At 71.2% G+C, this 47,965-nt stretch carries 47 protein-coding genes and 1 tRNA gene (1 of these 48 running past the window's edge); 23 read left to right on the top strand and 25 right to left on the bottom strand.

The genetic code is table 11. From position 1 onward, the window contains the following. Positions 1–994 precede the first annotated feature (994 nt). Positions 995–1,870 carry an NUDIX hydrolase gene (locus FLX08_RS13665; RefSeq protein ID WP_142619196.1) on the top strand — a complete coding sequence of 292 codons (876 nt, stop codon included), beginning with the start codon at positions 995–997 and terminating at the stop codon, positions 1,868–1,870. 46 nt (positions 1,871–1,916) lie between these two features. Then, positions 1,917–3,017 carry a calcium:cation antiporter gene (locus FLX08_RS13660; RefSeq protein WP_142619195.1) on the top strand — a complete coding sequence of 367 codons (1,101 nt, stop codon included), beginning with the start codon at positions 1,917–1,919 and terminating at the stop codon, positions 3,015–3,017. A gap of 117 nt (positions 3,018–3,134) precedes the next feature. On the opposite strand, the gene FLX08_RS13655 is transcribed toward FLX08_RS13660, so the two are convergent. The 4 genes from FLX08_RS13655 to FLX08_RS13640 form a co-directional block, all read right to left on the bottom strand. Beyond that, positions 3,135–4,361 carry a glycoside hydrolase family 16 protein gene (locus FLX08_RS13655; protein ID WP_142619194.1) on the bottom strand — a complete coding sequence of 409 codons (1,227 nt, stop codon included), beginning with the start codon at positions 4,359–4,361 and terminating at the stop codon, positions 3,135–3,137. Between the two features lie 170 nt (positions 4,362–4,531). Continuing rightward, positions 4,532–5,377: an MBL fold metallo-hydrolase gene (locus FLX08_RS13650; protein ID WP_142619193.1), complete on the bottom strand. Its 846-nt coding sequence runs from the start codon at positions 5,375–5,377 to the stop codon at positions 4,532–4,534. A gap of 72 nt (positions 5,378–5,449) precedes the next feature. Continuing rightward, positions 5,450–5,872: an ester cyclase gene (locus tag FLX08_RS13645; protein WP_142619192.1), complete on the bottom strand. Its 423-nt coding sequence runs from the start codon at positions 5,870–5,872 to the stop codon at positions 5,450–5,452. Between the two features lie 178 nt (positions 5,873–6,050). Next, positions 6,051–7,469 (bottom strand): MFS transporter, encoded by a 1,419-nt coding sequence (locus FLX08_RS13640; protein WP_208761428.1) that lies wholly within the window; start codon positions 7,467–7,469, stop codon positions 6,051–6,053. Between the two features lie 127 nt (positions 7,470–7,596). Here FLX08_RS13640 and FLX08_RS13635 point away from each other — a divergent pair, with 127 nt between their 5' ends. After that, complete coding sequence (locus FLX08_RS13635; protein ID WP_142619191.1) at positions 7,597–8,547, top strand: sigma-70 family RNA polymerase sigma factor; 951 nt, start codon at positions 7,597–7,599, stop codon at positions 8,545–8,547. Positions 8,548–8,622: 75 nt separating this feature from the next. On the opposite strand, the gene FLX08_RS13630 is transcribed toward FLX08_RS13635, so the two are convergent. Next, a complete protein-coding gene (locus FLX08_RS13630) occupies positions 8,623–9,303 on the bottom strand; it encodes an alpha/beta fold hydrolase (RefSeq protein WP_208761427.1) in 681 nt (226 codons plus the stop codon). A 143-nt stretch (positions 9,304–9,446) separates the two neighbouring features. Here FLX08_RS13630 and FLX08_RS13625 point away from each other — a divergent pair, with 143 nt between their 5' ends. Continuing rightward, positions 9,447–10,652 carry an MFS transporter gene (locus tag FLX08_RS13625; RefSeq protein ID WP_208761426.1) on the top strand — a complete coding sequence of 402 codons (1,206 nt, stop codon included), beginning with the start codon at positions 9,447–9,449 and terminating at the stop codon, positions 10,650–10,652. On the opposite strand, the gene FLX08_RS13620 is transcribed toward FLX08_RS13625, so the two are convergent. Beyond that, positions 10,653–11,132, bottom strand: coding sequence for a hypothetical protein (locus FLX08_RS13620; RefSeq protein WP_142619190.1), 480 nt, complete (start codon positions 11,130–11,132; stop codon positions 10,653–10,655). An 81-nt stretch (positions 11,133–11,213) separates the two neighbouring features. Here FLX08_RS13620 and FLX08_RS13615 point away from each other — a divergent pair, with 81 nt between their 5' ends. Then, complete coding sequence (locus FLX08_RS13615; protein ID WP_244312616.1) at positions 11,214–12,059, top strand: PIG-L family deacetylase; 846 nt, start codon at positions 11,214–11,216, stop codon at positions 12,057–12,059. 33 nt (positions 12,060–12,092) lie between these two features. Here FLX08_RS13615 and FLX08_RS13610 read toward each other — a convergent pair whose 3' ends face one another. Next, positions 12,093–12,803: a helix-turn-helix domain-containing protein gene (locus tag FLX08_RS13610; protein WP_142619189.1), complete on the bottom strand. Its 711-nt coding sequence runs from the start codon at positions 12,801–12,803 to the stop codon at positions 12,093–12,095. 237 nt (positions 12,804–13,040) lie between these two features. On the opposite strand from FLX08_RS13610, the gene FLX08_RS13605 reads away from it, so the two are divergent. Further along, positions 13,041–13,859: an oxidoreductase gene (locus tag FLX08_RS13605; RefSeq protein WP_142619188.1), complete on the top strand. Its 819-nt coding sequence runs from the start codon at positions 13,041–13,043 to the stop codon at positions 13,857–13,859. A gap of 19 nt (positions 13,860–13,878) precedes the next feature. Here FLX08_RS13605 and FLX08_RS13600 read toward each other — a convergent pair whose 3' ends face one another. Continuing rightward, positions 13,879–14,649, bottom strand: a complete 771-nt coding sequence (locus FLX08_RS13600; RefSeq protein ID WP_167530397.1) for a helix-turn-helix transcriptional regulator — start codon at positions 14,647–14,649, stop codon at positions 13,879–13,881. Between the two features lie 60 nt (positions 14,650–14,709). On the opposite strand from FLX08_RS13600, the gene FLX08_RS13595 reads away from it, so the two are divergent. Then, complete coding sequence (locus FLX08_RS13595; protein ID WP_142619187.1) at positions 14,710–15,246, top strand: DinB family protein; 537 nt, start codon at positions 14,710–14,712, stop codon at positions 15,244–15,246. Next, a complete protein-coding gene (locus tag FLX08_RS13590) occupies positions 15,243–15,857 on the top strand; it encodes a GNAT family N-acetyltransferase (RefSeq protein ID WP_142619186.1) in 615 nt (204 codons plus the stop codon). Before FLX08_RS13595 ends, FLX08_RS13590 begins: the two co-directional genes overlap by 4 nt. A 65-nt stretch (positions 15,858–15,922) precedes the next feature. Here the strand turns inward: FLX08_RS13590 and FLX08_RS13585 are convergent, their stop codons facing one another. Then, positions 15,923–16,657: an alanyl-tRNA editing protein gene (locus tag FLX08_RS13585; protein ID WP_142619185.1), complete on the bottom strand. Its 735-nt coding sequence runs from the start codon at positions 16,655–16,657 to the stop codon at positions 15,923–15,925. 397 nt (positions 16,658–17,054) lie between these two features. Between FLX08_RS13585 and FLX08_RS13580 the strand changes: the two genes are divergently transcribed. Continuing rightward, complete coding sequence (locus FLX08_RS13580; protein WP_142619184.1) at positions 17,055–17,684, top strand: polysaccharide deacetylase family protein; 630 nt, start codon at positions 17,055–17,057, stop codon at positions 17,682–17,684. 51 nt (positions 17,685–17,735) lie between these two features. Continuing rightward, the gene (locus FLX08_RS13575; protein ID WP_142619183.1) at positions 17,736–18,914 is read left to right on the top strand and encodes an endo-1,4-beta-xylanase; all 1,179 of its coding nucleotides are present in this window, start codon (positions 17,736–17,738) and stop codon (positions 18,912–18,914) included. 229 nt (positions 18,915–19,143) lie between these two features. Here FLX08_RS13575 and FLX08_RS13570 read toward each other — a convergent pair whose 3' ends face one another. Then, complete coding sequence (locus tag FLX08_RS13570) at positions 19,144–20,601, bottom strand: MDR family MFS transporter (protein ID WP_142619182.1); 1,458 nt, start codon at positions 20,599–20,601, stop codon at positions 19,144–19,146. A 424-nt stretch (positions 20,602–21,025) separates the two neighbouring features. On the opposite strand from FLX08_RS13570, the gene FLX08_RS13565 reads away from it, so the two are divergent. Together FLX08_RS13565 and FLX08_RS13560 are read left to right on the top strand one after the other, a co-directional pair. Continuing rightward, positions 21,026–22,117 carry a molybdopterin-dependent oxidoreductase gene (locus FLX08_RS13565; RefSeq protein WP_244312615.1) on the top strand — a complete coding sequence of 364 codons (1,092 nt, stop codon included), beginning with the start codon at positions 21,026–21,028 and terminating at the stop codon, positions 22,115–22,117. 77 nt (positions 22,118–22,194) lie between these two features. Next, positions 22,195–22,599, top strand: a complete 405-nt coding sequence (locus tag FLX08_RS13560; RefSeq protein WP_142619180.1) for a hypothetical protein — start codon at positions 22,195–22,197, stop codon at positions 22,597–22,599. Here FLX08_RS13560 and FLX08_RS13555 read toward each other — a convergent pair. Beyond that, on the bottom strand, positions 22,489–23,667 hold the full coding sequence (locus tag FLX08_RS13555; RefSeq protein WP_208761425.1) for a hypothetical protein: 1,179 nt from the start codon (positions 23,665–23,667) through the stop codon (positions 22,489–22,491). The two genes, FLX08_RS13560 and FLX08_RS13555, sit on opposite strands and share 111 nt — an antisense overlap. A gap of 101 nt (positions 23,668–23,768) precedes the next feature. Between FLX08_RS13555 and FLX08_RS13550 the strand changes: the two genes are divergently transcribed. After that, positions 23,769–24,374, top strand: a complete 606-nt coding sequence (locus FLX08_RS13550) for a TetR/AcrR family transcriptional regulator (RefSeq protein ID WP_167530396.1) — start codon at positions 23,769–23,771, stop codon at positions 24,372–24,374. Here the strand turns inward: FLX08_RS13550 and FLX08_RS13545 are convergent. Then, complete coding sequence (locus FLX08_RS13545; protein ID WP_142619178.1) at positions 24,371–24,592, bottom strand: hypothetical protein; 222 nt, start codon at positions 24,590–24,592, stop codon at positions 24,371–24,373. The genes FLX08_RS13550 and FLX08_RS13545 overlap by 4 nt on opposite strands. Next, positions 24,589–25,257 carry an RNA polymerase sigma factor gene (locus tag FLX08_RS13540; protein ID WP_142619177.1) on the bottom strand — a complete coding sequence of 223 codons (669 nt, stop codon included), beginning with the start codon at positions 25,255–25,257 and terminating at the stop codon, positions 24,589–24,591. Before FLX08_RS13540 ends, FLX08_RS13545 begins: the two co-directional genes overlap by 4 nt. A 99-nt stretch (positions 25,258–25,356) precedes the next feature. On the opposite strand from FLX08_RS13540, the gene FLX08_RS13535 reads away from it, so the two are divergent. Further along, entirely contained in the window at positions 25,357–25,842 is a 486-nt protein-coding gene (locus tag FLX08_RS13535) for a peroxiredoxin family protein (RefSeq protein ID WP_142619176.1), read from the top strand. A gap of 88 nt (positions 25,843–25,930) precedes the next feature. Here the strand turns inward: FLX08_RS13535 and FLX08_RS13530 are convergent, their stop codons facing one another. Continuing rightward, a complete protein-coding gene (locus tag FLX08_RS13530) occupies positions 25,931–26,653 on the bottom strand; it encodes a hypothetical protein (RefSeq protein WP_142619175.1) in 723 nt (240 codons plus the stop codon). Positions 26,654–26,722: 69 nt separating this feature from the next. Between FLX08_RS13530 and FLX08_RS13525 the strand changes: the two genes are divergently transcribed. The 5 genes from FLX08_RS13525 (at position 26,723) to FLX08_RS13505 (ending at position 31,153) form a co-directional block, all read left to right on the top strand. Further along, the gene (locus tag FLX08_RS13525) at positions 26,723–27,367 is read left to right on the top strand and encodes a winged helix-turn-helix transcriptional regulator (protein ID WP_142619174.1); all 645 of its coding nucleotides are present in this window, start codon (positions 26,723–26,725) and stop codon (positions 27,365–27,367) included. 181 nt (positions 27,368–27,548) lie between these two features. Further along, entirely contained in the window at positions 27,549–29,261 is a 1,713-nt protein-coding gene (locus tag FLX08_RS13520; protein ID WP_142619173.1) for a hypothetical protein, read from the top strand. 90 nt (positions 29,262–29,351) lie between these two features. Beyond that, on the top strand, positions 29,352–29,972 hold the full coding sequence (locus FLX08_RS13515) for a hypothetical protein (protein WP_142619172.1): 621 nt from the start codon (positions 29,352–29,354) through the stop codon (positions 29,970–29,972). A gap of 571 nt (positions 29,973–30,543) precedes the next feature. Next, positions 30,544–30,897 (top strand): hypothetical protein, encoded by a 354-nt coding sequence (locus tag FLX08_RS13510; protein ID WP_142619171.1) that lies wholly within the window; start codon positions 30,544–30,546, stop codon positions 30,895–30,897. Then, positions 30,890–31,153, top strand: coding sequence for a hypothetical protein (locus FLX08_RS13505; protein WP_142619170.1), 264 nt, complete (start codon positions 30,890–30,892; stop codon positions 31,151–31,153). Before FLX08_RS13510 ends, FLX08_RS13505 begins: the two co-directional genes overlap by 8 nt. A gap of 433 nt (positions 31,154–31,586) precedes the next feature. On the opposite strand, the gene FLX08_RS13495 is transcribed toward FLX08_RS13505, so the two are convergent. Further along, positions 31,587–31,675: transfer RNA gene (locus tag FLX08_RS13495), tRNA-Ser, on the bottom strand. Between the two features lie 91 nt (positions 31,676–31,766). After that, positions 31,767–34,259: a MinD/ParA family ATP-binding protein gene (locus FLX08_RS43380; RefSeq protein ID WP_142619169.1), complete on the bottom strand. Its 2,493-nt coding sequence runs from the start codon at positions 34,257–34,259 to the stop codon at positions 31,767–31,769. A 186-nt stretch (positions 34,260–34,445) separates the two neighbouring features. Here FLX08_RS43380 and FLX08_RS13485 point away from each other — a divergent pair, with 186 nt between their 5' ends. Next, entirely contained in the window at positions 34,446–35,408 is a 963-nt protein-coding gene (locus FLX08_RS13485) for an NAD(P)H-quinone oxidoreductase (protein WP_142619168.1), read from the top strand. Between the two features lie 58 nt (positions 35,409–35,466). Further along, entirely contained in the window at positions 35,467–35,994 is a 528-nt protein-coding gene (locus FLX08_RS13480) for a bacterial proteasome activator family protein (protein ID WP_142619167.1), read from the top strand. A 97-nt stretch (positions 35,995–36,091) separates the two neighbouring features. Here FLX08_RS13480 and FLX08_RS13475 read toward each other — a convergent pair whose 3' ends face one another. Then, positions 36,092–36,889, bottom strand: coding sequence for an HAD family hydrolase (locus FLX08_RS13475; protein WP_142619166.1), 798 nt, complete (start codon positions 36,887–36,889; stop codon positions 36,092–36,094). Between the two features lie 240 nt (positions 36,890–37,129). Here FLX08_RS13475 and FLX08_RS13470 point away from each other — a divergent pair, with 240 nt between their 5' ends. Further along, on the top strand, positions 37,130–37,333 hold the full coding sequence (locus FLX08_RS13470; RefSeq protein WP_030511000.1) for a cold-shock protein: 204 nt from the start codon (positions 37,130–37,132) through the stop codon (positions 37,331–37,333). A 322-nt stretch (positions 37,334–37,655) separates the two neighbouring features. Here FLX08_RS13470 and serS read toward each other — a convergent pair whose 3' ends face one another. The 7 genes from serS to FLX08_RS13435 form a co-directional block, all read right to left on the bottom strand. Continuing rightward, on the bottom strand, positions 37,656–38,921 hold the full coding sequence (gene serS / locus FLX08_RS13465; RefSeq protein ID WP_142619165.1) for a serine--tRNA ligase: 1,266 nt from the start codon (positions 38,919–38,921) through the stop codon (positions 37,656–37,658). Between the two features lie 38 nt (positions 38,922–38,959). Then, complete coding sequence (gene pheA, locus FLX08_RS13460) at positions 38,960–39,880, bottom strand: prephenate dehydratase (protein ID WP_142619164.1); 921 nt, start codon at positions 39,878–39,880, stop codon at positions 38,960–38,962. Positions 39,881–40,118: 238 nt separating this feature from the next. After that, positions 40,119–40,535 (bottom strand): DUF4446 family protein, encoded by a 417-nt coding sequence (locus FLX08_RS13455; protein ID WP_142619163.1) that lies wholly within the window; start codon positions 40,533–40,535, stop codon positions 40,119–40,121. Positions 40,536–40,557: 22 nt separating this feature from the next. Then, positions 40,558–41,871 (bottom strand): glycosyltransferase 87 family protein, encoded by a 1,314-nt coding sequence (locus tag FLX08_RS13450; protein WP_142619162.1) that lies wholly within the window; start codon positions 41,869–41,871, stop codon positions 40,558–40,560. A gap of 2,046 nt (positions 41,872–43,917) precedes the next feature. Continuing rightward, complete coding sequence (gene mptB, locus FLX08_RS13445) at positions 43,918–45,378, bottom strand: polyprenol phosphomannose-dependent alpha 1,6 mannosyltransferase MptB (RefSeq protein ID WP_244312614.1); 1,461 nt, start codon at positions 45,376–45,378, stop codon at positions 43,918–43,920. A 155-nt stretch (positions 45,379–45,533) separates the two neighbouring features. Then, entirely contained in the window at positions 45,534–46,280 is a 747-nt protein-coding gene (locus tag FLX08_RS13440; RefSeq protein WP_142619161.1) for a glycosyltransferase, read from the bottom strand. Positions 46,281–46,284: 4 nt separating this feature from the next. After that, complete coding sequence (locus tag FLX08_RS13435) at positions 46,285–46,635, bottom strand: STAS domain-containing protein (protein WP_030511009.1); 351 nt, start codon at positions 46,633–46,635, stop codon at positions 46,285–46,287. Between the two features lie 224 nt (positions 46,636–46,859). On the opposite strand from FLX08_RS13435, the gene FLX08_RS13430 reads away from it, so the two are divergent. Then, positions 46,860–47,297: a hypothetical protein gene (locus FLX08_RS13430; RefSeq protein WP_244312613.1), complete on the top strand. Its 438-nt coding sequence runs from the start codon at positions 46,860–46,862 to the stop codon at positions 47,295–47,297. 190 nt (positions 47,298–47,487) lie between these two features. On the opposite strand, the gene FLX08_RS13425 is transcribed toward FLX08_RS13430, so the two are convergent. After that, a protein-coding gene (locus tag FLX08_RS13425) for a sensor histidine kinase (protein ID WP_142619160.1) crosses the window boundary here: on the bottom strand, positions 47,488–47,965 show its 3' end. The gene runs 638 nt beyond the window's last position; 478 of the gene's 1,116 nt are visible here — the last part of the coding sequence; its start codon lies off the right edge, out of view — the gene reads right to left on this strand; it ends in the stop codon at positions 47,488–47,490.

Here is a 47,965-nt window from a genome sequence, read left to right as displayed (position 1 = left end):
CGCCGTGGCCACCCCGGCCAGGGCGGCGACTGCGGCCAGAGCGCCAATCACCCCGGCACCCGTTCTCGTTCTGCGTGTCACAACCGAGCTCCTCGCAGGTCGCGCAGGGCCCCTGACCGAGGAATGACTCCCGACCCCACAAGGCTTTTCGTGCACCCGAACTACATCCACACACGGGAACACCGCGCATCACCGTACGATCCCGCCGATCACCGGTCAACGACACGCGACGGCCGCTCTTCGCCTACGACCGCCCTCACTTGCGCGGAAGCCGCCGGAGACGACAAAGGGGAACCCGGGAGCGGGTGAAACGTTCAGGTGAGAACGCGGAAAACAAGGGGGGCCGCTGTTACCACGCCTGCGCCGTCCCCTGCCGGTATGGATGTACCGACAGGGGACGGCGACGGGCAACGGTCACCGCCACCCGCGCCGATGACGGCGCGAGAAGGAGGAGAGAAAGGGGAGGACAACGCCCGCTCCTCCGGCCGCAGGAAGCGGGCGTCTCTCCAGATATGACATCTCCTGATTCTCCACACAATGGGGGGAATCACGAGTGAGGGATCAAACGCTAACGGGCTAGGGACTCCACGCCAGAAAGGATCGCTTACCGGTTAATAACGATCGGCCTACGACCCCGTCACGCACTGGCGATCAACAAGGTCCCATGGGTCAACTTCTGTGGAAACGGCCTGACGGGAGAGATATGTCCGGTTGGCACCACTCCGCTCCTCTTCCCCCCGCATGGCCGGCGGACCGGTTCGAGGTCCGCTCGACCCGGCCCGTCCCGGACGGCGAAGCGGCCGATCGCTACCACTTCCCGCAGACCGCTCACGAAGCCGCCACGCGCCTTCGGGACGTACGTTTCGCGACACAGATCCAGGTCGTCCGCATCAAGGACGGAGTGACCCTCTTCGATCTGACCGCAGGGGTGGAGGTGCCTCTCGAACACTGGTGACCCTTAGAGCGCCTGGACGGGCTGCGAGAAGATGGGTGCATGACGGACAAGGACGGCGATGGCTGGGCCCTGTGCTCGCGGGGACACCGGCACTGGGGACTGCACGGTGCCGCCGGCCTGCTCACCGTGCACCACACGCTCGACTGCATGCCGTACGTGCTGATGCAGAAGCGTGCCTGGTGGAGCCATCACGGCGGGACGTGGGGCCTGCCGGGCGGCGCGTGCGACAGCCACGAGGACGCCGTCGCCGGCGCGCTGCGCGAGGCCCGCGAGGAGGCGGCGCTCGACTCCGAGCTCGTCCGGGTGTGCGGGCTCTACGTCGACGACCACGGCGGCTGGTCGTTCCAGACGGTGATCGCGGAGGCCGAAGGGCTGCTCGACGCCTCGCCCGCCAACGGCGAGAGCGTGGACATGCGCTGGGTGTCGGCCGACGAGGTCCCGGCGAGGGAACTCCACCCCGGCTTCGCCGAATCGTGGCCGCGGATCAGGCCCGCGCTGAGCCCGGTGGTCGTCGTGCTCGACATGGCCAACATCATCGGCGCACGGGCCGAGCGCGGCTGGTGGAGGGACCGCGCGGGCGCCGCGAAGCGCCTGCTCAACGAGCTGGTCCCGCTCTGCGAACGAGGCATCGGCGAGATACCCGAAGGCGTGCCGCCCCTGACCCGATGGTTCCCGCGCATGGTCGCGGTGCTCGAAGGGGCGGCGACCCGCGCCGCCGCTCCGGGACCGGTGACCGAGAACCTGACGGTCGTGGCCGCCAGAGGCAGCGGGGACGACGCGATCGTGGAGGTGGTGCGCGACGTGCGGCCCTGGGAGACCGCACTTGTCGTCACCGCCGACCGAGGGCTGCGCGAGCGGGTGACGGCCCTCGGCGCCATGGTCGTCGGTCCCCGCTGGCTGCTCAAGCAGCTCTGAACCGGGACTTCTATACCGTTCGTCCCATTTGGGCAGGATAAAGCATGTGATCCTGCTCTTCCGCCGACTGGCCGCCACCTGGACCGTGACCATTCCGATCCTCGCCGTGGCAGTGCTCGCACTGGCGTGGGGGCGGACCATTCCTCTCGTCGCCGTGGTGATCGCGGCGCTGTTCCTCGCCGCCTCCGTGCTCGCGTCCGTGCACCATGCCGAGGTCATCGCCCATCGGGTGGGCGAGCCGTTCGGGTCGCTCGTGCTCGCCGTGGCGGTCACCGTGATCGAGGTGGCCCTGATCATCAGTCTCGCCGCGTCCGGAGGGCCGGCCGGGGCGTCGCTCGCCCGCGACACGGTGTTCGCCGCAGTGATGATCACCTGTAACGGGATCGTCGGCCTGTCGTTGCTGGTCGCGGCGCTGCGGCGGCGGGTGGCGGTGTTCAACGCGGAGGGAACGGGAGCCGCGCTGGCCACCGTGGCCACGCTGTCCACGCTGAGTCTCGTCCTGCCGACGTTCACCACGAGCAGCCCCGGGCCCGCCTTCGCCCCGGCCCAGCTCGCGTTCGCCGCGCTCGCCTCGTTCGCGCTGTATGCCCTGTTCGTGCTCACCCAGACCGTGCGGCACCGCGACTACTTCCTGCCCGTGGAGTCGGACGACCAGGGCGGAGACACCGCCGAACACGCCGAACCGCCGAGCACGCGGGCCGCCGCGGCCAGCCTGGCGCTGCTGCTGAGCGCGCTGGTCGCGGTCGTCGGCCTGGCGAAGGTCGAGTCTCCCGCGATCGAGACGGCCGTACGCGCGGCGGGCCTCCCGCAGTCGGCGGTGGGCGTCGTGATCGCGCTGCTGGTGCTGCTGCCGGAGACCCTCGCGGCCGTACGCGCGGCCCGGCGGGCCCGGGTGCAGGTCAGCATGAACCTCGCCTTCGGCTCGGCCATGGCCAGCATCGGGCTCACCATTCCGGCGATCGCCGTCGCGTCGCTGTGGATGAAGGGTCCGCTGCTGCTCGGGCTCGGCCCGACGCACATCGTGCTGTTCGGCATCACGGTCGTCGTGGCGACGTTGACCGTGATCCCCGGCCGGGCCCACCTGCTGCAGGCGGGCGTGCATCTCACGCTCTGCGCCGCCTTCCTGCTCCTCGCGGTGAGCCCGTGAACAGCCGCCTTCCCGCTCCTCGCGGCGAGCCCGTGAACGGCGGACGGCACGACCACGACCGGCGTGAGAGGCCAGGCCGGACGACGCCCGGCCTGGCCTCTCACTCCGGCCACGCGGTCAGCCGCGGGTCCACTTCTGGTTGGCTCCGCCGGTGCAGTCCCACAGTTGGAGGCGTGCGCCGCTGTTGGGGTTCACGTCCACGATGTCCACGCACCGGTTGGCGGCGGTGTTGACGAGGTCGCCCGCCGCGGTGAGCGTGAAGCGCTGGGCACCGGTGCCGTTGCACGTGTAGAGCTGGATGGGCGTGCCGTTGGCGGTGCCGGCCGCCGCGGCGTCCATGCACTTGCCCATCGCGCGGACCGTGCCGTCGCCGTTGATCGTCCACTGCTGGGCGGCGGTGCCGTTGCAGTCGTACATCTGCAGCCGGGCGCCGTCGACGGGGTTCGCGCCCGGGATGTCGATGCAGCGGCCGTTGAGGTTGGACTTCAGCGCGTTGCCGGTCCCGCCCCCGCCGTCGTTGGTCCAGGCCGAGACGCGGACCCAGTCGATCAGCATGGTCTGCGGGAACGACGTGCTGGAGTCGGGGTTGCCCGGCCAGTATCCGCCGACCGCCACATTGAGGATCATGAAGAACGGGTGGTCGAAGACCCACTGGTTGCCGCGGATGTCGGCCGGCGTGACGCGGAAATACTCCGAGCCGTCCAGATACCAGACGATCAGGTTGGGCGACCAGTCGACGCGGTAGGTGTGGAAGGCGTCGCCGAGCGCCGAGCCGATCGTCCGGTTGCCGCCGACGCCGGCGCCGCCGGAGTAGCCGGGGCCGTGCACCGTGCCATAGACGGTGTTGGGCATGTTGCCGACGTTCTCCATGATGTCGATCTCACCGGTGTTCGGCCAGTTGCCGCCGCCGAGCATCCAGAACGCCGGCCAGATGCCCTGACCCTTGGGGATCTTGATGCTCGCCTCGAAGCGGCCGTACGCCTGGCTGAACTTGCCGGCGGTCAGGATGCGGCCGGAGGTGTACTGGCAGGTGCCGTAGTGGCACTGATAGCCGGACGGGTTCTCCTTGCGTGCGGTGATCGCGAGGTGTCCCTGTCCGTCGTGATACACGTTGCGGGTCGAGTCGGTGTAGTACTCCAGCTCGTTGTTGCCCCAGCCACCGCCGCCGACGTCGAACTTCCACTTGGTGCCGTCGACGGGCGTTCCCGCCGCGGCGTTGAACTCGTCCGACCAGGTGACGGGGCCGATGGCGGCTTCGGCCCGGTCGGCGCCGGTGCCGCCGACCAGGCCGCCGAGGGTGACGACCAGGGCCGCGGCCATGATGAGGAGCCGGGGTTTGCGCATGGAGATCTCCGTTTGGTGGGGGGATGCCAGCAGGATCTCCGGCGCGCGCCGTCCGCCGGGTGCGAGGGCGCGCGCCGGCGTGTCCAGCGCTTCAGCAGGCAAGCTTTAGAGCTTGAATTAAGGCAACACCCTAACCATACGGAGTGTCAATAGGTCCTGACTCGAACCTGTCAGCCGGGCCCGACGACCGGGCGGTGCGGGCGAACGCCGGCCCTCCTCAGGGGCAGGCGGTAGGTCTCGCCGCGCACGAGGTAGTGGACCATGTGCGACAGCCCCGCACGCCGGACGTGCTGCTGGAAGTCCTTCAGTGGGGAGGCGAACGCCGCGTAGTCGTCGTAATGGATGGGCAGGGCCGACTCCGGCTGCATCAGCCCGAGCCACTCCACCCCCTGGGCGCCGTCCATGGTCACCGTGACGCCGAGGATCCGCGTGCCGCCGAGGTGCAGGATGCCGACGTCGATGTCGGGGAAGCGGCGCGGGATCTCCGACAGGCACTCGTCCATGATCGTGTCGCCGCTGATGTGCAGGCGCAGGTCGACCTCGCCCGCGTGCGCGAAGTCGAGCACACTGCCCATCACCGGCGGCATCAGCGAGTTCACCGGGCCCGGCGCGTGCCGGGCGGGCGTGGACGTCACCGTGAGCGTGCCGTCCCCGTGGCGCTCGTGGTGATACTCCCACGGCTCCAGGCCGACGGCGTGGCCGAAGCCCTGGCGGCGCAGCCGGGCCGCCGCGTGGCGGGTGGTGACGATCGGCAGGTCCTTGTCGAGGCCGTTCCTGGCGATCCTGTCCCAGTGGTCGCCGTGCATGTGCGACAGCACGACCAGGTCAAGCGGCGGGAGCTCCGTGACCTCCATCGCCGGCTCCGTACGGCGACGAGTGCTCAGTCCCCAGCCGAGATGGGCCCGCTGCCCCTGGTGCAGGAAGTTCGGATCCGTCAGCACGGTGAACCCGTGAGAACGAATGATCATGGTGGCGTTTCCCACGAAGAACACGGTCGCGTCCGCTGGATCGGGCATGACGCCTCCCCTCTCCCAGGCTTTCAGGCTACGTAAACCACCACAAATCACCTGAAAGCGGGGGGAGGTTAACTAGTCGATGTCGAGCGAGAATCCGAGCTGGCAGTACAGCTCCAGCAGGTCGAAATAGTGCCGGTGCGCGGCCACGAGGCCGCTCTTCGTGTGAAGAACCCCGCAGCCGCGCACGGTGATCCGCCGGCCGCTCGCGCCCGCGACGACGTCCGGCAGCGCGAAGGTCCCGGTCTGCGTGCCCGTCATCATCCACTCGTTGAAACCGGGCTCGGCGCACTCCACCCTGTTCCAGACCGTCATGGCCAGGTCGGCGAAGCCCTCGAACAGGCCCTTCCAGTAGCCGACGATGCTCTCGCGCCCCTCGCACACGCTCAGAGGGGTGACCAGGACGGCGTGCCGGTCGTAACACGCCGCCAGTCTGTCCAGGTCATGCGCGTTCACCGCGTCCAGCACGCGGTCGGCGAGCTGTCGGCCGTAAGGCATGGCGGATCACTCCCCCAGGGCGTTCACCCCACGGTAACGCCGCCATGGCAAAGGCCGTCCGCAGGAGACGCAACACCGCCGGATGCACCACCTCGCCTCAGAGGGACCTCGCCTCACACGACACCTCGCCTCACAGGACCTCGCCTCACGCGGCACCTCGCCTCACAGGGGACCCGCCTCACGCGGGGCGGGGCCGTACGGCACGGGCCAGGGCGACCGCGCTCGCCGCGCCGGCGGCCACGGCCAGCGCCAGCCACCAGGCGGTCGCGCCCATGGCCTCCGGGCGCGGCGGGTCGGCCAGGGCGAGGAACACCGCGCCGAACACCGCCACACCGCTGAGCTGGCCGAACTGCATGGTCGTCGTGAGCAGGCCGCTCGCGTCGGCGGCGCGGGCCGGCGGCACGTGGACCAGGGCGTGGGTGAGCAGGCTGGTCGAGACGCCCAGCCCCGCACCCAGCACCACCAGCGCGGCCCACATCACCGGGCCGCCGTTCGCCGAGACGGCCAGGGCCGCGGTGCCGAGGACGCTGAGCGCCAGCCCGGCCGGTGGCAGCAGATGGTGGATCCGCCCGGGGAGCCTGCGCCAGTAGAAGCTGCCCAGCCCGAACGCCGCCGCCATGGGCAGGAACGTGAGCCCGGCACGCAGCGGGCTCTCCCCGAGCACGCCCTGCAGATGCAGGGCGAAGGTGAACAGGAACCCGCCGTAGGCGACCATCAGGGCCAGCAGCGTCGTCAGCCCCGAGGGCATGCCGGTCGCGCGCAGCACGTCCAGGTTCAGCAGCGGGTCGCCGCCCCGGGCCGCCGTACGGCGCTGCGCCACGACGAACACGGCGGCGAGCACGACCCCCGCGGCCATCGACGCGTACGTCCACAGGGGCCGGCCGGCCTCCCGGCCCAGCACGAGCGGGAGCACGACCAGCAGCGTGGCGGGCAGCGCGAGCGCGAGGCCCCGCAGGTCGAGCCGCCGCGAGCCGCGCGGCCGGTCCGGCGGCGCGTCCGCGGGCACCAGCCGGGGCACCACGAGCGTCAGCACGGCGCCCACGGGCACGTTGACGAGGAACACGGGCCGCCAGCCGGTGCCGGCCAGGTCGGCGCCGACCAGCACCCCGCCCAGCGCCAGCCCGACGACCGAACCGGCCGAGAGCACCGCCGTGTACGCACTGAGCGCGGTGGCCCTGGCCCTGCCGGTGAACCTGGTCTGGATCACGCTCATGATCTGCGGGACCATGACCGCCGCCGCGGCTCCCTGGACGAACCTGAAGGCGATCAGCGTCCCGGCACTGGGCGCGAGCCCGCGCAGCAGCGAACTCGCGGTGAATCCGGCGACCCCGATCACGTACATGCGGCGCCTGCCGTACAGCTCGCCGAGCCGGGCGCCGGTGATGAGCAGGGTCGCGTACGCGATGATGTAGCCGCCGACGACCAGTTGCAGCGCGGCGCCGGACGCCCCAAGGTCGGCGCCGATCCTGGGGATCGCCACGTTGACGATGTAGAGGTCCAGCAGCCCCATGAACTGGCCGGCGAGCAGCACCGCCAGCATCGGCCAGGGCCGCCCGGCACGGGCCGGCGCGAGGCGGACGGTATGGCTGGTTGTCACGTCGTGTCCTTCCGCAGTGGGTTCGCCGGTACATACCGGGGCCGGCCGGAAAACTCATCGGCGACCGATGAGTCCGGCGCGGCGAGGCGGTAGATACCGGTGACGGCCACGCGACGCGGGAGAACACATGTGGACTGACGAGGAGTTCGAGCGGATCACCGGGCCCTACCGGCGTGAGCTGATGACGCACTGCTATCGGATGCTCGGCTCGGTGCACGACGCGGAGGACCTGCTGCAGGAGGTCATGCTGCGGGCGTGGCGGGCGTCCGGCGACTACGACGAGCGGCGGGCCTCGCCGCGCACCTGGCTCTACCGCATCGCGACGAACGCCTGCCTGACGGCGCTCGAACAGCGCGGGCGCAGGGCCCTGCCGTCCGGCCTCACCGGCCCGAGCGACGACCCGCACGCGGGACCGCAACGGCGGCTGCCCGAGGTGACCTGGCTGGAGCCCGTTCCCGACGCGCTGGTGGACCCCGCCGCGCTCGTCGTGTCGCGGGGCGGGGTCCGGCTGGCGTTCGTCGCGGCGCTGCAGCATCTGCCGCCGCGGCAGCGGGCGGTGCTCATCCTGCGCGAGGTGCTGGCCTGGCGGGCGAGCGAGGTCGCCGGCCTGCTGGAGACCTCCGTCGCCGCGGTCAACAGCGCCCTGCAGCGCGCCCGCGACCAGCTCGCCCGGGTGGCGCCCGCCGAGGACGACATGATCGAACCGGACGACCCGGCCTGCCGCGACCTCCTCGACCGCTACGTCGCGGCGTTCGAGAAGGCCGACGTCGAGGCCCTGGAGCGGCTGCTGCGGGAGGACGCCGTGCTGGAGATGCCGCCGTTCCTGTCGTGGTTCGCCGGGCGGGAGACGTTCGGCGACTTCATCCGCTGGGTCTGCGCCGCCCGGGGCCCCTGGCGGATGGTGCGGACGCGCGCCAACGGGCAGCCCGCGCTCGCGGCCTACGTGGACGGCGGCGACGGCGTCTTCCGGGCCCACTCGCTCCAGGTGCTCACGATCGCCGGGGACGGCGTCGCGCGGAACGTCGTGTTCGGCGACCCCGGCCTGTTCGCCGTCTTCTCGCTGCCGCCCACGGCCTAGCCGGGTCTGACGAAGACGGCCCTGCCGCGCGTGGCCCCGTCACCTCGTCCAACCGGGGAAGGCCATGGCCTCGCTCTAACCGAGGAAGGCCGTGACCTCGCGGACGAAGGCGTCGGGGGCGTTCTCGTGCACCAGGTGCCCGGCCGGGATCGTGACGTGCGCCGCGCCGGGGATGCGGCGGGCCATCTCGGCGACCCGGTCCTGGGGGATGTGGCTGTCCGGGCCGCCGCCGATCACGAGCGTGCGGGCGGTGATCCGGCCCAGCCGCTCCAGCCAGGCGGGGTCGGGCTCGTCGATCTGCGGCCTGATCGCCTCGACCATGGCCCAGTCGAACGACAGCGGCCCCTCCGGCCGTACGAGCGGGGGCGGGACACGCGGCACCGGGAGCGGGACGTCCTCCAGGACCAGCGTCCGCACCCGGCCCGGCCGCTCCGCGGCGAGCAGGTAGGCGACGACGCCGCCCATGGAGTGCCCGGTCACGTCCACCGGGTCGAGCGACAGCGCGTCGAGGAAGGCGAGGACGTCGTCGCGCATGAGTTCCAGGCCGTAGTCGCCCGGCCAGTCGCTGGCGCCGTGGCCGCGCAGGTCCAGGGCGTACACGTGCCGGCCGGCGGCCAGCGCGCCCGCCACGCCGTCCCAGCCGGCCATGCCCTCGCCCAGGCCGTGCAGCAGGATCAGCGGCGGGGCGCCGTCCGGACCGTACGTCCGGTACGCGATCCCGACACCGTTGGCCCTGACCCTCGCATCACCCGTCACATCGCGACGATATCCCCCGGGTAAACCCCTATGGGAGCAACGGGCACAGCAAGTAACATGTCGCCGAAAACGGGATCACCGTTGATCGTCGGCCGATCCCGCATGCCGGGTGGCCGGAAGGCTGCTCGTACGCGGGAGGTCAGGTGTCCGCACTGCGGCGCGAGTTCTGGGCGCCGGTCGCGCTCTCCTACGTCACCTTCGTCCTGGTCGGCCTGAGCTCCGGCGTGGGCGGGGTGCTCCTGCCGACGCAGATCGACGACTACGGCCTCGACAAGGCCACGATCGGCACCCAGTTCTTCGCCTTCTCCGCCGGGTTCATGCTGTCGGGCTCGACCGCGGGCCCGCTGATCCACCGCCTCGGGATCCGGGCCTCGCTCCTCCTCGGCGGCGGCACGTTCGCGCTGGCCGGTCTCTTCACGGCCGTACGCCCGCCGTTCCTGGCCTTCCTGGTGGCCCAGATCGTGGCCGGGTATGGCACCGGCATCTTCGAATCGGTGCTGAACGCCTACCTCACCGACCTGCCCGGGGCGACGACGCTGCTCAACCGCCTGCACGCGTTCTTCGGCGTCGGCGCGCTGCTCGGGCCGCTGCTGGCCACCTGGATCCTGACCTTCCTGCCCTGGACGGCCGTGTGGCTGGTCTTGGCCCTGGTCTGCCTGCCGCTGCTCATCGGCTTCTATCTGACCCTGCCCGCCCGCGAGGCCCCGCCGCCCGCGTCCGCCGAGGAGCACGCGGAGCGCTCGGGCCTGCTGGCCACCGCCTCACGGCAGCCCGCCGTCCTGCTGGGCGCGGTGTTCCTCGCCGTGTACGTCGGCCTGGAGATCAGCGTCGGAAACTGGGGATTCAGCTTCCTGGTCGACGAGCACGGGCAGAGCGGCCTGCTGGCCGGATACACCGTCTCCGGGTATTGGCTCGGGCTCACCCTGGGCCGCTTCCTGATCAGCCCGATCGCCACCCGGCTCGGCATGACCGCGACCGGGATGACCTTCCTCTGCTTGGCGGGGGTCACGCTCAGCACGACCCTGGCCTGGCTCGTGCCGGGCGCCGTGATGGCCAGCGTCAGCTTCGTGCTGCTCGGCTTCTGGCTCGGGCCGATCTTCCCCACCACGATGGCCGTGGCGCCCCGGCTCACCGCGGCCCGGCTGGTGCCCACCGCCATCGGGCTGATCAACGGGGTGTCGGTGATCGGCGGCGCGGTGTTCCCCTGGCTCACCGGGGCGATCGCCCAGGGGATCGGCGCCTGGACGCTGCCGCCCTTCGCCGTGGCGCTGGCCCTGCTGCAACTGGTCATCTGGTGGCTGGTCACCACCCGCATGGCCCCGGCGCCCAGCACCGCCTCCTCCTCCTAGCTAGCACCGGCGGCGGGACCTGGTCAGTTCGAACGCCGCGACCGTGGCCAGGCCATACCCGAGGTGGGGCACCAGGTCGGCCAGCCAGCCGCCGACGCCCCACTCACGCGGGTCGGTGAGCCCGAGCGCGGTCATCGGCGCGCTGCCCGCGACCGCCGCCGCGATGCCCACTCCGGCCGCAGCGGCCGGGAGGCTGACCCTCCGGCGTACGGCGTGGCGGAACAGGCCATAGGCGAGGCCCACACCGACGCCGGTGAGGATGCCGAGCATGGCCCCGAGCCCCTGCTCCCGGTTGCGGGCGTCCTCCTCTTCGCCGAGGCCGACGTGGAGCCGCTCGCTGACCGCCCCGGCCGCCTGCTCCGGCAGCGAGCTCGCCGGGCGGGCGCGCACCGCCATGTCCAGATAGGTGATCGCGTTGAGCACGGTCGTCCCGGCCGCTCCCGCGACCGCTCCTGCCGCCAGGTCTCGATAAATCCCCATAGCGGTCGCCCTAACCGGGCCGGGCCGCCCCAAACGACACGCGCCCGCGCGACTTTCAAGGGGCGATATAGGCTCGTCCGGGTGACGGTAAACGACACTCCGGGGGACGGAATGGACCGACAGCTCACCCTCATGGCCGTGCACGCGCACCCCGACGACGAGGTGATCGGCACCGGCGGGATCCTCGCGAAATACACCGCCGAAGGGATCCGTACGGTCCTGGTGACGTGCACCAACGGCGAGCAGGGGGACGGCCCCGGCGGGGTGAAGCCGGGCGAGCCCGGCCACGACGACGCCGCGGTCGCCGAGCGGCGGCTGGCCGAGTTGCACGAGTCGGTCGCCCACCTGGGGATCGACCACCTGGAGCTGCTGGGCTACCGCGACTCCGGCATGGTCGGCTGGGAGGGCAACGGCCACCCCGACGCGTTCGCGAACGTCCCGGTCGAGACGGCCGCCGCGAGGCTCGCCGCGCTGATGGAGCGCTATCGTCCGCAGGTGGTCGTCACCTACGACGAGAACGGCAACTACGGGCACCCCGACCACATCCAGGCCCACCGCATCGCGGTCGCCGCGGCCGAGAAGACCGGCATTCCGGACAAGTTCTACTACTCGGCCGTGCCGCGTGAGGGCATCCGGCAGATGTTCGAGTTCATGCGGGCGAACGGCATGGCGCCGGACGACTTCGAGCTCCCCGACGACTTCGGCACGCCCGACGAGCTCATCACCAGCGTCGTGGACGTCTCGCCGTACGTGGAGAACAAGCTGAAGGCGCTGGCGGCCCACGCGAGCCAGGGCGAGAACATCCCCTTCCTGAAGATGCCGCCCGAGGCCCAGCACCAGGCGTTCTCGCGCGAGTACTTCGTCCGTACGACGTCCCGGGTGGCCGCTCCCGGCAAGGAGGACGACCTGTTCGCCGGCCTCCGCTGAGCTCGCACCCGCTCGGCCGGCTGCGAGCGGCCTTCAGGGGAGGCGCTGGAGGGAGACGGTCTGCCGCCAGTGCTCGGCGGCCTGCGCCATGTCGCGGCTGAGGAGCTCGAAGAACCGGCTTGTCGTCCGCAGCCGCAGGCCCACCGGCGTGCCGGCGCCGAAGACATCCGCCCCACGCCGTGTGGTGTCCGCCCACAGTGTCATCGACCTGGCACTCTCCGACCAGGTGCGATACCAGACGTCGACGGCGACGGCGTAACGCTCGCGCCGGCCCTCGCGTCCACGGCTGACCAGGCCGCGCTGCTCAAGCCACCGGATGGCCTTGGAGATCGACGCCGGACTCACGTGCAGGCGTTGGACCAGTTCCGCGGCGGTCAGGCTGGCGCCGTCGCTGACGAACAGCGCGGCGAACACCCTGGCCGTCAGCGGTGACATGCCTGTCTGGATCATCATCGCGGTGAAGTCCTCGGTGAACTCCTGGACCGTGCGGGCGTCCCGATCGCCGTACGTGTCCGGGAGTTCGGGCGGCGGGACCTGCCGGCGCCGCCGGGCGCGCCAGTTCGTCGCCTGCTGGGCGTGGTGGGCCCGATAGCCGTGCGGGCCGCCGTTGCGGGAGATCTCGCGACTGACGGTCGACCTGGGCCGCCCCAGCCGCCGGGCGATCTCCGCGTAGGTCAGCCCGTCCCTCAGCCCTTCGGCGATCCGGCGTCGGTCGTCGAAGCTCAGACGGCTTCGCGCGGGCATCCGATCCTCCTCGTCGTTCGTCGGATCCCCAACCGGTGGTGGCCGGACGCAACACGACGGCACGTACGGTGCATTCTGCGACAGCTCTTTGCACCATTCGAAGGCCGTCTGCCTGGGAATATACGAGAATCTCGTTGCCGTGGGACGAAATGCGCCCCTAGCCTTTCCTCATCGTGAACGGCGTGCCGTCCGTGCGGCCTACCGGCCCACGGAGTCCCCCATCCGAGAGGTCTGATCATGAAGGTCGTACTCGTCACCGGGGCCTCGTCCGGCATCGGCAAGGCCACCGCGCTGGAACTCCTGCGGGCGGGACACATCGTGTACGGCGCCGCCAGACGGGTGCGGAACATGGACGTCATCGGCGACGCGGGCGGGCACGTGCACCCGATGGACGCGCGCGACCCCGCTGATCTGGAGCGGATCGTCCGCACCATCGTCGAGGAGCAGGGCCGGATCGACGTCCTCGTCAACAACGCCGGCACCGTGGTGCACGGCGCGGCCGAGGACGTCCCCCTGGAGCTGGCGCGCGACCAGTTCGAGGTGAACCTCTTCGCACCGGCCAGGCTGATCCAGCTCGTCCTGCCGCACATGCGCGAGCGGGGGTCCGGCACGATCGTCAACGTGTCGTCGATCGGCGGCGAGATCGCGTTGCCGCTGGGCTCCTGGTACTACGCCACGAAACACGCTCTGGAGGCGTACTCCGACTCGTTGCGCATGGAGGTCGAGCCCTTCGGGATCGAGGTCGTCGTGATCCAGCCCGGAGTCATCAAGACGGGGTTCGAGGATCACACCGCGCAGGACCTGCGGGAGATCTCCGGCGCGACCGCCTACGGGGCGATGGCCGAGGCCATGGCCAGGCGGAGCGAGACGCAACTCGGCGCGGACAGTCAGGCCTCCGATCCCTGCGTCGTGGCCGCGGCCATCCGCGAGGCCGTCGAAGCCGCCAAGCCCGAGACCCGCTACGTCGTCGGCTGGATGGCCGACAGACTGCTCGAGCTCAACAGGACGCTGCCGGACCGCGAGTTCGACAAGCTCGTCACCGGCTCCATCCGATAGCCAGACCCCGCGCGCCCGCTCAACCGGCTCCGCACCTGATCGGAGAAGCAGGAACCGCTCTACGATCCGGCCTGGAGGAGGCGCCGGCCCAGGGCTTCGGCGGCCTCGCGCAGTTCGGGTGACCCGGCGATGCGGAAGGGCGCCCGGATCGCGGTGAGCTGCCGGACGTACCAGTCCGGTTCGTCCGTGCTGCCCACCAGGCGTGTGGTGGTCGCGTCGATCGGCTCGCAGCGGCCCAGGCTGCGCGGGATCCACTCGGCCACGGGTCGACCTCCATGACCCGCTCGTCTCCCGGGCGGATGCGATATCCGAGCCGCAGCCGGCGACGCCCGGCGCAGGCCTGGACGAGTGCGGCGGTGGTCTCCGGGCTGGGCGGTCTGGCCCCGGGCTCGGGGTGTCTCGTGCTCAGGCTCCGTACGGCCGCGGCCGGCCCCGCGACCGGCTCGGGAAGCACCCGCAGGATCTTGCCGAGCGCACCGCCCACGGGATCGGCCGGATCCGCCGAGTCGTGGTGACCGTCGAGCACGGCCATCACCAGCCCCAACGCCTCGGCCTGCGTGAACATCAGAGGCGGCAGGCGGAGCCCCCGGCCGATGCGGTATCCCCCGTGGGGGCCGCGTTCGGACTCGACCGGGATGCCCGCCTCACGCAGGATGCCGACGTAACGCCGGGCGGCCCGCTCGGAGACGCCGAGCCGGCCGGCCAGCCGTTCCGCCGTGATGCCGGGGCTGCTCTGGATCAGTTCGAGGAGCAGGAGCGCCCGCGCCGTCGGGCTCTCGTCATGCGTCATTCGGCAAACCCGCCACATTCCGGAAGTGGATCGTCCGGAATGCACCGTAGCCTGTGCCGCATGACCGAAGACGTCCTTCATGAGCCGCCGGTCGCCGGCGACGAGATCGACACCTTGCTGGGCTCTCTTGACCGCCAGCGCCGGATCTTCGCGTGGAAATGCGGCGGGCTCGACGCGACCGGTCTGCGGGCGACCACCGCCGCGTCGTCGATGACCTTGGGAGGGCTGCTCAAGCACCTGGCGCTGGTGGAGGACGACATGTTCTCGCAGAAGCTGCTGGGACGACCGCCCGCGCCGCCGTGGGACACGGTGGACTTCGACGCCGACCCCGAGTGGGAGTGGCGCACCGCCGCCGACGACACCCCCGAGCACTTGACGACGTTGTGGCAGGACGCCGTGGCCCGCTCCCGGGCCAACGTACGGCAGGCGCTGGCCGAGGGCGGCCTCGGACCGTACACCAGCTCACGCGGCGAGTCGCCCAGCCTCCGCCGCCTGCTGATCGACATGATCGAGGAGTACGCCCGCCACGCCGGGCACGCCGACCTCATCCGCGAGTCCGTGGACGGCCTGGTCGGAGAGGACCAGCCGGCGGGATGAGGCAGGACATCACCGAGCCGATTCCCGCCGATCGACTCGTCGTCGTCCCCGCCAACCAGGCGTCGTGGGACGACCTGGAGGCAGTCTTCGGCACGACGGACTGCCATTGCCAGCGCTACAAGATCTTCACCTACCAGTGGCGCTCGGTGTCCGACGCGGAACGTGCCGCGCGCCTGCGTGAGCAGACCGGCTGCGGAACCCCCGGAGCCCGGTCGACCAGCGGCCTCGTGGCCTACCTGGACGGCGAGCCGGTCGGGTGGTGTGCGGTCGAGCCCCGGACGGCCTACCCCCAGCTGACCCGCACCCGCGTCCCCTGGAAGGGGCGGCAGGAGGACCAGACCGACGACAGCGTCTGGGCCGTGACCTGCTTCGTCACCCGCAGGGGCTTCCGGCGGCGCGGGGTGACCTACGCGCTCGCGCACGCCACGATCGGCTACGCCCGCGAGCGGGGAGCCCGGGCCCTGGAGGCATACCCGATGATCACCAGGCCGGGCGTCGAGATCACCTGGGGTGAGCTCCACGTCGGCAGCCGTGATGTCTTCCTCGACGCCGGGTTCACCGAGGTGAGCAGGCCGACCCTCAGACGAGCCGTCGTACGGATCGACTTCTGACCCATCCCGCCGGAGTGCGGCGCACGGTCGGCCGACGACGCCGCCCGGCGAGCCGGCGGCGCGCGTCAGTCGGCGATCGCGATGCGGAGGCGGCGGAAGCCGCGGCCCTTGCTCTCGATCTTGGCGACCTTGATCCTGCCGATCTGCTTGGTCGAGGCGACGTGCGTGCCCCCGTCGGCCTGGGTGTCCAGGCCCACGATGTCGATGATCCGCACCTCGGGGATGCCCTCCGGCACGAGGTTCGTCGCGGTGCGGATGATGTCGGGGATCGCGAACGCCTCCGCACGGGGCAGCACCCGCACGTCGATCCGGCGGTCGGCGGCGATCTCGGCGTTGCACGCCTCCTCGACCGCCTCCTTGAAGCCGGGCGGCACCTCGGGAAGGTTGAAGTCCATCCGCGCGGTCATCGGCTCCATGTTCCCGCCGGTGACCAGGGCTCCGTAGTCGCGGAACACGACGCCGCACAGCACGTGCAGACCCGAATGCGTACGCATGAGCGCGGAGCGCCGCTCGTCGGCCACCGCCGCCCGTACGACGGTGCCGGCGAGCGGGATCGGGTCGTCCGGCGCCGGGATGAGGTAGAGGTCGTCCCCCTTGCGCACGCCCTCGATGCGGGTCTCGACGCCCTGCCACAGCAGCACGCCGTGGTCCGGCGGCTGGCCTCCGCCGCCCGGGTAGAAGGCCGAACGGTCCAGGACGATCCCGTCCGGCGTGGCCTCCAGCACGACGGCCTCGAAGGACCGCAGATCCTGGTCGGCCAGCTCCAGCCGCCTCGTCCGCCCATGAAGATCGAACGTCACCTCACCGAGTCTAGCCACGACCGGCGAGGCGGGGACGGACGAGACGGGGCGGAACGAGCAGGCCGGCGGGCCTGGACAAGCCCGGACGGGCCCCCTGATCACACCCCCTCCAAACCCGAAAGTTTCGGAGAGGCAGTCGGGGGTTTTACGGCGGTCGGGAACCCACGCGCACCCTCATCCGCCAGCAACGACGCCCCGTCCGCGAACTTACGGGCGGTTTTGACCCCTTGACGTAGCACAATCGCGTTCCTATGGTCTGCATTACTTTCGTTACGTCACAGAAACTTTCGGGCGTACGTTGTCTGAAGATGGAGTGATCGTGGTCAACCGAAGCCGTCGCCCACGCAGGCCACGTCTTCTCGCCGTTCCACTGGCCGCGATAGGTCTGCTGCTGGGCATGGCACACCCGGCACTGGCCGACAACCCGACCCCCACGGTCGTCGACTCGGCCCGCGGTGGGGGGCGGTCGGTCAGCTTCACCTTCGACGACGGGCCGAACCCGCCCGACACCCTGCGTCTGCTCGACGTGCTGCGCGAGCACCGCGCGAAGGCGGTCTTCTGCCTCTGGGGCGAGCATGTGCGGCGGCACCCGGAGGTCGTCCGGCGGATCGTCGCCGACGGGCACACGCTGTGCAATCACGGCATGCGCCACGACGACATGGCGACCTGGCCGGCCGAGCGGGTCCGCGCCGATCTGCTGGAGACGAGCGCCGCTATCCGCGCGGCCGTGCCGGGGGCGCGCATCCCGTACTTCCGGGCCCCCTACGGCAACTGGGGGCAGACGCCGGCCGTCGCGGCCGATCTCGGCATGCAGGCGCTGGGCTGGCGTCTGGCCATCGGCGACTGGGAGCCGCCGGGCACCGCAGAACTGATCCGCCGTCTGAGAGAAGGGATCACGCCGGGGGCGGTGGTCCTGATGCACGACGGCGGCGGAGACCGGAGTCAGACCGTCGCCGCCGTCGACACGGTCATTCCCACGCTCCGGTCGGAGGGGTGGCGCCTGTCGCTCCCCGCCCGCCGGGGCTGACCCGATCGCAGTACCCGTCAACCCCCCACTTTCACCCCCCGAGGAGTTCGTGTGCTTCGTTCCGCACTGTCCATCGGCCTCGTGAGCGCCACGGTCCTGCTGAGCGGGGCGGCTCTCACCGGCTCGGCCTCGGCCGAGCCCGGCGCCGCCCCTCATCCGCCCGGCCCCGGGCACTCCACGCCCGTCCCCGCGGACTCGCTGCGCGCCCTCGGCGACCGCATCGGCCTGCGCATCGGCACCGCCGTGAACATGGACGAGCTCGGCAGCAACGCCGAGTACACCCGGATCACGGCCGAGCAGTTCTCCAGCGTCACCGCGGAGAACGTGATGAAGTGGCAGCTCGTGGAGCCCAACCGCGGCACGTACGACTGGGCCGCGGCCGACCAGATGGTCTCGTTCGCGAAGAAGAACAAGCAGCTGGTCCGCGGTCACACGCTGGTGTGGCACAACCAGCTGCCCACCTGGCTCTCCTCCGACGGCTTCACCACCACGCTGTCGAACAACGAGGTGAAGGCCGTGCTCAAGAAGCACATCCAGGACCAGGTGCGGCACTTCAAGGGCGACATCTGGCAGTGGGATGTCGTCAACGAGGCGTTCGACGACGACGGGAAGCCCCGCGAGACCATCTGGTACAAGGCGTGGGGCGGCCTCGGCTACATCGCCGACGCCTTCCGCTGGGCGCGCGAGGCCGACCCCAAGGCCCTGCTGTTCTACAACGACTACAACCTCGAGTTCACCGGGCCGAAGAGCAACGCGGTGTACGACTTCGTCAAGACCCTGAAGGCGCAGCGCGTGCCCATCGACGGCGTCGGCTTCCAGGGCCACCTGGACACCCAGTATGGCTTCCCCGACCTGCAGAACAACCTGCAGCGCTTCGCGGACCTCGGCCTGAAGGTGGCCGAGACCGAGGTGGACGTCCGCACGTTCACCGAGGCCGCGCCGAACGTGAACACCCCGACCAACCCGCTGGCCGTCTACGCCCAGGAGAGCTACTGGTCCCGCGCCCTGAAGGCCTGCCTGGCGGTGCGCGAGTGCATCTCGTTCACCCCGTGGGGCTTCGGCGACACCTACTCCTGGATCCCCGGCTGGTTCGCCGACCCGCAGGAGGGCGCCGCCCTGCTGTATGACGCGGACCTGAAGCCCAAGTCGCAGTACTACGTGATCCAGCAGGACCTCGCACTCGCCGCGGGCGCCCCGCGCCGCGACGGCGGGGGCCCGGGCCGCCCCTGACCGGACCGGCCGTACCGCCGTACCGGCTGACCGAATCAGCCGACGGGCACGGGGCCGCGCTCCACGAAGCGGCCCCGTGCGCCACACCCCGCGACGCGTGGCGGCGTCCTCTTCCCCGGGGACGTGCCGCCACACGCTGCGACCGCCGGATGACCGGACCCGCCCGTACCGCTGTGGCGGAGCGGGCGGGTCGACCCAGGCGTTCCGCTCCGCCGGCGTCAGGCCCGTCTCAGTGGACGGGCCCCGCCGGCTCGGCGGTGCCGTCCGCTCGGGCCGGCAGGAGCACGGCGGTGACGACCACGGCCACAGACAGCACGGCGCCGATGACGAACGCCAGCCGCATGCCGTCGAGGTCGGCGAGCGCCTCTGCGACTCCCGCGGATCGCAGGGCATCGGCTCGCGCGCTCATCACGGTGATCACGAGCGCGGTGCCGAAGGCCGCGGCGACCTGCTGCAGCGTGCTGAGGATCGAGCTGCCGTGGGAGTAGAGGTGCGGGGGCACCGCTCCGAGCCCGAGGGTGAACACCGGGGTGAAGGTCGCGGCCAGGCTCACCATCAGCAGCGCGTGCAGCGCCAGGAGCTGCCAGTAGGGCATGGTCATGGTGACCTGGGTGAAGCCGGCGAGCGCGAGCGCGATCCCGATCGCGCCGGGAATGACCAGAACCCGGCCGCCGAACCGGTCGAACAGGCGGCCGACGGGGGGACCGAGCAGGCCCATCGCGAGGCCGCCCGGCATCACGAGGAGTCCGGTCTCCAGAGGGCTGAGCTCGCGGACGTTCTGCAGGTACAACGGCAGCAGGATCATCGAACCGAGCATCGCCATGAAGGACACCGCCATCAGGATCAGCGCGACCGTGTAGGTGCGGTGGCGCAGGGTGCGCAGGTCCATCAGCGGCACGCCGCGCTTCTGCAGCGACATCTGGCGGACGACGAAGACGGCGATGGCGGCCAGGCCGCCCCCCACGATCGCGGCGGCCACGCGGACGTCGCCGCCCTCGAACCGGCTGAGCCCGTAGACCAGGCCGCCGAAGCCCACGGCCGAGGTGACCACGCTCAACCAGTCGATCGCGCTGACCTGGGTCTCTCCGACGTTCTTGAGCTGCTTCAGGCCGCTCCACGTGATTATCGCGGCGATGGGAAGCACCACGGCGAACAGCAACCGCCAGGAGCCGAACTGGAGGATCACGCCCGAGACCGTCGGGCCCATCGCGGGCGCGACCGAGATGGCGAGGCTGACGTTGCCCATCACGCGGCCCCGCTCCGACTCGGGCACGACCTGCATCAACGTGGTCATCAGCAGCGGCATCATCACGGCCGTCCCGCATGCCTGGACGATGCGGGCGCCCAGCAGCACCTCGAACGACGGCGCGACGGCGGCCAGCGCCGTGCCGAGCAGGAACAGGCCCATCGCGGTGGCGTACGCGCTGCGGGTGGACACCCGCTGCAGGAACCATCCGGTGATCGGGATGACGGCGGCCATGGTCAGCATGAAGGCGGTCGAGAGCCACTGCGCGGTCTGCTCCGTGATGTGCAGAGCGCCCATCAGCCGCGGGATCGCGTTGATCATGATCGTCTCGTTGAGGATGACCACGAACGTGGCGAGCACCAGCAGCCGGATCACGGCCGGGGTGCCTCTCGAAACCGCGGTCTCGGGTTCGGCTGGGGAGTCGACCTGTGCGATGGACATGGCACCTCGATCAAGGGTTGTAGGGGGACGACGTGGTCGCTGCTGGCGTCCCAGCCTGGGCTCCCACAAGGACTTGAGGTTCATGGCAAGCCTGACAGGTGCCACCGACAAAAATCCTCGCCCACGACCCGCTGATCTCCCCCACGCCCGCGTGCCGGTCGGCGCGCGTGCCGTCCGACGGAAAAGGGCCGGGGGTCAAGCACCCGCCGGATCTCCCGGCGGCCCGTCATGGTTCCGTAAGCATTCACGCGGCCGGGCGACGGTACGGTCGCGACTGTGCTTCCGAATGTCCTTTCCGGCGCGGCCGGCGCTGATCGCCATTCACCGCCGTGCCGGGAAAAGAGGCCACGCTATGGTGCGTGATTCCGTCATGAGAGAACGGGCCGAAACGCTTCTCCGAAGTGTGCCCGGCCGTTTCGGCAGCGTGCTGCATTCCGAGCGCGTGGCCGCCCGGCTCGGCATGTGGCTCGGGATCAGCTTCACCGTGGCCTTCGCGACCGGCCTGTTCAGCCACTTCATGCAGCATCCACCCGGCCGGCTGTCGTGGCCGTCCCGGCCGGTCGGGCTTTATCGGGTCACGCAGGGACTCCACGTCATAGGCGGGCTGGCGACGATTCCGCTGCTTTTCGCGAAGCTCTGGACCGTGTATCCGAAGCTGTGGCAGTGGCCGCCCTTCCGGTCGCTCTCCCACGCCGTGGAACGCGGGCTCGTGCTCGTTCTCGTCGGCGCTTCACTGTTCCAGTTGATCACTGGATTGCTGAACATCTCGTACGTTTACCTGTGGCCGTTCTCTTTTCCCGTCGCGCATTACTGGACGGCCTATCTCCTGTACGGCGCCCTGATCATCCATGTCGTCAACGAATGGGCGAAGATACGCAGGCACCTGTGGACCCGGGAGCAGGTCGACCCCCGGGAGACGGTGACGGCGCGGCGCCGCTTCCTCGGCACCGTGGCCGCCGCGTCGGGCCTGACCGTCCTGTTCACGGTGGGCGAGACGTACGCGCCGCTTTCCAGGCTCGCCCTGCTGGCGCCGCGCGACCCGCACGTCGGCCCGCAGGGCCTGCCGGTCAACAAGTCGGCCGCGGCGGCGGGAGTGACCACCGTGATCCACGACCCGGGATACCGGCTCACCGTGACCGGTGCGGTGCGCACGCCGCTGTCCCTGACGTACGACGACCTGCTGCGCCTCCCCCAGCACACCGTGCGGCTGCCGATCGCCTGCGTGGAGGGCTGGAGCGCCGAGGCCGAGTGGTCGGGCATCCGGCTGCGCGACCTCGCCGCCCTGGCGGGCATCGCGCCGGACGCCATTCTCACGGTGGAGTCGCTGGAGAGGGGCGGGGGCTACCGGTCGAGCGAGGTGCGGCCACCGCACTGGAACGACCCGCTCACGCTGCTGGCGCTGCGGATCGGCGGCGCGCCGCTCGCGCCCGACCACGGTTTCCCCGTACGGCTGATCGCGCCGAACCGGCCGGGCGTGCTGCAGACCAAATGGGTGACGAAGGTGGTGGCTGCGTGAACGCACGGCGCCTCCTGAGATGCGTGAACGCACGGCGCCTCCTGAGATGCGTGAACGCACCGGGCCTCCTGAGATGCGTGAACGCACCGGGCCTGCTGGGATACGGAATCGGCGGCGGCCTGATCATCACAGGACTCGCCGGCCTGCTCGTGGACGCCCGCCACAGCGACCCGCTCGGCTGGGCCCTGTGGTTCGGCGGCCTGGTCGTGGCGCACGACGGGGTGCTCGTGCCGCTCGTCCTGCTCGTCGGCGTGGCCGTCGGGAGGCTGCGCACGCCGTCGTGGGTGCGGGCCGGGCTGATCGTCGCGGCCGTGCTGTCGTTCGTCGCCCTGCCGATGGTCACCGGTCTCGGCCGCCGGGCCGACAATCCCTCACTCCTGCCGCTGGACTATGGACGCAACCTGCTCGTCGTCCTGGGCCTGGTCGCGCTCGTGACGGCGGTCGCCGCGATCGCCACGCGGCTGAGGCGCCGGCGCGGTTAGCAACGCGCTCAGCCGGTGGTTGGTCTCGGTCACGGCGTCGACGAGGTCCCGGTAGGGCTCGTCCCACGGGTCCTTCAGCCCGAAGCCGCGGTGGGGGTTCTCCAGCCAGCTGCACCAGTGCCAGCCCAGGCACCACGGGCGGGCGGCGAACGCCTCGGCCGCCGCCGCGTACCCCTCGCCGCGTTCACGCTGGTCCCGGCAGGAGCCCGTACGGCCAGGGCTCATCGTCGTCGGGCACCAGTTGCCGGTATCGGCGATCAGGACGGGCCGGGTGGTGCGCTCGTGCCATCGTTCGATGCGGTCGAGCGCCGCGTCGAGGTGGCCGGGCCCGGGAGGGGGAAACGTCTGCACCGACAGCACGTCGACGTACGGCGCCATGGCGTCGAGCACCGGCTCGGGCACCCCGGCCCGGGTGCCGTACCGGTCGCCGAGGATCAGGTGGCAGGGATCATGGCGCCGGATCGCCTCGGTGGCGACGCGATAGTAGGCCTCCGCGATCGCGGGGAGCTCGTCGGGCGGAAAGCCGCCGCCTGCCGGGTGCGGGCCCCAGCAGGGCACGTCGACGAGGAAGTAGCCGAGCAGGTTCGGGTCGTCCGGGCGGCACACCGTCCTGGCCAGGTGGTCGCACCACTCCGCGAAGGCCGGCGCACGAGGATCGCGGTAGGCCGGCGACCCGTTCCACAGCTCGATCTCGGCCACCCGGAGCGACAGCGTGTACGGCAGGCCCGTCCCGGCGAGCTCGCCGGGCGGCAGGCCGTCCGAGTGTCCCAGGTCGACACGGCCGCCCTCCGTGGCGAGGCCGGCGCCGCTGACGTACTCCGAGGTCCAGCCGATCGTGTTGAACCCCCACGAGGTCATCTCGGGCACCAGGCCCTCGCGCAGCCAGCGTCCGCGTGATCCCCCATAACGCGTCCGGTAGATCCCGATGTTGTGCGGATAACGCAGGTTGGTGTCGTCCGCGTGGACGACCCCGATGGACAGGAACGGGGACCCGTCAGGCGTACGCAGCGACCAGCGGTCACGCCGCTCGACGGTGAAGCGACCTCCGGCGGCAGGGTCTCCGGTCACAGCGCTCCTCCTTCGCGACTTCGGCGAGACGAGATGCCTCGTCTCGTCACGACCTTACACGAGACGAGATGTCTCGTCTCACCCTCGGCTACAGTGGGCCCATGCCCGCCGATCCCGCCCGTCGCAGCCAGGAGTCCTGGCGGGCGATCCTCGACGCCGCGTACGCGCTGTTCGTGGAGGGCGGCTACCAGTCGGTCACCGTGGGCGGCATCGCCGCCAGGGCGGGCGTGGGCCGGCAGACGCTGTATCGGTGGTGGCCCTCCAAGGCGGCGGTCGTCTTCGAGGCGTTCCTCGACAAGGTGAGCATCGGCCCCTTCCCCGCCGACGGCCCCCGCCCCGCCGACAGCCCTCTCCCTGCTGACGGGGACCTCGCCACGCTCCTGCGCGCCTACGCGCACGGATTCCTCACCCTGTATGTGGACGGGGCCGGGGGAAGCCGGCTACGGGAACTGATCGGCGCCGCGCAGACCGACCCCGACCTGGCCCGTGCAATGGCGGAGCAGTGGTTCGAGCCCCGGCGGGCACCCGTGCGAGAGGCGCTGCGCGAGGCGCAGCGGGCCGGGCTCGTCCGCGCCGACGTCGATCCGGACACGGCTCTCGACCTCGTCTTCGCGCCGCTGCACTATCGGCTGCTGGTGTCGGGACAGCCCCTCGACGCCGCGTACGCCGACGCCGTGGTCGACCTCTGCCTCCACGCGCTGCGCTAGATCGTGTCGGACACCGCGGCCAGCAGGCCCTCGAAATCCTCGCTGCAGGGGCCGCAGGCGCGCAGGTGAGCGGCGATCCCCGGGTATCGCCGCCGCGCGTCATCCGGGTGCCGCGCCACGAGTTCGACGTACACGTGGAGCAGGTCCAGCGCCTTGTCGCAGCCCACGTCGCGCGGGTCGGTGCTCAAAAACCGATCGAGCTCGTCCCAGCCGTTCATGACCGCCTCGCAGTGCCGATGTCCAGATAGCCGCGGGCGACGAGCGCGTCGCGCAGCTTGCGTCTGGCGTCGAACATCGCCTTGTAGATCGCGTTGCGGTTGGTGCCCAGCTCGACGGCCACAGCGTCGGACGGGACGCCCTCCAGCACGATCGCGACGAAGATCCGGCGCTGCCGTTCGGTGAGCTCCTCGTCCACCGCCCGGTGCAGCGCGTCGAGCAGGTCGCGCCCCTCGGAGCGTTCGGCCGGGTCGAGCCCGAACCGGTCGGGCAGGCGCTCCCAGTCCTCCACCTCCAGCGGCACCCCCGGGTCACGCCAGAAGTGCCGGCCGAGCTTGGCCGACACCTCCAGAACGGCGAACTTGTAGGCCCAGGTGGTGAACCGGCTCTCACCGCGGAACTGATCGAGCTTCGCCGTGATGGCCAGCAGGGCGTCGGCGGCGGCCTGATGCGCCACGTCGTCCAGCTCGGGTCCGGACAGGCGCAGTCGCGGGGCACGCCTGCGCACCTCGTTGCCCGCCACGCGCAGCAGGATCGCGTGCAGCCGTTCCACGGCCGCCTCCCGCTCCGCTCCGGCGCCGCCGAGCGTACGCAGCCACTCGGCCGACTCCGGGTCGGCCGAGGCGAGGGTGGCCTGGTGCTGCCCGAGGCCGTGATCCGCCGCCATACGTCGATGCTATTTGACCGAACCCGGGAGGTAAGACCTCGGCCCGTGGTGACGCGAAGACAGTGACAACCCGAATTCCGAGACGACAGGGACAGCGACATGACACTGCTCAACCCCGGTGACCGTTTTCCGGATCTGGACGTGACCCTTCCCGGCGGAGAGAGCCTGCACCTGCCCGACGCGCTGGCCGGAAGCTTCGGCGTCGTGCTCTTCTACCGGGGTTCGTGGTGCCCCTACTGCAAGGCGCAGCTGCGCGCCTTCCAGCGGTCGCTGGACGCCCTGGGCGGCGTCGAGGCCAAGGTGGTGGCCCTGTCGGTGGACGACGAGGCCACGACGAAGGAACTGGTCAGCACCCTCCGGCTGGACTTCCCGGTCGGTCACAGCGCCGACCCGGACCAGCTGGCCCGCGCGACCGGCGCCTTCGTCAACGACGACCCCCGGTATGTCCAGTCGACCGGCTTCGTGCTCGACCCTGACGGCCGGGTCGTCGTCAGCGTCTACTCCAGTGGCGCGATCGGCCGCCTCGTGCCCGACGACGTCGTCGGGCTGATCCGTTACATCAAGGACCACTCGCCCGCCGCCTGACCTGCCACCCACACAGGGCGACAGGCGCGACAGGAGCGACAGTGACCCGGGCAGGCCGGCCCGCCACCGGCCTGCCCGGACGGCTCCCTCAGCTGATCGTGATGTCCGAGATGTCGACGGTGATGGGAGCCCAGGAGAGGTCCGGCGTGCCGTCCTCGTTCCGCCGGTGGATGTGCCGCTCGACCGGGACGGGGATGCCGTCCACCACCTCGTGCGCCCGGATGTAGTGCGCCACCTCCGTACGGCCGTTCACGTCGGGCTGGTAGTCCATCCGCCGCAACAGCCCGGAGTCGTCGTAGTAGTAGAGCTGCGTCGCGTTGTGCGTGTGGATCGACGGCGGATAGGTGACGCTCAGCACCCGCCACTTCTCGCCGTTCTCTGTCCACGGCTCCACCTCGTGCGCCTCGACCCCCGGCCAGGTGAAGACGTACGGCTCGACGAGGTAATGCCAGACGGCATAGCCGCGGAAGTACGCGATCTGGCCCAGATTCCAGGGTGTGTCCTGCGCGTAGCCGTCGAAGGTGGAGCGCGGCTCGGGCAGATCGGCCAGCACCTCGCCGTCCCGGCCGGTGACGGTCACCCGGTCCGACTCGCTGTCGTACACGACCGTGCGGCCGGTCTCGGGCCGGCGATGGACGATGCGCTCCTTCTGGAGGCTCACCTCCACCACGTCGTCGCCGGCGAAGCCGGGCTGACCCTTGAACTCCCAGAAGGGACCCCCGGAGGTGATGCGCGCGGTGAGGGTCGACAGGTTCTTCCAGCGTTCGAGTCCGCCGTGGGCCTCCATGACGCGGGCGAGCAGTGCGTCCATCCATAACTCCTAACTTCGCACCGATTGCTCCTAAAGTAGGACCAGTCGCTCCTAGAGTAAAGTTGACCTGTGTCACAGCGAAGCTATGGGGACGGATGCGGCACCGCCCTGGCGCTCGACGTCGTCGGTGAGCGCTGGGCCCTGCACATCGTGCGGGAGCTGGTCTTCGGCCCGAAGAGGTTTCGCGACCTGCGCAACGCTCTCCCCAACGCCAGCCAGAACGTGCTCAGCCAGCGCCTGCGCGAGCTGGAGAACGAAGGGGTGGTCCGCCGGGTGGAGCTAGGCCCGCCGGTCAGCGCCCGGGCCTACGAGCTGACCCAAAGCGGCCGGGAGCTCGAACCGGTGCTGGTCGAGCTAGCCCGCTGGGGTGCGCGCCGGGCGACACTGGACGGCGCCGAGATGAGCACCGACGCGTTCATGCTGCTGCTCAAGGTGTTCTACCGGCCACCCGGCCCGGACACGCCGGCCCTGGCGGTCCGGCTGGTCGTGGGCGTGGACGCGTTTGACATCACGGCCACGCCGTACGGGGTGAGCGTCGTGCGCGGCGGACACTCGGAGGTGCACGCGACGGTGCGCGCCGATGTCCGTACGCTGCGGGCCCTGATCTTCACCGGCCTCACGGTGGCCGAGGCGGCCGACGCCGGTGACGCGCTGGTGACCGGTGACACCGACGCGGCCCAGCGGTTCTTCCGACTCTTCGACAAGGGCCGCTAATCAAGGTGCCGCACTGGCGCGGCGGTCTCCAGGGCCGTGCCCTGGGCGGTGGCGGTGACCCGGTGGACAGCGGCGCCGGGCACCCGTGAGACAGCTGCGCTGGGTCCGCCGAGCCGAGGGGGCCGGACAGAGGGCGGTATTTCGATTGACACCGGCGCGGGCCTGTGTGGAGGGTGGCGGGGTGTCCGATGATCTGCCGCTGGAGGTACGCGCGGCTTTCGGGGTTCCCTCCGGTCCCGCGCGGCTGTTGCCCGGAGGTGGCGGCACCTGCTGGCAGGCGGGTGAGCTGGTGTTCAAGCCCGCCCCGCGTCCGGCGGTGGCGTCGTGGCTGGCCGAGGTGTTCGCCGGGGTGTCCGACGGGCTGTTCGACGGGCTGTTCGACGATCTGCGCGGTCCGGGTTTCCGGGTGCCCCGGCCCGTACGCGCGGCCGACGGCTCGTGGGTCGCCGGCGGGTGGGCGGCGTGGACCGTTGTCGAGGGCGAAACTGATCCGGTGGCGCGGTGGCCGGAGCTCGTCGCGGCCAGCCGGGCCTTCCACGCGGCCCTCGTCGGCATCCCCGCTCCGAGCTGGCTGGGACGCGGCAGAAACCGCTGGGCGGTGGCCGAACGGGTGGCGTGGGACGAGGCCGAGGTCGAGCTGGCGCCGGAACTGTCGGATCTGGTGGAGGCCCTGCGCGCGGCCACCCGCCCGGTGCGGCTGCCCAACCAGCTCGTGCACTGTGACATCGCGGGCAACGTGCTGTTCGCGGATGGGCAGCCGCCGGCGGTCATCGACTTCTCACCCAGCTGGCGGCCGGCGGGCTACGCCTTGGCGGTCGCCGCCGTGGACCTGCTGGCCTGGTCCGCCGCACCGCCCGGCATCCTCGACAAACTGGACGGCGAGGACGACATCGACCAGCTGTTGCTGCGCGCCCTGATATGGCGCCTGGTCACCGAGTCGCTCGGCCGGCCGGACCGGGACAGCAGGCAGGCGGTCCGCCGCGCCAACGAACCGGTGGTCGAACTGCTGCTGTCGCGCGTGTCCGGGCGGCCCGTGACCACCGGCCCGGCGACCGACGCCGACATCGCCGCCTCGACCGGCCGCGCGCTCGGCTGCGAGATCACCGGTCTGCGACCGGTCACCGGCGGGCATTCCGTGGCGCGAATCGCCGACCGTGCCGGTGGCGGTTCGGTGTTCGTCAAGGCCGCCGCACCCGCCGAACTCGATGTGGAGTCGGCGGTGTACGAGGCCCTGGGCGACCGCCCGTTCCTGCCGCGGCTGCTGGCGAGCACCCGCGAGCCGGCGCCGATGCTCGTGCTGGAAATGCTGGAGCAGGACCACTGGGTCACCGAGTGGACCACACCCCTGATCGCAGCAACCAGGAACCTGCTCCACGAGGTGCACACCCTGCCCGCGCCGTCCGACGTACCGGTGTTGCGGGAGGTGGCCAACCCCTGGGAAGCCATCGCCGCCGACCCGGCCCGCCTGCTGCGCATGGGCGTGTGTTCGCGCCGGTGGCTGGCCGAACACCTGGACACGCTCCATGCCGCCGCTGCCGAGGCACCCGTCGAGGGGGACAGCCTGATCCACCGCGACGTACGCGCGGCGAACCTCTGGTGGCACGACGGCCGCCTGGTGCTGGCCGACTGGGCGTCGGCGGCGATCGGCGATCCCTGGCTCGACCACCACCTCTGGCTCGTCGCCCTGCACGCCGAAGGCGGCCCCGCACCGGACACCGACCAGGGGCCGCACGCCACGGGCCACGCCGCACTGATCGCCGGGCAACAACCCCTGCTCGCCCCGGCGCGCGACGCCAATCCGGCCCTGTTCGACCAACGCCGGCGCCGCCTCACCGTCGCCCTCTCCTGGGCGGCCCGCCTCCTGCACATCCCACCCCCACAGCCACCGACCTGACGCGCGTCGCTGAACCGGGCCGGGTTGGCCGGCTGAGGTCAAGGCGGCCGGGCCGATTTGTCTCACCTACGCGTCGGAAGGACATCCGCAATGCTCGACTTCGAGGCGACCGCCGGCGGCGAGCCGCTTGACGCCCTCGCCATCCCCCGCAGGTCGGGCACCGAGCCGTTCACACAGGCCGGGGCTGCGGCAGGTGCCGTCCTGGCCGACTTCTGGGCGTGGGCATGCTCCGACCTGATGAGCAATCGGCTGCGCGGTGTCCTCGCCGAGTACATCGTTGCGTTGGCCATGGGTGCTGGCGATGGCATTCGCACGGAGTGGGATGCGGTCGACCTGCGGCTGCCCGGCGGGCTGGACGTCGAGGTCAAATCGGCGGCTTACGTGCAGTCGTGGAGTCAGCAGCGGCTGTCACGCATCGAGTTCAACGTCGCCCCCGCCAAAGGATGGGATGCCCGGACGAACACTGTGGCGACGGTGCCATGCCGCCCAAGCCGGGTATACGTCTTCTGCCTCCTGCATCACACCGATAAGGCGACGGTCAACCCGCTCGACCTGGACCAGTGGGAGTTCTACGTCACCCCGACCACGATGCTGGACGCCGCGTTGGGCACCCAGGCGCGGGTGTCACTGGCGCGGCTGCAGACCATCACCCCCAATTCCGTGACGTTCGGCGAGCTCGCAGCCCGCATCACGGAGTGCGTGGAGGGCTGACACGTAGCGGGCCGGCCCGCCCCGCATCTAGTCGTCCACCTCGTCGGGTGGGCTGACGATGGAGCCCTTGCCCGGCTTGGTCGTGATCAAGCTTCTCTTCCCACTTTTTTGAATGCGTCTGATCGAGATGTGAGGCGAAGGTGGCGCCTCGCCTTCAGGCCCCAGCCGTCGCAGGCTGTCCGCCGAAGCTGATGCTCGTGGAACGCTGATGGCAGGCCAGCGGTCTCTGGGGCAGGGAACCGACCCAAGCTGATCGTCCGCCACGGCAGACCATAGGCCAGTACGTGTCAGAGGGGAAGATCTTGGCTCTACCGAAAGTGAGCCAGCACTACTGATCATTGGTGCTCCAGGGTTGTCGATCGTCCGACGGCACGCTGAAGCCGGCGCCGGAACTGGAGGCGGGCTCGTCAGCCGGCAGAGGTCTATTCTGACGACGAGGCGTAACCGAATCCGCCAGCCGCGGTCGTAGGAAGTCGGCCCCACCCGTGTCGGACCTTTGACCTGCGGTTTCAGGATGCGAAGGGTTCCGTCACAGCGGTAGCGTGCAGGCGTAACAGCTTGGAGGTCAACGATGCCCACCCCGCATCAAGACAGCGAGGCACTGATTCCCCGCCCGCCACTTACCACCGCCGCCCTCAGGGCAGCAGTCGCCCAGATTGCTCCCGCATATCTCAACCAGTTCGTCGACCACCTCGACCAGGCGACAGAGCAGGCGGCGCGCCAGAGCACCGTGGCACCTCTGCAGAACTTCATACAGCAGTGGGGCGAGTTCGTGGCGATACACCGTCGTCCCGCCCTAGCGGCCCGCCTCCGAGCGTTGGAGACGGAAGTCGCCGCCGCGACCGACAGAACCAAACTGGACACAGCCCTGGCCGAGATCAACGAGATCACAACGTCCGCACGCCAAGAGGCAGTTGGTGACTGACGCCTGGACCTGGGAGTACAACCCCGACGCCGAGCATGTCATTGCCGGGTTCCCCCCGACCGTCATCCTCGAGGTCGAGCGGCTTGCCGACCAACTCGCAATCCTCGGAAGGGATGCGGTCCATGCCGGTAGAGGCCCGTTGCACGGTGGAGGCCTTCGGACACTCGATCTGTACGGCGGCCGCGGCTTCCTCAACTTCATTGTCGCGGAGCATCTGCGCCTTGTGCTGATCGTTCGCGTTACCTGGATGGATTGACGCGACCTCGCGCGCACCACAGCGGGCCCTGGTCCTGCGCGCCACCGAACGCGACGAGCAGGCCGACTCAGCGGGCAACGCTCAGGCACGCCCCCCGACGGAACCGCCCGTCACCGGAGCGGGAAGACCTCGCCGAGGCCACGGCCTCCATGTCCGTGATCGCACAATCCCAGGGTCACGAACGCCTGCCAGCAAGGGTGTTAGCAAAAGGCCCTCCTGCCGGTTCCACCACATCGGCATCGGACGAACCCACGCCCGAACCCACGTCATCCTGCTCGTCGACGATCTCCACGTCCGCGTGGTCAACGCCACCACGGGAGAGCTCCTCCGCGAGCTGACCATTGACCCCACCCGCGACTACCAACCCCAGTACACAAAGAAACCCCCGAACCCGTAGGTTCGAGGGTTTCCGATGTCTTGCGACATCACAGAGCGGAGAGCGTGGGATTCGAACCCACGAGACCGGTCACCCGGCCTAGCGGTTTTCAAGACCGCCGCCATCGTCCACTAGGCGAGCTCTCCCCGGCGCCCCCTGCTGGAACGCCACGCAGCAGCCTAGTCTCTCACTCCCCCGCGCGTGACCGCGACCGTGAAAGAGATCATCCGCGCCCGCTCACAGGTGGTCCGGGATCTCCGAGAACCTGGGCGCGGCCAGCGCGTGCGGCCCGGCGAAGCCGTCGCCCACGGAGGCCGCCAGGCGGAGGTAGGCGTCCCTCGTGGCCTGCTGGAGACGGTCCAGGTCGATCTCCGCGCCCTCCTCCAGATGGGCGTCGTACGGCACCCGCACCACGGTGCGGCAGCGGGCGGCGAAGTGGGCCTCCAGCTTGTCGAGATCCACCGTGGACTTCGACCGCGGCCGTACGCTGCAGAGCACCACGGTGGCGGCCCGGACGAGGTCGCCGTAGTGGTGCGCCTCCAGCCAGTCCAGCGTGGCCGAGGCCGCCCGGGCACCGTCCACGGACGGCGAGCTGACCAGCACGATCTGGTCGGCCATGCCGAGCACCCCCGACATGGCGGAGTGCAGGAGACCTGTGCCGCAGTCGGTGATGCAGATGGAGTAGAAGTTCTCCAGCACGTTCGCCACCGCGTGGTAGTCCTTGGCGCTGAACGCCTCCGACACCGACGGGTCGCGGTCGGACGCCAGGATCTCCAGCCGCGAGGGTGTCTGCGAGGTGAAGGCCCGGATGTCCACATAGCGCTTGATCTGCGCGCGCTCGTTCAGCAGGTCGCGGACGGTGGCCGCGGTCTCCAGCTCGACCTTGTCGGAGAGCGTTCCGCGGTCGGGGTTGGCGTCGACCGCGATGACACGGTCGCCGCGCACCTGCGCGAGCGTGGCGCCGAGCCCGACGGTCGTCGTGGTCTTGCCCACCCCGCCCTTGAGGCTGAGCACGGCGACCCGGTGGTGACCGGTGGCGACGGGTGTGCGGGCACGCTGCACGAGCTCACGACGCCGCCGCACCTCCGGGGCCTCACCCGGCTTGATCAGCCCGGCGGACGCCTTGTAGACCAGCCGCCGCCAGCCCGTCGCGGGAGCGTTCCGCCGCCCCCGCAGCAGCGTGACCGGGTCGAGGCTGTCGGCGGTCGGCTTCGAGCCTGCCGACTTCCCCGTCGTACGCGCGGGCGAGCTGAAGGCGGAGACGGGAGCCGGCCGGCGCGGGGCCTGGTACGCCTCCCGCTCCGCCACCGCGTCCCGTTCCACGGCCGGCGTCTCGACGGGCGCGGGGCTCGGCGCCGAGGCGCGCTCGGGCGTGGGCTGAGGCGCCGGCGACGCTGCGGGCTGCGGCGAAGGCGCCGGTGCAGGCGCGGACATCGGTGCAGGCGGGGGCGGAGGTGCCGGCGCCGCGACCGGACCCGGCTCGTACGGCTTTCGCTCCTCGGCGGCCAAGTCCTCCCGCAGCGAGCCGGTGAAGCGGTCGTCGGCGAAGTCGGGCACGGCCTCAGCCCTGGGGGTGGCGAACGGAGACGGGATCTCCGTTGGCGCGGGCGGCTCCTCCGGCTCATCGGAGAGGTCGGGTTCCTGCTGGGCGGCCGGCACCGGCACGGCCGGCTCCAGCCAGCCCCGCAGCGGCTCCTTGGCGGACGACGCCCCGGATGCCTGGGAGACGGACTCGCTGCCGGAGAACGCGCCGATGTTCTTGTAGGCGTCGGTGTCCGCCGGGGAGCCGTGGAAGGCACCACTCAACAGAGGGGTGGTGAAGGACGAGGCACCGCCCGGCTGGGAGTGGCCGTCATCCTCCGTCTGCGCCCGGTCGTCGCCCGGCGTCTCCGCCGTCGCGTTCGAGGTCTCCTCCGAGGACTTCGATTGCGAGCCCGAAGAAGCGTCGGAAGACCCCGGGGAGGACGGCTCCGCAGAACGGTCCGATACCTGCTCGGAGTCCGACGCCGCCCCGAAACCAGCCGTCCCAAGATCGAACGACGGGGCCTTCACCGGTCCCGTCGAGGTGGCGGACTCCTCGGCCCTCGTTTCCGGCGGCGTGCCGAACGCGGTGCCCGCGGTGGACGACTCGGCCGGGGCGTTCTCACGCGTGTCCGCGGGCGAGGACGCAGACGAGGACGCGGGCCTGGTCACGAAGGCCGTCGTGTCACTCAAGTTCGTCGTCTCGCCGAAACCCGTGTCGCCATAACCCGTGTCGCCGAAGCCCGGGTCGCGCACGGCCGCGTCACCGAACTTCGTGTCACCGAAGCGCGCAGTGTCGCCAAAACCCGGGTCGCCGAAGCCCGCGTCACCGAAGCCCGCGTCACCGAAGCCTGGGTCGCGGAAGTTCGTCTCCCCGCCATACCCCGCCCCAAATTCGGACTTTTTGCCGCTTTCATACCCAAAACGGTCCGAATAGTCGGGGTCGAAGAGGGGGTCGCGGACGGGACCGGTGGACGACGACTCGGACGTCTGCACGTCCTCCTGCCCCGGAGCGCCATAAGCGGAGCCGGTAGCACTGTCGGCCGCGCCGCGGAGCAGGCCGCCGGAGGCGGGCTCGGCCGGTACGAGGCTCCAGGGGTCGGCCGGGTACGGCGAGGCGGGCTCGGGGTCGGCGGCCGGTGGCGGCGGTGGAGAGGCGAGCGTGGCCGAGGTGACCGCGCTGACCGCTATCTCCACCTCGTCGGGCATTTCCTTGATCGCGTCAAGCCATGCCAGCTGGTCTTCGAGAGAATGGGGATCCTCACGATCATGTCTCGCCACCGTGTACCCCCTCGGGCTGGGCTAATGGGGTAGCAAACACATTGCAGATTAGCGCCCCGTAATACGGTGAATGCGGGCAACCGCCGAGTTCTCCGCCACGCTACTTTAGGTCACATGCGTGCGATCGTGATTTCCGAACCCGGCGGACCCGAGGTTTTGGCCTGGCAGGAAGTGCCCGACCCGCGTCCCGGCCCAGGTGAGGTGCTCATCGAGGTCGCCGCCTCGGCTGTCAACCGCGCGGATCTGCTCCAGCGGCTCGGCTTCTACCCACCGCCGCCCGGAGCCTCCGAGATCCCCGGACTCGAGTGCTCCGGCACGATCATCGAGGTCGGCGAGAACGTCCCGCATCTCGCGCCCGGCGACCGCGTCTGCGCCCTGCTGGCGGGCGGCGGGTACGCCGAGCGGGTGGCGGTGCCCTGGCAGCAGGTGATGCCGGTGCCGGAGGGCGTCGCGCTGGACGAGGCCGCCGCTCTTCCCGAGGTCGCCTGCACGGTCTGGTCGAACGTCTTCATGACCGCCCGCCTGCGGAAGGGCGAGACCCTGCTCGTCCACGGCGGCGCGAGCGGCATCGGCACGATGGCCATCCAGCTCGCCAAGGCGTACGGCTCCCGCGTGCTCGTGACGGCCGGCTCCGCGGACAAGCTCGCGCGCTGCCGCGAGCTCGGCGCGGACGAGGGCGTCAACTATCGCGAGGAGGACTTCGCCGAGCGGTTCAAGGGCCAGGCCGACGTCATCCTCGACATCATCGGCGCGAAGTATCTGCCCGGGAACCTGCGCGCCCTCGCCACCGGCGGCCGCCTGGTCGTCATCGGCCTGCAGGGCGGCGCGAAGGGCGAGCTCGACCTCGGCACGCTGCTCGCCAAGCGGGCCTCGATCCACGCGACCGGGCTGCGCAACCGTCCGGTGGACGAAAAGGGCGCGATCTGCCGGGGCGTGGTGGACAACGTGTGGCCGCTCGTCGCCGCCGGTGCCGTACGGCCCGTGGTGCACGCGCGGATCCCTCTCGACCAGGCGGCCCGCGCCCATCGGATGCTCGAAGAGGGTGAACACATCGGAAAGCTGCTGCTGGTCAGGTGAGTTAAGTTGATGGGGTGAGCACGGTGTGCCCCGGCGAATCAGGAGTTGTAAACGATCGATGAACGCAGACGAGAGCACGCCGCAGATCGTGGTCGTGGGGCCACAGGGCCTTTCGGTCTCCGGCGGCAACGGTAAGGGCGAGCACGAGGAGCGGTCCGTCGCCGACCTGGTGGAGCAGCCCGCCAAGGTGATGCGGATCGGCAGCATGATCCGCCAGCTGTTGGAGGAGGTGCGCGCCGCTCCCCTCGACGACGCCAGCCGCAAGCGGCTCAAGGACATCCACCAGAGCTCGATCAAGGAGCTCGAGGAGGGCCTGGCCCCCGAGCTGGTGGAGGAGCTGGAACGGCTGTCCCTGCCGTTCAGCGACGAGAACGAGACCCCGCCGAGCGACGCGGAGCTGAGGGTCGCGCACGCCCAGCTCGTCGGCTGGCTTGAGGGCCTGTTCCACGGCATCCAGACCACGCTGTTCGCCCAGCAGATGGCCGCTCGCGCGCAGCTGGAGCAGATGCGCCGCGCGCTCCCCGGCGGCATGACCCAGGGCGGGCAGGACGACCAGGGCCACCGCGCGGGCGGCCCCTACCTGTAAACCCCCGGCACGAGCCTCCGGCACGGACCCCCTTACGGCCCCCCGGCGCCGGGAGGCCCAGAACGGCTCATAACGGCCTATAACGGCTCTGAACGACTCAGAACAGGGTCTCCAGCACGACCGCCACACCGTCGTCGTTGTTGGCCGCCGTCACGTGATCGACGGCGGCCAGCACGTCGCGGTGGGCGTTCGCCACGGCGTACGACGTGCCGGCCCAGGTCAGCATCGGCAGGTCGTTCGGCATGTCCCCGAAGGCGACCACCTCGGCGGGCTTGATCCCCATCTCCTCGGCCAGCGTGGCCAGCGCCGTGGCCTTCGTCACACCGTGCGCGCTCATCTCGATCAGCGCACGCCCGCTGGAGTGGGTCGGGGTCACGAGGTCGCCGACGATCTCCAGCACCCCCTCGTGCAACTCGTCGGGGTCCATCGAGGGGTGCTGCGCGAGTAGTTTGGCGCACGGCCGGGACGTCAGCGCCGCGACGGCCACGATCTGCCTGTAGGACAGCTCCCGGGCGTCCCAGCGCCCCAGCACGTAGGCGGCCTCGTGCGCGAAGCCCCCCTCGTACTCGACGGAGAACCTGAGGCCGGGCACCTGCCGCCGCAGCCGGGCGACGCACTCTTCGAGCACGTCGGTGGCGATCAGGCGCGACTCGACGATCTCCTCGGTATGGAGGTCGTACACGAGCGCGCCGTTCGCGCAGATCGCCAGCCCGCGGTGCCGTACGGCTCCCGCGACGCTGTGCATCCACCGGGGCGGCCGGCCGGTCACGAAGACGAGAGCGCCGCCGGCCTCTTCCACCCGGGCGAAGGCGGCGGCGGTACGCGGAGAGATCGTGCCGTCGGTGCGCAGGGCGGTGCCGTCGAGGTCCGTGGCGACGAGGCGGGGGCAGGTCATGACAGGTTCCAGTGTGCACCGGAACATGCCGTGCCACGCCCTCTGCCACACCTGGGGCGAGAAATCTCGCCCGGACGTGGAACACCAACGGGCTACATAGTGTTAGATGTGAAGGCGTTGTATTAGCTGTTCCCGTAGCGAAAACCAGTTTGACTGTATGAGCCACCCGGGGAGCTGTGCGACACACCCGGGGTCCACGAGGTGTGGTCCCCAAGATTCACTTCCTTAGGGAGAGCAGTAATGGCTCAGGGAACCGTCAAGTGGTTCAACGCTGAGAAGGGCTTCGGCTTCATCGCACCGGACGGCGGCGAGCCCGACGTGTTCGTGCACTTCTCCGCGATCACGGGCAGCGGCTACCGCAACCTCGAAGACGGCCAGCGGGTCGAGTTCGAGGTCATCGCGGGTCCGAAGGGTCCGCAGGCGTCGAACGTCCGGGGCATCTGACCTGACTTGATGAAGGCGGGGTTCGCGCTGGCGAGCCCCGCCTTTCGCATGCCCGGGGTCTCCGGCCATAAGCACGCGAGCAGACTCCCGCAGACCGGCGTGCATGAAAGTTTCATGCCGGAGCCCTTCTCGGCCCTCGGATCTCGTCCGAACTGAGAGATTTACATCACATCTGACGATCCGCCCGTCAAAGGTTGCAGATTGCACTAATGCCGGACAATGGTCCGCTGCCCGGTCACCGCGGGAACCCTGCCGCAGAACGTCGTCATGAGACACGAAGACCTCCGTACGTGACACGTACGGAGGCCTTCGATCGATGGGTCTAGCGGGACAGCGGCTCCAGAACGTCGAGCCCGACGTAGGGCCGCAGCGCCTTGGGCACGATCACCGAGCCGTCGGCCTGCTGGTGGTTCTCCAGGATCGCCACGATCCAGCGGGTGGTCGCCAGCGTGCCGTTGAGGGTGGCCACGTGCTGCGGCCTGCCCTCCTCGTCGCGGTAGCGCACCTTCAGCCGGCGGGCCTGATAGTCGGTGCAGTTGGAGGTCGAGGTCAGCTCGCGGTAGCGGCCCTGCGTGGGCACCCAGCCCTCGCAGTCGTACTTGCGCGCCGCCGACGAGCCGAGGTCGCCGCCCGCCACGTCGATCACGCGGTAGGGGATCTCGACCTTCTCCAGCATCTCCTTCTCCCAGGCGAGGAGCCGCAGGTGCTCCTCGTGCGCCTCCTCCGGACGGCAGTAGGAGAACATCTCCACCTTGTCGAACTGGTGGACGCGGATGATGCCCCGGGTGTCCTTGCCGTACGACCCGGCCTCGCGCCGGAAGCAGGACGACCACCCGGCGTACCGCATCGGCAGTGCCGCCCGGTCGAGGATCTCGTCCGAGTGGTAGGCCGCCAGCGGCACCTCGCTGGTGCCGACGAGGTAGAGGTCGTCGGCCTCCAGCCGGTAGACCTCGCTCGCGTGGGCGCCGAGGAAGCCGGTGCCGGCCATCGCCTCGGGCTTGACCAGCACGGGCGTGATCATCGGCGTGAAGCCGGCCTCGACGGCCTGCTGGATCGCCATGTTGAGCAGCCCGAGCTGCAGCCGCGCGCCGACGCCCTTGAGGAAGAAGAACCGGGCGCCGGACACCTTCGCCCCGCGCTCGGTGTCGATCGCGCCGAGCAGTTCGCCCAGCTCGACGTGGTCGCGGGGCTCGAAGTCGAAGACCGGCTTCTCGCCGACCTCCTCAAGCACGACGTAGTCGTCCTCGCCGCCGGAGGGCGCGCCCTCTTCGACGATGTTGGGGACGGTCATGAGCAGCTCGTCGAGCTCGCTCGCCAGCGCGGCGGCCTCGGTCTCGGCCGCCTTCACCTGCGCGGCCAGTTCCTTCGCACGGTCGAGCAGCGCCTGGCGCTCGTCCCCGGACGCGCGGGACACCGACTTGCCGATGCTCTTCTGCTCGGCGCGCAGCGACTCGAAGGTGTTGAGCGCGGAACGGCGGCGCTCGTCGAGCGACAGCAGGGTCTCCACGACCGAGTCGTCCTCGCCGCGGACGCGCTGCGACGCCCGGAGCCGGTCAGGGTCCTCACGAAGGGTACGCAGGTCAATCACGGCTCAAAGGCTACCGGAGCCGGTGCGGCTCCCGCCCGTCAAGCGAGCCCGGCGCGGATCTTTCCGAGCCATTCCGCGGCCTCGGCGAAGTCGGCGTCCCCCGTACCCGCCTTGACCTGCGTCACAACCCGGTCGGCCCGCGGATAACTGCCGAGGAAACGCAGATCGTCGCAGAGCCGGTGGAGACCGGAGACGGCCTCCCCGACCCGGGCGTCGGCGATGTGACCCTCGAAGTCGAAGTGGAAGAAGTAGCGGCCGATGCCGTCGCCGGTGGGGCGCGACTCGATGCGGGTCAGGTTGACCCCGCGCACCGCGAACTCGCTCAGCATCTCCAGCAGCGCGCCCGGGTGGTCGTCGCGCAGGAAGGCCACGAGCGAGGTGCGGTCGGCGCCGGTGGGCGCGGGCAGACGGCCGGGGCGGTTCACCTTGATGAACCGGGTGACGGTGTCGGAGCGGTCGCCGATGTTCGAGGCGATAGCGTCGAGCCCGTAGTATTCCCCGGCGATCGCCGGGCTGATCGCCGCGTCGTACGGAGACTCGGGAGAGGCGACCTCCTGCGCGGCGGCGGCCGTCGACGAGGCCGCGATCACCACGGCGCCGGGCATCTCGCGCTCGATGAACCCACGGCACTGGGTGTGCGCCGCCGGGTGGGTGATGACCCGCTTGATCTGGGCCAGCTCGGTGCCGGGCCGCACCAGCAGGGAGAACTCGACCGGAAGCAGCCACTCGCCGGTGATGTGGAGCGGCCTCCCCCCGGCCAGCTCGTCGAGGGTCTGCGTGATCGCCCCCTCCACCGAGTTCTCAAGAGGGACCACCGCGCCGTCGGCCTCGCCGTCGCGGGCGGCGTCGAGCGCGGCTCCCACGTTGGCGCAGGGCAGGCGCTCGGCATCCGGCTCCAGGAGTCGCAGGGCCGCCTCACAGAAGGTGCCCTGAGGCCCCAGGTACGCGAGCTTCGACATGTCCTCAAGGGTATCCACAGGTAGGCGTGACAGAGATGCGAAGACACCCCTGCGGTTACAGGCTTTCGCCCATGAACCCGCCGTCCCGCCTGCTCAGGGGGCAAGCACCGGGGTCTCCGGCTGCTCAGCGAGGCAAGCACTGGAGTCCCCGGCCGCTCAGCGGGGAAGGCGTTGCGCTCGACCCCCGGCCCGGCCGCTCAGCGGGGAAGGCGTTGCGCTCGACCCCCGGCCCGGCCGCTCAGCGGGGAAGGCGTTGCGGCTCGACCTCCGGCCCGATGCCGAGCCTGGCGGCCCGCACGGCGTGCTCCTCCTCCGGTGACAGCGGCTGCAGTCCCTTCCCCCCGCGTACGGCACGGGCGTACGTGCGGGTCTCGGTGCGTCCGTTGATCGACGTCAGCACGACGCCGTCGCCGAAGCCGTTGATGAGCGCGAGCGAGAACGACAGCCTGCCGGTCATCTCGTCGAGCGCGTCATAGCGATAGAGCGCCACGTCGCGGATGGCCCTGCTGTCCACGGGCCCGTCGGCGGCCCGCCGGTCGAGGGCGTCCAGGCACACCCCCACGGAACGGCGGGCGGCGCGCAGCGCGATCAGGCCGACGGCCACGCCGGTCACCCCCGCCAGCGCAGCCACTATCTCCACAACGGTAACCAGCACGGCACCGAGCGTAATGTTTTGGTCAACTCGCCGCAGTGGGAACGGCGACAGCCGCCCGTCGCCGGGGCAGCCAGGAGCCGAGGAGCCAGACCAGGCCGATCGCGCCGAGCCCGAAGGCGTTCTGCACGATCTTGCCCACGACCGGGCTGAACACGGGGATCTCCAGTGCCTTCAAGGTCACCCCCCACCACGGGATGGGCAGCACGTAGTAGAGCCACACGCCCGCCGCGACCAGCAGCCTGACCCGGTCGCGCCCCGACCCGGCGAGGGCCGCGAGCACGACCACGACCCAGGCGATGTGGTGGATCCAGGCCACCGGCGAGAGCAGCACCGCCATGAGCCCGGTGAGCGCCACCGCGGTCGTCACGTCGCCGTCCAGGTGTGCCCGGCGGGCGCGGCGGAAGCCGTACCAGCCGATCACGGCGACGGCGGCGAGCCAGAGCACCGTGGTCAGCCAGCCGGGCAGGTAGAGCCGCAGCAGCATGCCGCGCAGCGACTGGTTGGTCGTGGCGGCGTTGGCGCCCAGCCGCTCGGAGTCGAGCAGCGCCCCGAACCAGAAGTCCCGGGCGTCGTCGAACATCACCAGGAACGGCAGCAGCGTGAGCAGGGCCGCCGTGAACACCGCCATGAACAGGGCCTGCCGCTGCGCTGTGCTTCCGTGGCGCTGCCTTGTGTCCCCCTCCCGGGCGGGGAAGGCGGTGATGGCCAGGTAGACGAGGAACACCCCGGGGGTGAGCTTCACCGCCGTGGCGAGGCCGATCAGCATGCCGCGCGGCCACCACGGCCTGCGCGCCACACAGTCGAGCAGGCACAACGCCAGGAGGAACAGGTCCACCTGGCCGAACCTGAACTGGTCCCTGATCGGCATGAGATAGGTGCACGCGACGCACAGCGCGGCGAACAGCAGCGGCGCGGCCAGGGGTCCGCGCAGGAAGGCTCGCCGTACGCCGTCCGAGGAGGCGTCGCGTACGCCGTCCAGGAAGGCGCGGAAGGCGTGCCGGACCGTCACGGCGAGCACGGCGACGAGGGCGGCCGTCCACACCCACTGCGCGACCGGCCACGACATCATGGCGAGCGGCACCGCAAGCATCGCGGCCACCGGCGGATAGGTGAACGGCAGCAGCTGAGGAGCCGGCGTGATCACGTCGTAGACGGGCAGGCCCTGCAGCAGTGCCCAGCCGCCCGTACGGTAGACGTCCAGGTCCACCAGACGCTGGTCCTCGGGATTGGTCAGCCAGTAGGCGATGAGCGGCGACGCCGCGGCGGCCGGCGCCACCAGGGCGAGCGCCCACGCCCAGGCGGGCCGCCGGGCCCCGGCTATCCGGCCAGTCGTCATGACCAGGCAGGCTACCGTGGACCGTGTCCGCACCATTATCGATCATGAGGGAGCGCGGAACAGTGCGTGGCAGGCCCGCGAGGCTCCTCGCGTCGATCCTGGTGCTCGTCGTGGCGGCCCTCGTCCTGCCCGTCGCCCCCGCGTCGGCCGTACGGCAGGCCGCCCCGGTGACGGGCCGGGTCGTGGTGATCGGGGTGCCCGGCCTCCGCTGGGACGACCTCGACCCGCGGCTGACTCCCGCGCTGTGGGGGCTGACCGCCCGCGGCTCCAGCGCGTCGCTGTCCACGAGGGCGGTCCCTCCCGAGGGGCTGCCGGTCACCTGCCCGGCCGCCGGCTGGCTGACGGTCTCCGCGGGCCAGCGGGCGGGAGTTCCCGGCCCCGGCTGCGGGCCCGTTCCCGAGCCCGTCGCGGCCGCCGGCGGCGCGGCGACGATCCCGAACTGGTCGGAGCTGGTCGCCGTGCAGCAGGCCGGACCCTTCAAGGCCCGGCTCGGGCTCCTCGCCGACACCGTGACCGCCGGCGGGGGCAAGATCGCGGCCATCGGCCCGGGGGCCGCCCTGGCCGCCGCCGACCGTTCCGGCAGGGTCGCGACGTACGCCGCGTCTCCCGCCGCGCTGCCCGACCTCACGCCGTACGCCCTCGTGGTCGCCGAGGCGGGGGAGATGGCCAAGGCCAGGGCCGACGACCCGCGAGGCCAGGCCCGGCGGGCGGCCGTGAGCGCGGCCGACAGGACCGTCGCCGAGGTGCTCGCCAGGGTGCCCGCCGGTTCGACCGTGCTCGTGGCGGGGCTGTCCGACTCGCCCGGCCTCGGCGAAGGGGCCGTCGCCCACCTGCACGTCGCGATCGCCTCCGGCGGGCCGTACGGGCACGGGTCGCTGACCGCCGCCTCGACCCGGCAGCGGGCGCTGGTCACGATCACTGACGTCACGACGACCGTCACCCACCAGCTCGGCCTCCCCACGCCCGAGGGCGCGGTCGGCAGGGCGTGGTCCGGGGACGGCGGTGCGCCCTCGGTGACCGAGCTGGCCGACGCCGACCTGGCGAGCCAGGTGCTCAGGGAGGTCAGGGAGCCCTTCTTCATCACGCTGGTCGCCGCACAACTGCTCTTCTACGGCCTGGCCGCGCTCGTGATCAGGCGCTATCGGCGGATGCCGACGACCACGCGGGTCGTCGCGACGGTCAGCGGCGCGCTCCCGGTGTCGATCTTCCTGGCGCAGCTCGTGCCGTGGTGGGGCTTCGCCCACCCGATGCCCGCCCTGCTCGGCACGATCCTCGGCTTCGCCGTCCTGGTGGCCGGGTTCGCGTACGCCGGGCCGTGGCGCCGCCACGTGCTGGGGCCGCCCGCCGTGGTCGCCGGGATCAGCTCGCTCGCGCTCCTCGCCGACGTCGTGACGGGCTCGCGGCTGCAGGTGAACGCGGTGGCCGGCTACGAGCCGGTGACCGGCGGCAGGTTCTACGGCTTCGGCAACATGGCCTTCGCCGTCTATTCGACCGGCACGATCCTGCTCCTGGCGGCCGTCGCCTGGGCGCTGCGCCGCCGGCCGAGGCTCGCCGTGGTGGTCTGCGTGGCGTACGGCCTGCTCGCGATCGCCGGGGACGGCTGGCCGACGTGGGGCGCGGACTTCGGCGGGGTGCCGTCGTTCGTCCTCGGCGTGGCGGTGTGCGTGCTGATGGTCACCGGCAGGCGGGTGTCGGTCGTCCGGCTCGGGCTGATCGCCGTGGCGGGGGTCGCGCTCATCGCGCTGATCGCTGTGGCCGACTGGCTGCGCCCCGCCGACCGGCGCACCCACCTCGGGGCGTTCGTCCAGCAGATCATCAGCGGCGAGGGCGGCTCGGTCGTCGGGCGCAAGCTCGGGGCGATGCTCCACACACTGGGCAATCTCCCGCTGACGCTGCTCTCGCTGGTCGCGGTGGCGTTCCTGTTCCTCGTGCTGGCCCGGCCGTCCCGGTGGGGCGCGCCCGCGCTGAGCCTGGCCTACGAGCGGGCGCCGCAGTTGCGGGCCGGGCTGTTCGGCGCGCTGACCGCGGCGTTCGCCGGGTTCCTGATCAACGACTCGGGGATCGCGATCCCGGCGATGGCCCTGACGGTCGCGGTGCCGCTGGCGCTGGCGGCGTCCGTACACGCGCTGCAGACCGCGCCGCCCACCACAGCAGCGCGATCGTCAGCGCCAGCAGGAGCGACGGCGCCACCCAGCCCCTGACCACGTCGACGAGCCACCCAAGGTCGCCCGGCTGATCCGCCTGGCGCGCGGGCAGGTAGGCCAGCGAGAGCACGGCGAGCCGGGCGACCAGGAACGCCTCCAGGCCCGGCCAGGCGACCAGGGCCAGCAGCGCGAAGCCCAGCCCGTCATACCAGGGCAGCGCGTACGGCGTGGCGAACAGCCAGGCCACGGCGACGGCCAGGGCCACCACCGGTCCCTCGCGGCCGGCGGCGGGGCGGCCACGCAGGAGGAAGAAGGCCAGCGCGGCCAGCAGGAGCAGCGACCCGGCCTGGATCCACGCCCGGTAGGCCCCCGGCCCGAACACTCCCTGGAGCGCCCTTTGGACCAGCTTCCACGGCGTGGCGAGCGAGACCGACTTGCTGGCGTTCAGCAACTGGTCGAGCGAGTGCGGCCCGGCCAGCAGGTAGGCCACGAGCACGGTCAGCGCCGCCAGCCCGGCGACCAGGGCGAGCCGCCGGGGGCTGCGGCGCAGCTCCCACGCCGTGCCCAGCGCGACCACGCCCACGGTCGCCTTGACCGCGATGCCCAGCCCGAGCAGCACGCCCCGGCGGGCGACCAGCCCCGCCAGGACGAACGCGATCGCCACGGTGTCGAGGTGCATGCCGGCCACCAGCTCGTAGACGAGCAGCGGGTTGACCGTCCACAGCAGGGCCGCGCGGCGCTGCCGTACGGGGTCGCCCGCGGTGGCGCGGTGGAGGATCAGGCCGACGGCGACGAACGCGGCGGCGTTGACCAGGGCCATCACGAAGACCGTCAGCCGGACCGAGTCGCCCCCGACGTGGCTCGCCAGCGCTTGTACGGCCGTCGCGACCGGGCCGTACAGGCTGGGGGTGTTCCGCCACTCCTCGACCCTGCCGATGACCGGATCGGCGGGCAGGTCGGCGGGCACGGTCGCGTACGGGTCGTCACCGAGGGCCGCCATCCGGCCGTACGCCGCGTAGTTGAGGTGGTCGGCCGACCCGGAGGGCGGCAGGAACGCGAGGACCGCGGCGGCGGCGCACCCGGCGACGACAAGCGTGCGCGCCCGGGGCATCCGGCCGGGGTACGCGAGGCCGAGGGCCAGGCCGGCCGTGCCGAGGAGGAGCGCGGCGGCGGCCAGCGCGATGACGAGATGACCGCCGGGTGCGAGATCGAGCGAGTAGGGGGGCTGCCACGACGGTCCGGGGAGGTAGGGGACCATCGCCGACGGCCCGAGGACGCCGATCGTGATCGTGAGGACGATCGACAAACCGCCGGCGGCCGGGGCCAGCCGGGCGGCGATCCGTGCGCGCCCCCGCGAATCCACCCGAGAATTCCACCACACCGGCCCGGCGACGCGTGCGGGCTCACCTCGCGGCCGCCGGGCCGCGGCAGGGCGCAACAGCAGGGGCCTGGCAGCAGGGGCCTGGCAGCAAGGGCTCAGCAGCAGGGGCCCGGCAGCAGGGGCTCAGCGGCAGGGGTTCAGCGGCGCGGCGAGCGGAGGGCGGTGCGCGCCTGGTCCAGGGCGGGCTCGCGGGCGGCGAGGGCCAGGCCGACGTCGCGGAGCTGCTTGGCCCTGTGCAACTGGGAGCGCCAGTCGGTGCCGGTCGCGCGGTGCGACATCTCGACCTCGGCCTCGACCACCCGGAAGCCCTTCCTGAGCAGGTCGACGGTCATGCCGGTCTCGACGCCGAAGCCGTGGGCGAGTGGCCGGGCCGCCTCGAAGGCCGCCCGGGTGAGACACCGCTGCCCGTTGAGCGGCTGGGTGGCCTCCCAGCCGGTGAGCCTCTTGATCCCGTCGCGGGCCACCCGTACGACGATGCCGTGCCCGCCGAGCTTCACCCTGGTCGCGAACTTCGCGATGGTCATGTCGGCCTCACCGGAGCGCACCGGCTCGATGAGAGGGAGGGCCGCCGCCGCCGTCTCGCCCAGGTCGGCGTCGAGGAACAGCAGGTGCCGGGGATGGTCCTCGTCCAGGAGGCGTACGGCCTCGGCGCCGCTCTCCATCGCCGCCGCCTTGCCCCGGTTGCGGCTGTGCCGTACGACCCGGGCGCCCGCCGCCCTGGCCACCCGGCCGGTCTCGTCGGACGAGCCGTCGTCGACCACGACCACGAGATCCACGCCGGGCAGCTTCAGGGCGGCGGTCACGGTGGCGCCGATCCGATCGGCCTCGTCCTTCGCCGGGATCACCACCGCGGTGTCCGGCTCGGGCACTGCCATCTCCCCCATGCGCCTAGCCCTGATGCTCGGCCGTGAGCAGGTCGGCGGGCACCGTGTCGTGCACGGTGAACACCGAGTCCAGGCCCGTGACCTGGAGGATCTTGCGTACCGCCGGTCTCGGCGCCGCCACCTCCAGCGTGCCGCCCCGCTCGCGCAGCCGCTTGAGCGCCGACAGCAGCACGTTCATGCCCGTGGAGTCGCAGAACTCGACTCCGGACATGTCGATGACCACCCGGTCGGGCCCGGTCTCCAGCAGGCGGGTGAACTCCGCCTGCAGACGGGGCGCGGTATATAGGTCGATTTCGCCGAAGACGGCCATGACGGCCTGACCGGCGTGGGATTGCGTCGCGACTTTGAGCTCCACGAGGCGCACACTAGCGTCGTCCCGGCCCCGGGTCACGCTCCATCGGATTCATCGAAGAGTCGTCCGCCCTTTGTCCCCGATTCCGGCCCCATGTAAACGCGGAGTGCGCGAAGCTTGACGCTATGCGACACCGGCGTCGCCGGATGGAGGGCCCGGAACCTCCGCGTCTTGGTCGTCACTTCGCAAAGGAGGGCGGGCGCCGAGCACAGCGGGCCCGAGATCAGATGAACAGTGAGATTCCCGAGGATCCACAGCGGCGCGTGCTGCGCGAGCATCTGGAGACCATCCAAGTGCGCACGGAGAAGGCCTCGTCGTGGCGCGACGCGGCCGAGCCGCTGCGCGGCCTGGTCAACCGCGAGGGGTACGTCCCGGTCAGCGCCCGGCTGGCCGCGGAGGACCTCGATTTCCTCGCCGACGCGCGCGAGGAGCTGCTGAGCTTCTCCGAGCTCGGCCTCCGGCTGCTCGATCTGCACCAGCCCAGGGACGCGGGCGGCATCTCCAGCGACCCGGCCAATCCGATCCTGCGGTGCCGGAGCTGCATGTGGCGCTGGCCGTGCCCCACGTTCCGGGCCATGGCGGAGGCGTTCGCCCCGCGCCAGCGGGAGGCCGCGCCCGACGTCCCCTCCTGGCGCGGCCAGCTGGAGCACCAGACCGAGGTGTGACCTGGACGGCCGGGCCCCGCGCCGCACCAAGCCACACGAAGCCACACGAAGCCGGACGGCGCCGGACCAAGCCGCACCGCACCGCACCGCACCAAGCCGGACCGCACCAAGCCGGACCGCGCCGCGCCGTGACGGGGCAGGCGCGGCCGAACTCCAGCACGCCGCCGGCGCGCGGCAGGCCGTCAGGCCGTCAGGCCAGGGGCAGCGTGATCGTGAACACGCAGCCGGGCCCCTCGTTGACCACGCCGATCTCGCCGTCGTGGGCCTCCACGATGCCGCGCGCGATCGCGAGGCCGAGCCCGGCGCCGCCGTCGGGCCCGGGCGTCCGCGCCGCCTCGCCCCGGAACGCCACGTCGAAGACCCGGGGAAGGTCGGCCTCCGGGATGCCTCCGCAGCCGTCCAGAACGGACAGGCGGGCGGTCGTCCCCTCCGCGACCGCCCGCACGTCGACCGTTCCCCCCGCGGGCGTGTGCCGGATGGCGTTCACCACCAGGTTGCGTACGGCCCGGCCGAGCTGCCCCGCGTCCGCGTGCACCGGGACGCGCGGGTCGGCCTCGCCGGTCAGGTGCACGCCCTCGGCGCGGGCCAGCGGTTCGACGGCGGCGAGGGTGTCCGCGACCAGGTCGCCGAGCCCTGTGCGGGTGAGCCTGGGCCGCAACGTGCCCGCG

The sequence above is a fragment of the Microbispora hainanensis genome (assembly GCF_006874475.1).
In the GTDB taxonomy this organism is placed as follows: domain Bacteria; phylum Actinomycetota; class Actinomycetes; order Streptosporangiales; family Streptosporangiaceae; genus Microbispora; species Microbispora hainanensis.
This window is presented reverse-complemented; position numbering and strand designations above follow the sequence as displayed.

Bases quoted from the DNA above. Each gene is read 5' to 3' on its own strand.
- FLX08_RS13665 (WP_142619196.1), top strand. From the start codon at position 995: ATGACGGACAAGGACGGCGATGGCTGGGCCCTGTGCTCGCGGGGACAC.
- FLX08_RS13655 (WP_142619194.1), bottom strand. From the start codon at position 4,361: ATGCGCAAACCCCGGCTCCTCATCATGGCCGCGGCCCTGGTCGTCACC.
- FLX08_RS13650 (WP_142619193.1), bottom strand. From the start codon at position 5,377: ATGCCCGATCCAGCGGACGCGACCGTGTTCTTCGTGGGAAACGCCACC.
- FLX08_RS13645 (WP_142619192.1), bottom strand. From the start codon at position 5,872: ATGCCTTACGGCCGACAGCTCGCCGACCGCGTGCTGGACGCGGTGAAC.
- FLX08_RS13635 (WP_142619191.1), top strand. From the start codon at position 7,597: ATGTGGACTGACGAGGAGTTCGAGCGGATCACCGGGCCCTACCGGCGT.
- FLX08_RS13620 (WP_142619190.1), bottom strand. From the start codon at position 11,132: ATGGGGATTTATCGAGACCTGGCGGCAGGAGCGGTCGCGGGAGCGGCC.
- FLX08_RS13610 (WP_142619189.1), bottom strand. From the start codon at position 12,803: ATGCCCGCGCGAAGCCGTCTGAGCTTCGACGACCGACGCCGGATCGCC.
- FLX08_RS13605 (WP_142619188.1), top strand. From the start codon at position 13,041: ATGAAGGTCGTACTCGTCACCGGGGCCTCGTCCGGCATCGGCAAGGCC.
- FLX08_RS13600 (WP_167530397.1), bottom strand. From the start codon at position 14,649: ATGACGCATGACGAGAGCCCGACGGCGCGGGCGCTCCTGCTCCTCGAA.
- FLX08_RS13595 (WP_142619187.1), top strand. From the start codon at position 14,710: ATGACCGAAGACGTCCTTCATGAGCCGCCGGTCGCCGGCGACGAGATC.
- FLX08_RS13590 (WP_142619186.1), top strand. From the start codon at position 15,243: ATGAGGCAGGACATCACCGAGCCGATTCCCGCCGATCGACTCGTCGTC.
- FLX08_RS13580 (WP_142619184.1), top strand. From the start codon at position 17,055: ATGGCACACCCGGCACTGGCCGACAACCCGACCCCCACGGTCGTCGAC.
- FLX08_RS13570 (WP_142619182.1), bottom strand. From the start codon at position 20,601: ATGTCCATCGCACAGGTCGACTCCCCAGCCGAACCCGAGACCGCGGTT.
- FLX08_RS13550 (WP_167530396.1), top strand. From the start codon at position 23,769: ATGCCCGCCGATCCCGCCCGTCGCAGCCAGGAGTCCTGGCGGGCGATC.
- FLX08_RS13545 (WP_142619178.1), bottom strand. From the start codon at position 24,592: ATGAACGGCTGGGACGAGCTCGATCGGTTTTTGAGCACCGACCCGCGC.
- FLX08_RS13540 (WP_142619177.1), bottom strand. From the start codon at position 25,257: ATGGCGGCGGATCACGGCCTCGGGCAGCACCAGGCCACCCTCGCCTCG.
- FLX08_RS13535 (WP_142619176.1), top strand. From the start codon at position 25,357: ATGACACTGCTCAACCCCGGTGACCGTTTTCCGGATCTGGACGTGACC.
- FLX08_RS13530 (WP_142619175.1), bottom strand. From the start codon at position 26,653: ATGGACGCACTGCTCGCCCGCGTCATGGAGGCCCACGGCGGACTCGAA.
- FLX08_RS13515 (WP_142619172.1), top strand. From the start codon at position 29,352: ATGCTCGACTTCGAGGCGACCGCCGGCGGCGAGCCGCTTGACGCCCTC.
- FLX08_RS13510 (WP_142619171.1), top strand. From the start codon at position 30,544: ATGCCCACCCCGCATCAAGACAGCGAGGCACTGATTCCCCGCCCGCCA.
- FLX08_RS43380 (WP_142619169.1), bottom strand. From the start codon at position 34,259: ATGCCCGACGAGGTGGAGATAGCGGTCAGCGCGGTCACCTCGGCCACG.
- FLX08_RS13485 (WP_142619168.1), top strand. From the start codon at position 34,446: ATGCGTGCGATCGTGATTTCCGAACCCGGCGGACCCGAGGTTTTGGCC.
- FLX08_RS13480 (WP_142619167.1), top strand. From the start codon at position 35,467: ATGAACGCAGACGAGAGCACGCCGCAGATCGTGGTCGTGGGGCCACAG.
- FLX08_RS13475 (WP_142619166.1), bottom strand. From the start codon at position 36,889: ATGACCTGCCCCCGCCTCGTCGCCACGGACCTCGACGGCACCGCCCTG.
- FLX08_RS13470 (WP_030511000.1), top strand. From the start codon at position 37,130: ATGGCTCAGGGAACCGTCAAGTGGTTCAACGCTGAGAAGGGCTTCGGC.
- pheA (WP_142619164.1), bottom strand. From the start codon at position 39,880: ATGTCGAAGCTCGCGTACCTGGGGCCTCAGGGCACCTTCTGTGAGGCG.
- FLX08_RS13450 (WP_142619162.1), bottom strand. From the start codon at position 41,871: ATGACGACTGGCCGGATAGCCGGGGCCCGGCGGCCCGCCTGGGCGTGG.
- FLX08_RS13440 (WP_142619161.1), bottom strand. From the start codon at position 46,280: ATGGGGGAGATGGCAGTGCCCGAGCCGGACACCGCGGTGGTGATCCCG.
- FLX08_RS13430 (WP_244312613.1), top strand. From the start codon at position 46,860: ATGAACAGTGAGATTCCCGAGGATCCACAGCGGCGCGTGCTGCGCGAG.